The organism is Scytonema sp. HK-05, assembly GCF_963872035.1.
In the GTDB taxonomy this organism is placed as follows: domain Bacteria; phylum Cyanobacteriota; class Cyanobacteriia; order Cyanobacteriales; family Nostocaceae; genus Kalymmatonema.
This window is the reverse complement of sequence record NZ_CAWMYC010000147.1, coordinates 57,672-115,342: the sequence shown is the minus strand read 5'-3', so window position 1 is coordinate 115,342 and position 57,671 is coordinate 57,672. Positions and strand designations below refer to the sequence as shown.

Here is a 57,671-nt window from a genome sequence, read left to right as displayed (position 1 = left end):
CCACTAGCAACTCACACTGCTGAGGAGATTGAACAATTACCAGCGTAAATAAGTTTGGCGTTGCTGAATCCAGGGATGATTCTTGTGGGGTAGGCATCCTGCCATTGGTGTCAACTTAAGCTAAAACCCTTCTAAAATTTCGTTTCCAGGTTCCACCTGGAAATGCCCTTGAAGCGGCTTTGCCGCTCTTAAGCAAGGCAGAGCCTCCCAATAGGCATCCCCAGCCAGAGGCTGGGAACGAGGCAATCTCTAAAAGCTTGTTCTATACTGCTTTTCACCTTAAGTTGACACGTATGGCATCCTGAGCGCCCAAAAAATTCAAGGCATGATTCTTGTGAGGTTTTAAATAACGTTGTGCGATCAGCGAAGCTGCGCCCTTTCCCCCTCACTGTTGCAAACAACTAGCAGGAGTAGAACCCAAATTATTGCCATTGGAAGTATGGGAAATGAGGGTAACTTGCCCCTTGCCGTCGAACACCCATCCCGTAGCAGGCACAATTTTCATAGCATCAGCTTTAGACGGTGGTTTTGCAGCAGGTTTCTCAGAAGCTTGCTGTTGTGTAGTAATAGTTGGTATGCGATTATCTGTCCAAATCACATCACTGCTGAGGAAATCGTAAGGGTTGGGGGGTAAACCGCCGCGTCCGGTGATAGTAAATTTGCTTTTTTCTGTGTCAGCATCTGTGCTAGCAATGCCAGCACAGCTAGTCTCTCCTATTAGCTCTGATGTATCTGCTAACACTATGGGCAGTTCCACCAATCCCAAACTCTGGTCTACATCTGGTCTATTAATTGTTATCTCGCCACTGATTCCACTTTGAGAAAAAGCAGTGATGTCATTGTTTGGCGTGAACTCAAAGCTAGGCTCGATTCCAAACAGACCAGATGTGTTAATCTCGATTTGACCACCTCCGCCACTGAATGCATTCGCGGTGATGTCACTGTTTTCATTAGGGACGGCAACAATGAATCCATTGGGAGCATTAATGGTGATGTTACCCCCGTTGCCTGCACCTTGAGCAACACCCGCAGTGGCAGAGATTGAACTATTGCGACGCAGCAGGAGTAGATCCGAGTTGAGGATAATGTTGCCGCCATCGACTGCGTTGGACTCAGCATTAATCGTGCCTTGGTTGTCGAGCGTCAGGCGAGGCGTATTCAGGATGATATTACCAGCCGGACCCGTTGCGCTAGAGCGAACCGAGAGACTGCTATTCGGTGAAATTTGAGCAATGCCGTTAGGAAACTGGTTTAAGCGACTGAAGTAAGTGGGATCATTACCCGCGATTGTAACTCCTTGATTGGCGTTGATGGTGACCGTACCAGCAGATCCACTGCTTTCGCTGGTTGTGAAGATTTGTCCACCATTAAGCAGTTGTAATGTGCCGAGGGTGAGGTTGATGTCGCCGCCACGCTGATCATTAAAGGTTCGAGCATCAATCACACCACCCTCACTGACCTTCAATGCTGGCGCAGTAATCGTGATATTGCCGCCTTTGCCAGTGCCAACAATCGTGGGTCCACTTCCAGGGATAGTGGGGTTGTCACCTGTGGTCGAGAAAATAGCGCTGGAGCGTCCATTGTCCCTTGCGCCTGCAACGATGATAGGCTGCGTCGCAACAATCAGCACATTACCTGCATCTCCCTTGCCAAGAGCGCTAGTATCAATTTGTCCCCCGTTCAGCAGGTCTAAAGACCCTGTGAAAATGCGGACATCTCCACCTTGCCCCACTCCTTCATTTTGCCCCATTCCTTCTGAGTTCACTCGGCTCAAGGCATCGCTATTGTCGAAAATGACGCGATCGCGAGCAGTAACGATCACATTTCCAGCATTTCCATTGCCTAAGGTGCTGGCACTTAATTGCGTACGGTTGAACGCTTCCAGAACACCAGTAGAGACTTGCACATTTCCTGCGTTTCCCTTTCCTCCGTCAGACACAATGCTAAAGACAACACTAGAATTGAGGGTGACGCGATCGCGGGCATCAATGTTCACGTTTCCAGCATTTCCATTGCCTAAGGTGGTGCTGATTAGTTGCGAGCCATTAAGAGCTTCCAGAACACCAGTGGAGACTTTGACATTTCCTGCGTTTCCCTTTCCTCCGTCAGACACAATGCTAAAGACAGAACTAGAATTGAGGGTGACGCGATCGCGGGCATCAATGTTCACATTTCCAGCATTTCCATTACCTAAGGTGGTGCTGATCAGTCGCGAGCGATTAAGCGCTTCCAGAACACCAGTGGAGACTTGCACATCTCCTGCGTTTCCCTGCCCTCCTAGAGTAACAAAGCTGCCTACACTGCCATCATCTAGGGTGAGGCGAGCGCGGACGTTGATATTAATATTTCCTGTATCTCCTTTGCCGAAGGTCCTGACTTCCATCCCACCATCAGTTAAGGACAAGGTGCCAGTTGTGACATTAATATTCCCCGCATTACCCACTGCTTGCGTTTGCACATCATTGAAGACATTGCTCCCAACAACTTTTGTTTCCCCTGTGGCATTGAGCGTAATATCTCCCGCTTGACTACCAACTGACCCCAAACCTCGCCTAATGCCAGCCCTCAGGACGCTTCCTCCCGAAATGTCTATATTTCGGGCATTGACTGCAATACTCCCGCCACCAGCAGCGTTTACACCTACAATAGCTTGATTTGTCAGAGATATATTTGCTCTCGTTGCCTTATCAGGAAAGCCCAAGCTCAAATTGTTGCCGTTTACTACAAGTCCCACAGTTCCAGGCGAAGCCAATCCTCCCAACTCAATTCGTCCTCCTAATGCTCCCAGCAAACCTGCCTCTATCGCAACATCACCGCCTACTAGCGCCAAGGTTTTTCCTGGTTCAACAATAAGACCATAAGTCGCATCCGGTGATGGAGATTGATATTGGATCTTTCCCGGATTTGCCCCAAATTGCAGACCCATTGGAACACTCACAGTCAGCAATGGTCTTGTTTGGGTACCGTCTGTCCTAAACTCTGTGCCATCAGCAAATTTCAGACTGCTCGCTGTACTTGCCAAAAACGAACCGCCAATATTCAACTGCGCATTCGGACCAAAGACAATGCCGTTCGGATTAATCAGAAACAGGTTAGCTGTACCTACGGTGCGAATCAACCCATCAATATTAGAGATAGACCCACCTGTTACACGACTAATGATGTTTTGAATGTCAACCGTATTGTTAAAGGAAGCTCTGTTACCAGTGGGAACAGAGAACTGCTGGAAACTGTGGAACAGATTACCACCTGCTTGGGTTCCGCCTGTGATGTTGAAGGTGTTCCCATTTATATTGACGATGGAATTATTTGGAAGAGTGCTATCTGGGGCGATTTGAGCCAGGGCACAATTTGCACTCCAAATATACGCGCCACCCATCGCGATACCTAAGATCCAGCCCCAACGAGTACTCATGGCAAACATTGCATTCCTCCCTAGAAGCAGTAGTTACCCCAGCCGTCTATGTGTCTATTTTTTCTTACGCAAGTTTTATATAACTTTTATACGTCTACTGTCAATGTTATTGCTGCATTAAAGATGCGATCGCACTCTGTGCCATCGCAATCACAAAAAATCCTTACAGCGCTTATTCTTATTATTCTTATGATTAGACCACAAATCGTAGGGTGGAGAGAAGTCCTGCAGGCGGGTTTCCCGCCGTAGGGAACTTCGGGGCATTGCCGATAAAAGCCCATGTGGTGCACATTTGAGATATTGCTGAGTAATGCCCACCTTAGCTGAAAACCGCTATAACTGAACGGTATTGAGTTAAAACCGTCGCTGCAAATAGATATTCCAGTCCGTGTTGTTTAACCAATGTGATCATCAACAGCGCCATTGCACCCGTAGCAGCTGAGATTAAAGCCGGTCGTCCACCCACAAAGGCTGTGATCACAGCGATAGAGAAAGAAGCGTACAGCCCAACTTTCGGATCGACACCTGCGATGATGGAAAAGGCGATCGCTTCCGGAATCAGCGCTAACGCGACTAACGTACCTGACAATATGTCTGCTTTGATATTGGAAAACCACTCTCGCTGCAAAACTTTTGTATTCAAATCATCCTCCCCTTCAGTTGAATCCAGAACACACGAAAGTACACGACAGAAAATCTATTTACGCGACCTTTTTAAAGCTTGGCTGTAGTTAGTGAAGTGACTTTCATAAATTTTCTCCAAAGTCGTCTCCAGTAAGTATCCCGCCATCCTGACCAAGCTGTTATGTCAAGATATTCAAAGAACAAATGTTTTTTAGGGTGTTTACATTCCTCTTTCAATCCTGCATACCAGGGTTTAGGAGAATTCGTATAGTGAATAATGCAAGGATTCTCAAGCAGTTCATTATAGACTTCTGGTGCCAAGGGACTATCTTGCGATGATTGATAGTCATATATTTTTGGCATTATATTCCATTTAGGGTGAAGTTCTCCCCATTTGCCTGCAAGCACTGCGTTGAGACCATCCTGATCGTTACGCACATATTCTCTATTTTGTTTGACATATTCAATGACTTTTTGACCTATATTCTCATCTCGCCATTTTTTCAAATTAATGACTAAAAGCCCAGAATTAAAGTATTTATAATCTGGAGAAATACCTATCTCCTTATAGTTTCTTAAACCCTCGGACATCCCTATATTTAACTCAACGTCATCCTGAACTGCTAATACATAATTCTCTTCAATGTCAATGTCCCATAACTCTGCCAAATCTCCCGTCACTACCATATCGGTATCTAGATAAATTGCCTTATCAAATTCTTTGGGCAAAAATTCAGTAATCAGAAGCCGATAATAGCAAGTAGGTGTCAGATGCCTAGTCAATACAAGATTTTCAAAGAGTGCGTTATCTGGTTTGACCCAGGTAACACTAATTTGTGCTGGATTCAGCGATTTTGTAATCTTACGTTTATTAAACTCGCTAATTCCTCCATCTAGAACGAATAAGGCTATTTTGCGATTATTTTTCACGTTTGCAACTGCTGAAGAAACTGTAACAGCAAGTGGCATTGCATAGTTATTATCAGCAGCACAGACAAGAACAATTGGTTGAATATCAGATTTAACAGACATAAGCTCCATCCTATTCATTCCTAAATCAATAATGGGACTTTAAAGCTTTATTCATAACACATTATTCGTTTTTCGGAAAAATAAAATTTCCTCTGGTGATGTCCGCCAAGTAATACGGAAGGATTAGCTTATAAAATGACTGAAACTATCCTTGAACCACCTAAGTACGTAAAATGCGTTGGGTAAAAATCACACTTGATTAATACCTTGACGACATCAATTTGATCGCAAGACAAATAATTTGTTATCAAACACATCACTTCAAAACTTTTGCAAAAGTTTTTTGAATCATCAAATCAGAAAATTGAGAGCGATCAAACCGTTCTAGTATTCGGGAACTTATCCAGGTTCCGACTAGAATGGCTCCGAAAAGAGAAACCCGCAAAACTTTAATTCCAATCGCTGAATTATCGAACAAAGGTGTTAAGGGAGCATCCATCTTTTGGGTGATAAAAACCAAGAGATAGTGAGTCAAAAAAATGTAATAAGACCAGACACCTAACTGACTCATTTTGGAAAAAAAGGCAGGCAACTTTTTCTGGAGAAATGAGCCAAGATTGAGAAACCACAGAATAATACCCACGGCAATCACAAAATCAGCAAAAACCCACCCCCAAAAGCCTTGATATATCAAGGCATTACCAGCGAGCCAGATAAGAAATCCCAGAACACCCATCCAAGGATTTAAGAGTACTTTATGAAAGATGGAAGAGTTCCGCACTAGACCAACAGCTGCTACCATACCAATCGCAAACTCACCAAGCCTTGATGGAAAAAAATCAAAAGCATATTCGTGCTGGAATCGGAAATCGGTTGGAAGTTTATCAAGCGGTACACCCAGCACTGGAAACAGCTTGGCATAATGTCTGTATCCAGTAGGAATACCATCCAACCAGTAAAGTGCGATCGCTCTATAGACAAACTCAAATACGATTGTCACCAAAAGGGCGAACAGCACAACTCTCACGGTTTTATGTTTAACGACCAGCTGATATAACCAGGGAAAGGCTAGGTAAAAACTGACAATGAAAGGGATAAACCACAATGACCCATTAGGCTCAACTTTAACAATGGGATTTAACAGGGTTAACTTAAGCAGTAGGGCATCGTTGACTAACACATCCAAGGGTAATGAAAGTGCATTCAGCAGATTGCGACCTTCAAACAGGTAAACACAAGCCAAAATCAGGTATCCCCACAGACAAACCATCCAATACGAAGGTAGAACTTTCCTGAACCGCTTCACATACCATTTCTTCCACGAGATGTCTGAATCTCTTTTGAGGCAGGAATAGGTAAGTCCAAATCCACTTAACACAATAAAGACATGAACCCCCTGCCAACCAAACCATTCTGGTCTCCAATGAATCAGAACTATCCAAACAATTGCCAAACCTTTACAAAAATCTAGCAAGCCGAGGACAGGCGCTGGTGCCTGGGAAGTATTTTTCTGCACCTCAGAATTGAGCACAATACAACCTCCTAATGGTATATACCTGTTGAGTAGTTTCCCTTCTTCTTTGTTCACCCAGCTCTCCCACCAACGGCTCAATGTGAACAAGTACCACATATAGAGCTGCAATTCCACGTAAGCCATCTAAGTAGCGAAGATGGGGTTTCTTATCATAAACTTTTGTTATTACTTTAGTCATTAGGTTCTTTCCTACTGTTTTTACTTAAGAATATTTGTGCTTTTTTTAGCAGTAGTATTGAATTCTAATTAATAATTAACCATCCTCTTTTATAAGACTTACTTAACATTTCCTGCCGATTCTAGTAAATAGATTCCATATGGGTTTATGGAATTCAGTAATAAGATTATGTAGACCTCACAAGTTCCTTTATGTTCCGGTTTCTGATCAGTCATGTAGGAACAGCCACAGCAACATAGCTCTTAATAAATTAGTCAATAAAAATTCATAAATACCTATTTATTCTGGAAATAAAAGTTGGTTATTCATCGCTAGATAGAGCAATACTTGTCTTAAAAAGTTACAAATTTTTTGCGCATTCTGCTCGTGCCAGCTAAATTTATAAATCTGTATTTTTTTCTAGCAGATTCATAACACAAATTCAGATGGCTCATGCATATTTTCTCAAATCAGGAAATATTTATAATTAGAGAAAATATTCAACGCAGATGTTATTTCATTGCTATTTTTAGCTGTATAAGAGATGTCTTGTTCGCAACAATATGCTGTTGCTCACCAATACGGTTCAGTTAGTGATATTAATCTTTAAAAATCCCCTAACACCCTTTTCAAAGGAGCTACATTCTCCCCCTTTGCAAGGCAGAGTTGAAGGGAATTTAGCTTTATCTGAGCCATATTGATTTGCTCACAAGCAAATCTTGTGGTTAGTATTCAATATCTAAGATTGAAAATTCACATTTGTTGGGAATCCGAGACACTACTTCCATCTTCGGAACTGATTCACAACTGAATACCATGACTTCACCACGCCATCCATCAAAATATGGGATGAGCAGATGGTTTAACTGGCTATTTTATGAAGTTGTGCCAACAGTTATTTCAACAAATTATACCTCTTCCACTTATTCCAATGGAGAAGTGAAATTTCCTTACTTTCATCAAGATATAATTATTGAATTTATCGTATTATTCCCAACTCATGACAAGTACATCAGGGTGGAGTATCGCCAACTTCAGCCATAACATTGAAGTTGACCATCGGAGCGAATAAATACACACTTCCCCGACTACTATAACGGCTTTCTTGGAGCCAGTTTTTAGAGTCTGTTTTTGTAAACATGATGTACAAAAATGATTTACATTTTAACGAGTTCGCCTTAATAGCTATGTAAACAGTCTATTAACCTTACTTTATAAGTAACACGCAAAATATTTGTAAAAAAATTGTATATTTTTGATCAAAATTCATAAACTTTTGATGAAATCATTTTTCAAAGAAATTAACTAAGGATTCTCTTCAAAAAGATAAGCTTATTAGAACTCAGTGGTGACAGGTTAAGAAAACTACACTGTTGTCAAATGGGGAGTGGGAAAAGGCGAGAAATCGAGCTTGGGGATAGACTTTTGTAGTGCTTTGAGCACACCATGATATCTAGAGCTATTTAAGTACATTGACTGATTCACAAAAGGCACAATATCTTAAACTGTTACGAGAGTGCAAGCGACTTCAGTCTTCTGGTACTTTTACAGAAAATTTCCTCTTCCTTATCCAATAGCAGGCATAGTTGCGAATTTACCCAGATGACACTCCTGATATTCCAGGCTTAACACTGTAACAGCAAATAACCAAAGACATCCTAAACCATTTTTCTAATGGGCTTTAACTAATGAAAAAAGTTACTGTTTCTCAAATATGTACGTATGGCTTGATAGGGTTAACGTCTTTAACTGCTGTGATAAGTACAAGTACGCAGGTTTTGACTCAGACAGCACAAAAGTCCAATACTCCACAAAAATCTCTTCCTTCTAACTTGATTTGGCCCACTCAAGGGATGGTTTCTCAAGGTTTTCGCAGATATCAACATGAAGGAATTGATATCGCAGGGGCATCTGGGACTCCTATTATTGCTGCCGCATCCGGTACAGTAGTCAAAGCAGGTTGGAACGAATGGGGATTAGGCAATGTCGTAGTCATTGAGCATACTGATGGCAGTATCACAGTTTACGGTCACAATAGTCGCTTGTTGGTGAAACAGGGTCAACAGGTGAGCCAAGGTCAAGTTATTTCTTCCATGGGGTCTACAGGTAATAGTACGGCACCTCACCTACACTTTGAAGTTCGTAAACATCATCGTTTTGCCGTTGATCCGATGACTGCATTACCGTCTTTAATTGCAGGAAAAATCCCACAACACCAGATGACAAGCCCTGCTTCTGTGGCATCCGTTGCAAGTCAATCAATCAGCCAAGTCTCGCCAGCAGAGAAACAGCAGCAAGTTTCACCTTCGCAACCAATTCCAGTGGCTGTCGGCGGCTCTGTAATAGCTGATACTAAATGCAATGGCACTACAGTGATTGAAGGTGAAACAGCAAATGTCTTGGTCAAAGTTTGTCAGGAAAATGGTCAGCTGTTTTACATCGGACAATTAAAGCAAGACCCAAACCAGCCTGTACGTATCCCAGCTTGGAGTGTTGGCAGTTCTCAGTATCGTGCAGAGAATGGTAGTTTCTCCTACCTCGTTAGCCCTGACAAGGTGGAAGTTTGGCGCAATGGTCAGCAAGTGCGTTCTGATACTTTTTCCACTTCAAAGCAGTTTCAACAGTAAAGTTGGCTATCTGCCCTTACGAATACTACAGATGCGATTTCCGTAAGGGCACGGCGCTTTATGCGAACGCGAGTACGTGCCCTTTGGGCATTGGCACAGAGTACCCGCTTGAGGGCGATGGACTCAGCCCCGCCAAGGCGCGATGGGCAAAGCCCCGCTGGAAGCGATCGCATAGTACCAGCCCTTGTATTTTCAAGATCAATCGTGTTTATCCGGATTTTTTTTTGAAAAATTATTTTTTCTTAATCATGTTCTAGGTAAAAATCCTTTACGATAAAGGGTAGTCTAAGTTACATTAGACAAAATTCAGAGAAAAGCGAAGTAAAACTCTGCATTCCGTGAATTTTCCAGTATAAAGGAGCTTACTGTGGAATATCTTGCTTATTCTCTCATGGATAGTGCCTACGCAGAGGCAACTAAAGATACGGAATTTACCCTTCCAGAAATTAAACTGAAACTTAACTGGAACAGAAATTTCAAATCTGCTTGGTTAACTTTTGCGAGCATGGGTGCGTTGGTTGCAATTTTAGCTCAGGCTCAATCAGCCTCAGCAACGTACTACGGTCCAGCAAATAACTATTATGTTAGGACAAACGGCAGTGATCTCACAGTCCGCAGAGGTCCTGGCGAAAATTATGGTGCTGTTGCATCTTACCGTAATGGCTCACGACTTCCACGAGTCGTAGCATACAGGAATGGATTTGCTAAGCTATCCAATGGTTATTACGTTGCTGCCAATTGGATTAGCAAGAAACCTGGCACAGGGTACACTCCTGGTCCTGGTGTTGGTGGTCCTACCACTCTAGGTCTCGGATCTGAAGGTTCTGCTGTTGCAAGACTTCAAAGAATTTTGGGAGTGACACCTACTGGATATTACGGTTCAGGGACGGAAAGTGCAGTCCGGAACTACCAGGCAAGAAATGGTTTACGTGTGGATGGAATCGCTGGACCGGAAACGCAATCTGCTTTGGGAGTTTATTAATAGGTAAGCTTTCACTCAGAATTTGGTCTTAGAACCACAATAGCTGGTATTCAACCAAGGTGTTAGCGGCACTATTATTTTTCTGGATAAATGCTTTTCCCCTGTCTGTTTGGGGCAAAAAATAGGCAGGGATTTTTGTTTTTGAAAATAAATTTAAAATAAATTTAAAATAAATTGAAATTTTTGATTTGGCTCTAGACCCTGTCAAAATTTCTTATAACGTTTAAAGCAGAAAACCCATTGGATAGCCGTGGGAGTGACAAAGAACAGTAAAGATACGCGTTAGACGGAATTTGGGGAAGAGCAAAGAAAAATCTCTGTACTCATCACACTTTCAGGACAAAGGAGAATATTGTGGAATATCTTGCTTATTCTCTCATGGATAGCAGCTACGCAAAAGTAACTGCAGATACCGAATTCTGTCTTCCTGAGTTTAAGCTCAGATTCAATTGGCACAAATATTTTAAATCTGCTAAGTTAACTTTCGCTATCATCAGTTCCTCGTTGGCAATTCTAGCTCAAGTCCAAGCAGGATGGGCAGCATACTCTGGTGCAGGTAGGTACTTTGTCAGGACTAATGGCAATTGTCTTAATGTCCGTACAGGTCCAAGCACCTACTATCGCTCTGTGAGATGTTACTCTAATGGCTCACAGTTGCCACGGGTTGTAGGATATAGAAATGGATTTGCTCGGTTGTCTACAGGTAATTACGTTGCTGCCAATTGGATTAACACGAGTTCCGATGGGAGATATACGAATGATCGCGGTATTGGCGGTAGCGTCATTCCAACAAGATCTACTGCTGATAATGGCATTGGCGGTAGCGTCACTTTAAGAAGAGGTTCTCGAGGTGAGGCTGTTAGACAACTTCAGACAGTTTTGGGTAATGTACCGGTAACTGGATACTATGGTCCGTTAACTGAAACAGCAGTCAGAAATGTCCAGACAAGAAACGGCTTGCTTGCTGATGGAGTCGCTGGACCGCAAACTCTCAGTTATCTGGGGTTGGGGAGTAATGTGGGTTTGGGGAATATTCCTACCACACCACCTGTAGAATATACTCCATATCCTACTGCTTACAATGACGACATAACTCTCAGACCAGCTTCTCGAGGCGAGGCTGTCAGACAACTTCAGAGAGTTTTGGGTAATGTACGGGTAACTGGATACTATGATACGGCGACAGAAAGAGCAGTGAGAAACTTCCAGGCAACAAGAGGCTTGCGTCCAACAGGAGTTGCTGATTCAGAAACTCTCAGTTCTCTGGGGTTGGGGACTTTTGCCACCCGTCCACCTGTATATGATCCTCAGTATCCCGCTCCTGCTAATTATGGCAATAGCGGTACCCTCACTCTCAGAAGAGGTTCTAGAGGTGAGGCTGTGGCAGAACTTCAGAGAGCTTTAGGTAACGTACGGCTAACTGGATACTATGATACGGCTACAGAAAGAGCAGTCAGAAACTTCCAAGCAAGTCTCGGCTTGCGTGCAAATGGAGTCGCTGGACCCCAAACGCTGAGTTATCTGGGGTTAGGGAATATTGGCACCCGACCATATTACAGAGATTATCCTGGGTATTCTGGTATTAGTGTTGGTGGTCGTTAATTGCCAAGAAGCTCTTGAAGTGACATATTGGAATTTCAATGACAAATTCAGTACCTTGACCCAATTCGCGAAAACAGAGCAGTTGACCACCATGTTTTTCAACAACAATTTGATAACTAATTAATAATCCTAAGCTTGTTCCGACACCAGCGGGTTTGGTAGTAAAAAACGGTTCAAAGAGCCGCTCTTTTACTTCTGGCTTCATTCCAGGTTCATTATCAGCAATGCTAATGGCAACACGTCCCTCATGAATATCCACCGCCTTCATTTGGGCTTGGTCATGACGGGAGAAATTTTGCGTTTTAACGAACAATTTCGCGTATGCGATCGGCTCCTACATTCATAGAAGACAGCAATTTTGGTATGTCTATTATCAAAAAATCTAAGTCAATTGCGGTAGCCTGCGGTATGTCGCTCTTGCGCCAGCGTTCGCTTCAGGTACGCGTCTACGTTTTTCCGTTATTACTGCGTAAGTCCTAAAAAAGTCGGGAGCTTTCCGGCTCCCACTCCGTGGCAATGCTATGCAGGGCACGCAAAGAGCGATCGCACATCCTCCTATCTGGCATAGAACTAGCGAGGCTGTCACTAGGGGCAAACTAAACCGTATAGTTAAATGTCGGTGGAATCATAAGCTTGCCGTAATGGCAAGCTTATGATTCCATTTTTGGTTGACGGCAAGATTATTGTCTCAGATTTACACGCCCGCGTTTATCAACTTTCTGCTTTAATTGCTGTACTTTAAACTACTTTTAGTATTTCTTCAAATGCCACAAATAAACAGCAGCCTTTATTCTAATTTTGCTAGATCTTTGTTAAGAAAGTTTACAATCCCTTAACGAAAGGAAATAGTTCTTATGGTAGTTGTACATGAGAATAATGCATTACATCACGTTGTAATCATTGGTGGAGGCTTTGGTGGACTGTATACAGCAAAGACTCTTGCCAAAGCGAATGTCAATGTTACTCTCATCGATAAACGTAACTTTCATTTATTTCAGCCGCTTTTATATCAAGTTGCGACAGGTACGCTATCACCTGCTGATATCTCTTCACCATTACGAGCTGTATTCAGAAAAAGTAAGAATACAAAAGTGTTGTTGGGAGAAGTAAATGATATTGATCCAGAAAGCAAAGAAGTTATTCTGCGTGATAGAACAATACCCTACGATACATTAGTTGTTGCTACAGGTGCTAACCATTCCTATTATGGTCACGATAACTGGAGACCATTGGCTCCAGGCTTGAAAATTGTTGAAGACGCCATAGAAATACGTCGCCGGATATTTTCGGCATTTGAAGCAGCAGAAAAAGAAACTGATCCCGAACTACGCCGTGCTTGGTTGACTTTTGTGATTGTCGGAGCGGGTCCCACTGGTGTAGAGTTAGCAGGTGCGATCTCAGAATTGGCATACAAAACTCTCAACGAAGATTTCCGCAACATCGACACCACAGAAACTAAGATTTTATTATTGCAAGGTGGCGATCGCATCCTCCCTCATATGGCACCACAGTTATCAGAAGTCGCAAAAGTATCTTTGCAAAAGTTGGGTGTGGATACCCAAACTAATACCAGAGTGACAAATATTGAAAATGATATCGTTACTTTCAAGCAAGGTGATCAAGTTCAAGAAATTGCCTCAAAAACTATATTATGGGCAGCAGGTGTGAAAGGTTCCTCTTTGGGGCAAGTTTTAGCAAACCGCACAGGTGTAGAGTGCGATCGCTCCGGACGTGTGATTGTAGAACCAGACTTGACGATTAAGGGTTATAAAAGCATCTTTGTCATCGGAGATTTAGGCAACTTCTCTCATCAAGATGGAAAACCCTTACCTGGTGTTGCACCCGTAGCCAAACAAGAAGGAGAGTATGTAGCTAAACTCATTAAAAAACGCCTTCAAGGTCAAACACTACCACAATTTCGTTACAATGACGTAGGTAGTTTGGCGATGATTGGCAAAAATTTAGCTGTTGTAGATTTAAGCTTTATCAAACTCCAAGGTTTCCTTGCTTGGATATTTTGGTTAGTCGTTCATATCTACTTCTTAATCGAGTTCGACACTAAATTACTAGTAGTATTTCAGTGGGCATGGAATTATCTCACTCGTAGTCGTCGCTCTAGATTGATTACAGGTCGAGAAGCTTTTGAAGAAGCGAAAACTGTTACCAACGATGTTCCTTCGACCACTATAAAAGTGCAAAAAGCTTACAAGGTAGGAGTCTGAAAAGATGGATACTTCACTAAAAATCTATACAAACTATTTTCATTTATAGGCTTTTTCTACTAATTTTAGTATGTAACAGAACTATAAACCCTATCCCCTAATTTTGACTAGGACAAGGAGAAGCGGTAGGTTGAGATGATGGAGTAGCAACAGGTGCATGAGCAACAAAATAGATTTGACCATCGGGGCTTGTACTATACCTTACGCTTCAACAATTAAAGGGATTATTTTGTTTTTCTTGTTGTTCCTTCCAACTTTATTGCTGTGTTTCTGCTCATGCTCCTCCTTGTTTTTTTTGTTCAGTAGCTCATGTCTTAATTAAATTAGTGGACAAACTGCCAAAAGTTTTACCTGAAGCCGTATGAGTTTTATAAGCAAAGCCCAAAGTAATTTTGCACAATTTGCAAAATTCGCTTTGCTGCATGACCATCCCCAAAGGGATTAATTGCGTTTGCCATCGTTTCATAAGCAGTTAAGTCAGATAGCAATTTCTCAGTAGTCGTGAATATTTTCTCTGGCTGAGTTCCCACAAGTTGAGCTGTACCGGCATTTACTGCTTCGGGTCTTTCTGTGGTTTCTCTCAAGACCAAAACTGGTTTTCCCAGGCTGGGTGCTTCTTCCTGCAAGCCACCAGAGTCAGTCAGCAAAAGATGCGATCGCATAATCGCTCCCACCAGTTGAGCATAATCTAAAGGTTCGGTTAAAAAAATTCGAGGATGATTGCCCAATAGTGCTTGCAACGGTTCTCGCACTGTCGGATTACGGTGCAATGGTAAAAGCAACGCTGTATCAGGAAATTTATCTAACACCCGCAAAAAGCCTTGAGCAATATCATGCAGTGGTTCTCCCCAATTTTCACGCCGGTGAACTGTCGCCAGCAAAACACGATATTTCCCCCATTCCAACCCAGGTATATCACAGACAGGAACGCTTGCAGCCACAGTTAACAACGCATCAATCACTGTGTTACCTGTCAGGTGAATTTCACCCAAAACCCCAGAACGTTGTAGATTTTCCACCGCTAAAGCAGTTGGCGCAAAGTGCAATTGAGTGAGTTGAGAAATCAGCCGTCTGTTGGCTTCTTCTGGATAAGGATTAAATAGGTCATCTGTTCTTAATCCAGCTTCTACATGTCCTACAGGAATTTTTTGGTAAAATGCAGCCAAAGTCGCGGCAAAAGCCGTCGTTGTATCTCCCTGCACGAGCACTAAATCTGGCTGATTCTGTTGGAATAATTCTTCCAAACCTCGTAAACTGCGGCAGGTAATATCACTAAGAGATTGCTTTGGCTGCATAATCTCCAAGTCATGATCCGCTTTGAGGTTGAACAGCCGCATCACTTGCTCAACCATCTCGCGATGCTGTCCTGTCAGAATCACTTGAGTGTCCAGACTTGAGGAGTTTTGGAAAACCTGAATGACCGGAGCGAGTTTGATTGCTTCCGGACGCGTACCCAATATAATGTAAATTTGCTTTTTAGTCATGAGTCATTAGTCAATGGTCAATAGTCAATAGTTAACAATTAATAATTCATAGTCAATGGTCAATAGCCTGAAACTTTTGACTATGGATTTTGGACTCTTGACTCATAAAGCATGAAAAAACCCGGCTTAACCGGGCAGATGTACTGTTTGTCGAATTAAGGAGTGATGGTTACGGTTCAATTTCACAAGTTAAAGGACAAGCAGCGTAAACGGTAGTCGTTTGCATATTTTCTGCTTCTCCATGCAGCCAACTCAACCATTGGACTTCCTTGGGATGGACTCCTTTAAGAGTTAGCACTCCAGCAGCCATCACAACTGCCATCACATTAAACATGATTAAACCACCTGCAACAAGCAAAACCGCACTAACAGGCATCACCGATTCCAAAACAATTGACAACAGACATCCGACCGTAGCCATCAACACAACTAAAGGAAAACCGACAACCAGTAAGCATACTGCCAATGTAAAAGTCCATATTAAAAAACTTTTGATCATCAACAATGAGTAGGTCTTGCCTAAATTAGACGTTTGAGACAAAGCCATGACTTTTTCTCCTATTCTCCAAATACAAAACAAACGAAACAAAAACTTAAATTCAGAAATGTCTAGCTCATCATGAGCGGGATCAACGATTAGTAGTTCAGTATATAAAAACCAACTGAGAAGATGAGCATTTATTTAATAAACTTTACAGTTAATTTTTCGCAATTATGGGAATAAATCTAGTGAATATTCTGATATAAAACTTGTTTTTCGCATCTACCTTCAGGTATATAAGCTAAAAAGCAACAACTCTAAACGTTTATTTCAACAAGTTTACTTCTCGTATGCTTAACATTTCTTTTCAAACTCTAGGGTGTTTCTCATAATTCACCAATGCTCTTGAACAGATTATATGTTGGTGATTTTGCCGTTGCTAGATAAACAGTCGTCTACACTCTTGGTGGCGGGTTTGAATCCCCCACTCATCGCATTGCTGTGTTCTGCGTTCTGCGTTCTGAGTTCTTCTTCAAGGCATGATTATTATGAATCAGTCTCTGCTCAACCTCTACCAAGAGGGTGACATCACTGAAAAAACAGCCTTGGAGATATCACCCACTCCCAACGAGATGGCGCAATTTCTCTGTGGTAGAGTTTAAGTGTTGAGAATTATGAACTATAAATTATGAATGATAAAAAATTTCATAATTCATAATATATAATTCATGATTTTCTCCTAATAGACCCTTGACACTTGACAAACCACCTCTACCCCAACTGTTTAAAGGCATTGCGCTGTTTACACCTGGAGGAGATTTAATTTACTGTATCGACCCCAGTAAGCAAGGTCGATGGCATTTACATTTGTGCGCTATGTTGCAGGAAATCCTAGACTTACCAGAACCGCCTCACTTTTTAGTACCATGCTACACAGCGACCATAGACCATTGGTTAGATCCGCGCACCCAACAAATCCAGACTTTTGCCGAAGCTTATCCGGCAGTTATGCGACATCAAGCTGTCCTTAACGCTATTTTTGGTACAGGGGAGCTAGCATGGCAATCTACACCTTGGCAGGAGGGGTTGTGCGATCGCCTGGTATTGGCAACATATCGCTCCACATTTCCCCAGCTTTGGGAAGATCACGACTTGGTTATGCGTCTCGACTTTGGTGATCCAACTCCTTCGTACTATCAACCAGTCACATCCGCACAACAGCCTCAATCAAAAACAAAGGGGTATGTTCTCCGCTTATTTGTTGCAGGACATAGTGCTGCCACTGAACGCATTTTAAAAAATTTACACGAACTTTTAGAAAGATATCTTGGCAACCCTTATACTCTAAAAGTCATTGACGTATTAACAAATCCAGAACAAGCAGAATCCGATCAAGTTTCTGCAACTCCCACCCTCGTTAAAGTTTGGCCTCAGCCTATACGGAGAATTGCTGGGGATTTGGATAATGTAGAAAAAATTTTACAGATGTTAGCTGGTCAGGAAAACTCGTAAATCAAGTTAAAAGTAAAAAGTAAAAAGTTAAAACAAAGAAATAATTTCTTTTAACTTTTTACTTGGTTCTTTTTATTTGTAAGGACGACTCACTTCCTCTAACTGCTTAATTTCATCATCGCTCAATTTCCAACCCAAAGCGCCTGCATTCTGTTTTACCTGTTCGGCTGTTTTCGCGCCAGCAATAGGAATGACGTTTCCTTGATCAATTAACCACCTCAAGGCAACTTGGGCTGGCGTGCGATCGTGCTTGTCTCCTAACTGGCGTAGCAAAGATATCACAGGCTCAAGTTTCTGCAAGCCTTCTTTACTAAATTTGGGGTCTATCCTTCTGCCATCTTTAGGAGTGTTGACGCTATCGGCGGTGTATTTGCCAGTCAGTAAACCTTGCGCTAAAGGACTATACGCCAAGATTGTTACACCTAACTCACGGGCTGTTTGGAGAATACCATGTGTTTCAATCTGGCGAGTGAGCAGAGAGTAACGTACTTGGTTCACAGCCAAAGGCACTCCACGGGCAGCTAGTATTTGGTGCGCTTCCCGCATTTGCTGTGCCGAGTAATTACTAACACCTACTGCTTCAATTCTGCCGCGCTTCACCTCATCTGCAAGAGCATTCATCAAGGTTTCTTGGCTCATAAAGAAGGTAAAGGGCCAATGCACTTGATACAAAGCGACTCGCTCTAATTGTAGGCGTTTGAGACTATCTGTGAGGGCATCGGCGACAGACTGACCCAGAAATCGCCAGGGAACTGGACCGTATTTGGTTGCAATCTGCACCTGTTTGTCGGTTTTCTGCAAGAATTGCCCCAAAAATTCCTCTGAAAGTCCAAATCCGTAAATTTCAGCCGTATCAAAGAAGGTGACACCAACCTCCAAAGCTGCTGTAAAAGCTGCTTGCAATTGTTCGGGACCATAGTGGTTGCCATAATTCCAAAAGAGTTTATCACCCCATGCCCAAGTCCCAATGCAAAGAGGTGTAACAGCCGGACCATTTTGCCCTAGTGTGATGGTTTCTGTAATGGTTTCCACGTTTACAACATTAAATTTCTTTACAGTTCTTTACTTTTCAGTGTATTGTAAAACTTTTCTCAAAATATCTCTCAGAGTGTAGACAAATGATGCGCTAGCCTTTAATGTTCAAATCCTCGTGAGCAATAATGCCATATAGCAATCCTATTTGATTTGTGTAAAAGTACCTGCGCTAAGCGCATAAATCACCCATGCTTGGATACCCGACAACTTTTGCGAAGTCGGGTATCTTGTTGTTTATGTCTCTCTATTTTTTTATACAAGCTTTTTGTGTGCCGTGACCGTCCAACAGTCGCCAGCTTTAGTCTAAAGCCCAGTTAAACGAGCTTAGAGAGATGATTGGCATAATCTTCCCTCAATAGAGATGGAAGCATCATACCGCTAGGTGGGTACACATTGATTGTGGATGTACAAATTTTGGGTATCCAGATATTAAGTAAGGGGTACTGAAAGACGAATAGGCGGGCGAAAGGCGGTGAGCTTTTCGGAATGTTGGCAAATCACCTTGTAGTCCTTATCATCAAAAGCCCCTAAGCATGGCGTCAAAAGGCTCAAGTAATTATTGAACTAATACCAACCACGAACTCACAAAAATAGCTATGGCAACTGAAAAACAAGACATCTTAACAATTACAAAAAATTATCTTAAAGCCATAGAAGAAGGTAAAACAGCGGATGAACTTGCTGCTGATACAAATGATTGATCTCTAATTCTTTCCCCCTACCCCCTGCTGCCTATTTGTATCAACCTTAAAGTGAAACGGTATTACCGCCCCAACTGCATAAGTCAACTTTGCCTGCAATTAATAATTATTGCTGGCTGCAAGCTATACAACACCGTTGGTTGCACCTCTTCCATAAGGAAGGGGTTTATTTTTTGGGCGATCGCTACTCACACGCCTCCCATCACCCTCGCATCTCTTTCTGTGCAGTGACCTTTCCGGAATGCTGAGCTACTGAAACTTAACTCTATATTTACCAACCGTTTACTAACAGGCTATATTTTACTTTTATGGAGGGGAAAACCTTTGCCATCGCACCTGCTGCGATAGCAAGCGCGGTTTTCTATAACAAAGCACCCGCAAAACCAAGGAGTATCTACCCCCTTCATTACCAGATCATCAGGGTTTCGTCTACCTTTCTTCATCCACAAGATGCTAGTACTTGTCATTCTTTATGTTAAGAATTTATTTAAAGTCACTAAAAGAATATTGATACACCGAATATGTTTGCCCACATATGCCACTACATCCAATGTTTGCAAGCGTTGAGGGTGATATCTAAAAATTAACCCCAGGTGAACTGGGGTTAATTTTTACTCATTTTCTTGGCGAGATTCCCTATTCCCTAACGGTCACTAGGGTGGTTATATGACAAGAGAAAACGTTCAATAAGCCCCAGGAATCTGGGGTTTTCTTATGAAAGGATAAATAATAGCAGTCGTCTTTACGTTTGTCTAGGAAACGCTGCTACAAAAAAACCACTAAAATACCCAAGCTTTGCCAGTGCCTCATTCGGACTTCGGCGTGAGCTCAGTCGAACGCTGAGCGCGGTTCGGAGTTCGGCGAGCTTACTCGAGCCGCTGATCTCACAGTCGTTGCCTCACGGCGAAGCCTTGGGCAATCGCTTATGACAGTTGCGTAAGTCCTGATTTATCTTGGTTATAAAACCGATGAAAAATCAAATTATATATTCCCTGTAAGAAAGTAGCTATGGCAAGCGGAGATTTATTTGATTCCCAGGGAAATTCCCTGGCGATGCCAAAGGTTAATGTGTTGACCATGTTTCGGCTTGGCTTATTTCAGATGGGGCTAAGCATGATGTCTATCCTGACTCTGGGGGTGCTCAACAGAGTCATGATTCAGGAAATAGCCATTCCGGCGACGCTGGTAGGGGCAGTGCTAGCAATACAGTTATTTGTTTCTCCTTCTCGGGTTTGGTTTGGTCAAATGTCCGATGCCAAGCCAATATGGGGCTACCACCGCACGGCTTATGTATGGGTGGGAGCGGCGATATTTGCTGTCGCCTCATTTTTAGCTGTGCAGGTGTTATGGCAACTGAACACTGTCGTCAGCAGTGCAGGTGGTTGGGCATGGACAACTCAAACAATGAGCTGGATTGCTCTTCTAGCTTTGGTTTTCGCTTTATACGGTCTGGCAATTTGTGCAAGCAGTACTGCCTTTGCCGCTTTGTTGGTTGATATCTCTGAAGAAGACAACCGTTCCAAAGTTGTCGGTGTTGTTTGGTCGATGCTGCTGGTGGGGATTATTGTAGGGGCAATTATCAGTTCTAGTTTGCTCAAGCAATTAACACCCGAGGCAGCGATTGCCCAAGAGGCACTGGCGGAGCCAATCGCCACATTACAAGCATCAGTCAATCGGCTGTTTCTCATCGTACCAGCGATTGTATTTGCGTTGGCGATTATAGCGACCTTTGGTGTAGAAAAAAAGTATTCCCGGTATACCACTCGTTCCACAGCCATCAACCGAGAAGACAGTATTACCCTTGGCGCAGCTTGGCGAATACTAACAGCTAGTCCGCAAACAGGTTTATTTTTCACCTTTTTAGTGGTGATGACACTGGGCTTATTTATGCAAGACCCGATTTTAGAACCTTATGCGGGTCAGGTCTTTCGGATGCCTCTAGCAGAAAGTACTAAACTGAATGTTTTTTATGGCACAGGTACACTGATTGCCTTTGGCGTCGGGGGCTTTTTGATTGTGCCGCGTTTAGGTAAGCAAAGAACTATACGCCTTGGTTGTATGTTAGTGGCACTGTGTGCAGGATTACTTGGGATATCAGGATTTTCTGCTAATCCAGCGTTACTCAAGCTCGCTTTGGTATTGTTCGGTTTAGCAACTGGTATTCTAACGACTGCCGCAGTCACCTTGATGCTGGATCTTACAGCGCCTGAAACCTCAGGAACGTTCATTGGTGCTTGGGGACTAGCGCAATCTGTGGCGAGAGGAACGGCTGTAGCTGCAGGTGGTGCCATTTTGGATGTAGGACGTAAGTTGCTGCCCAACTTGGTGCTAGCCTATGGACTGGTGTTTGCCTTAGAAGCCGCATTAATGCTGCTGGCGATTTGGTTTCTAAACCGTCTGAATGTGAGAGAATTTCAGACAAACGCCAAACAGGCGATCGCATCTATTTTACAAAGCGAACTTGATTAAAAATATTCGTTTGCTTCAAATCCTCAATAATAATTGAGAAATGGGAATTGAAATTAGGGAACTGGTCTTTTTATGCATTCCCTATTCCCTATTCCTTATTCCTCATTCCCTATTCCTCAAATGACTGAATTTTGGACAACGATTCTCGATTTTGCCCAAACCACTACCGCAAGAGTGGGAAAGCAGTTAATGCAAGATTTTGGGCAAGTGCAAGCTCTGCAAAAAGCTGATGGCACTTTGGTAACGCAAGCGGATAAATGGGCGGATCAGGAAATACGGGACGCCATAGCATCTACTTTCGCTGGTTACGGTATCTTGAGTGAAGAAGGCGACAAGGTTTTTCCTGGTACCGAATGGTGCTGGGTCATTGACCCCTTGGACGGTACAACTAACTTTACTCGTGGGATTCCCATTTGGTCGATTTCCCTCGGTTTGCTGTATCAAGGCACACCAGTTTTTGGCTATGTCTACGTGCCGCCATTGAATCAAGCTTTTCACGGCTACTGGGGAGGTATACCTGAGTTAGAAGCACCAACTGGCGCTTTTCTTGATCGCCATCCTATTTATACCAGTAATGACGATCCAAGTGGAAACCACTTCTTCAACCTCTGTTCGCGCAGCACCGCAGCGATACAGAAAGACTTTCCCTGCAAAATTCGGATGCTGGGTGTTGCTAGCTATAATTTCCTGACGACTGCTGCTGGCGCAACATTAGGTGGTATTGAAGCTACACCAAAAGTTTGGGATATAGCGGCTGCTTGGGTGATTGTCCAAGCTGCTGGGGGAAGTTGGCGATCGTTAAAGTCGGAACCGTTTCCTTTAATAGCAGGGGAAGATTATACGACTCGTTCTTTCCCTACTTTAGTTGTAAGTCGAAAAGAATTGATTCCGGTTTTTGCTCCGTTTGTGGAGAAGGTGAAGATTTGAACCGCCAAGCACTCAAGGAAGTTTCTCCCCCTGCAATATAAAATTTGCTATTGCTTTTTTCTCTTTAGGTTGTGTCTCATCGGGCGGACTGAGCAAGACAGAACGCTGAGTGAATTTTTCAGCCTTGAGGCGACGGGCAACGCGGCTAGGGATACCATAGCCATAAATGATATGTCCCTGTCCAGCTAACACGATAACTTGATAATTTGGGCGAGTTTTAACAAATTTGGCAATTCCTTCTGCCATTGTTTCATCCCACAAAACTTGCGCCTGGAAAAACTTTTCCACGTCTACACTGTTACCATGATTACCAGCTTGATGTTGTTGAAAGGCTGCTTGCAACTGTTGGCGATATTCCTCGTTATCTGTACGAATTTCTGACAAGGGTGGAATTAATTTTTGTTCAGATAATGTTAGACTTTCTAAACCTTCCCGGGCAACTTTGCGGGTAATTTCTGAAGGTGTGTTTAAAGCTATAATGGAAAGTTGTTTTTCTTTAGCAAACTTAATAATTGGCGCGTAATTTTCCCAAGGAAAACCCCAGCGTTTTTCATATTCACTTTTCTCTATGAGTTCTTTTTCAGTAAGTTTTCCTGCCAGATATTGATTGATAACCTCTTGATAAGGTCGTTGAAACATTTCCATTGCAATACCAATTTTAGGATTGCGTTTGTAGAGTTCTTGAATTATTTTTAGCTGGTTTTGGTGGTCTTCTTTATTTTCATGATTTTCCCCTAAATAGACAACATTTGCTGGTTTTAATTCCAAAAGCATCTGTTCAAAGCTAGAGATATAATTTTTCGGGTTTCCACAAGTTTTCTCCCAGTCTTTAAAGGTAAAATCTCTATTACTAGGAGTGGTGAAAACCAATTTAGGTGGGCAGGCATTGTTTATTGTTTCAGCATAAGTAGGCAAGGTGCTTAAGAGAAAGTAAAAGGTAAAAGGCAAAAGGTAAAAAAATAATGTTTTCCTTTTTCCTTCTTTGTTTTTCGTTCTTAAATTTCTCTGTTTATGGGCTACTATTTGTACGGATGCCTGTAACTTATTTTTTATATACTTTGTCATTTTTCTGTGTCACGCTGGCTTTAAGGATAATAATAAACATCAGATTGCACCACACCGAAGATGTAATATGCAAGGACTCTGGCTCGAAAACAATCAACTGCAACTACGTACCGACATTGCCATTCCTGAACCGCCACCAGGAGAAGCTTTGGTGCGTGTTCTCTGTGCTGGTATCTGTAACACTGACCTAGAACTGAAGAGAGGTTATTATCCGTACACTGGCATTTTAGGACATGAGTTTGTCGGTGTTGTCGAACAAGGACCAGAACACCTAGTTAACCAGCGAGTTGTTGGAGAAATCAATGCTGTTTGCGGGCGATGTAGGTTCTGTCGTAGCGGACAACCAACTCATTGCGAAAATCGCACTGTCCTTGGCATTGTCAACCGTAACGGAGCTTTTGCTGAATATCTCTGTTTGCCAATAGAGAATTTGCATCCTGTACCTAACAATATTCCCACAGAAGTCGCAACTTTTACCGAACCTTTAGCAGCGGCGCTGGAAATTCAGCAGCAGGTTGAGTTGAGTTCAAATGACCGGGTGCTTGTTGTTGGGGATGGTAAGCTGGGAATACTGGTAGCGCAAACAATAGCTTTAACAGGCTGCGACCTTTTGGTGGTGGGGCGTCATCGAGACAAACTCGCTCATTTAGAGGCACGAGGTATCAAAACTGGCTTTGCTGATACAGTGACAGATAGAGCTTTTGATATTTCCGTAGAGTGTACTGGTAACTCGGAAGGCTTTGCACTTGCTCGCCGTGCCTTGCGTCCACGTGGTACTCTGGTACTTAAAAGTACCTACGCTGGCAACCTCAGCCTTGATGCTTCCTCTCTAGTGGTGGATGAAATTACTCTCATTGGCTCCCGTTGTGGTCCCTTTGCACCTGCACTAGATCTGCTACAACAAGAAAAGGTGGATGTAAAATCCCTGATTAATGCCCGCTATCCTCTCGCTGATGCGCTTACTGCTTTTGAACGCGCTCAGACAAAGGGGGTTTTAAAGGTATTGTTAGAAATTGGTTAATGATTAATTGTTAGTAGTTAGTGGTTAGTAGTACTTTTTAACAACCAACAACCAACTACTAACAATTCCTAGTAAAGTAAAGGATTCGTCTTTGGTTGATAATCCATACAATTGATCGCATCTTCTGTATTGGCAACAGAGGGACGAACGGTGCATTTAAGATGGTAATCATTGGTAAAATACTGGCAGCCTGTACAAGGTATTTGATGCATTTGCTGCGCTATACTGACACTATCTCGTGCTGCCGTCCACATACTCCAGGCAACCAGAATAATGAGTGCCCAAGCAGAGAAAAAGCAAATAGGGATTATCAAAGGCTGAACAAAATGAATGAAATGAAACAGATAATACAGTAGTTGTAACACGGCAAGTCCTGACAAAAGTTACGAGTCTTCATTTTTAAGTTAGGAGTTAGGAGCTTTTCATTTTGACTCCTCACCCAACGGGAGAGCCAGTCGCTGTGAGTTCGGGAAACCCTCCTGCATAGCGCTGGACTCACCGTCATTGGCACTGATCTCACTATTTACTCTTAACTGTTACTTTTTTCCTTACTCCTAACTTCTCACTTTAGAGGTATAAGTTAAATACCAGCATGACCAATTGCTAAACCAGCAATGAGCATTCCTATGACTAGGAATGGTTGGGCGCTTGCTTGGTATTTGACATCATTTTTTAAGGGATCACGCAGGAAATACATATCTTGGAAGGTGATTTGCGGGATGACGAGTAGTAGTAGAATTGCTGCGTACAAATTCTCGTGGATGTAGATGAGATAACCAGCGATCGCCGCTTGAAAGACATCAATCATCACCACACAAATCCAAGCGGCGGTGGTAACACCAAACATCACAGGTAATGATTTTAATCCGAACTTGCGATCGCCTTCTATACTCTTGAAGTCATTGACAATGGCAATACCCAAACCAGCCAAACTATAAACCACGGTGAGAACCACAATTTTCCAATTGAGTTCACCAAATAAAGCATGACCAGTACACCAAGGCAAGGCGATGTAGCTTGCACCAAGGGCATAAGTACCTAACCAACCGTTCTGTTTTAGCTTCAAAGGTGGTGCAGAATATATGTATGCCACGAAGGAACCTAGCAAAGCTAGCACCGTGATGATGGGGAAGTCATGACCTGCCCAAACATCCAAAACAAATGCTATGGCAACACCAGCAACAAGTAATACCCAAATCTGCGTAATAACCTGGGGTAAGGGAATTGCTCCGGAGGGAATGGGACGATACGGTTCGTTGATGGCGTCAATTTCGCGATCGTAGTACTCATTCAGGGTTTGCGTGTAACCCGTCATCAACGGTCCTGCTAGCAACATACACGTTGCTGCCTTCAACACATTTTCCAGCGTCCATGTGTACTCGCCGGAAGAAGCCGCACCGCAAACTACGCCCCAGATCAGGGGAATCCAGGTAATAGGTTTCATCAGTTGCAGGCGGATTTTCCAAATTGAGGTTTCTCCAGCCGCTGCACCTTTCATACCCAGCAGTTGCCTGGTTTTGGCACTACGATCTATAGCAGCTTTGACGGACTCTGTTGGTGTTACTGAGTCTAGTGGTTGAGGTGAATTTGGATCTGGCGTAATCGGAGTTGATTCAGACATAAGGCGTACACGTTAATTGGTTATTGGGAATAAGGAATAGGGAATTGTTAGTTGTACCAGACGTGCCATGGCACATCTCTACATTAGTTGTTTGTCAAAAAGTGCCACTCACCATTAACTATTAACGTTAACTATTAACGTTTCCCTATACCCCATTCCCTTCCTAATACCTAAAAGGAGATTATCAAATAATTATTTTGAAACTTTGCTCCAGTGATAGATCTGCCACTTAAGGCAGGAGGTAGGAAGATATTACGCCGTTGGTCTCCTGCTTCCACAGTGACTTCTGGACCATACTGAGTCAGTTTGACCTGTTTTTTGTCAAAACCAGGCAAAAATAGGCGTACCTGACGCGTCTGAACGTCTACTTCTATAGGCTTGGGAGCTTGTACCGCTTGCGCTACAAAGTTAGGTAGGGCATCAATAAGCGGTTGCCAGTCACCCAGTTTTGCGTCTGGAACAACACTCACTGGCAAGGGAGTAAATTCTTCGCCTAGAGCAACATTTGTGTCAGAAGATACAAGGATAACGCCGCCAACAGTGAGACCAACTTGTTGGGCACCACCCCAAAGATAGCGGGTTGTAGCCACTTCCACAGGATCATTGGTAGTGACTAGGAAAGCAGCAATGTGTTTGGGATCAGCAAGGGCGGCTTTTCCCTTGTCCAAAATATTATTAATTTTGTTGGTGGGTTGGGAGAAGTTATCTGATGTCCAGTTGACGTTGAAAAACGTGCTAATGAGCGGTTGAATCAAGGGCGATTCGGAAATTGTTTTTCCTAAGTCGGAATTGATAAACAATTGGTAAAACCGCCGCACATACCAACTGAGAGACTCTGGCATTCCCAACATCCGCACGGTGGAAGAGTCGCCTGAGCCATCATAGACGATCGCGTCATATTTGCCGCTTTCGTCGTACTCTCGAATAGCATTCAAAGCAAGAGCGGTGTCCATCCCGGGCAAGACTGCCAATTCTTGACCATAAATCTCTTTGAGGATAGGCGTGCGGAGGTATTGACTCTCAAGTTTTTTCACTTCCTCCCAGCTACGTTCTAGCAGCACTGCTGTTTGGAACTGCACAACTTGGAGATTGGGACCAATTTCTTGGGGATCAGGACCAAGAGTTGCTCCCAGCAGGATTGACAATGCTGGTTCTGCTTGTCCAGCCAGGAGAACACGCTTGCCTTGACTTGCCAATAATTTGGCTGCGGCGATCGCAATTTTCGTGCGATCGCTGCCGCCTTTGCCCAAAAATGTCAGTATCAGGGCCATTACTTGATTCCTATGTTTACCGCTGGTTTTTTCAACTCCAACTTAGCACTCGGCTTGTTTTAGTAGCTTCTCTCCTACTGCACGAGTTTGAGCTCATCTTCAAAAAACCAAGTGGCAAAATTATCCTCAAACTTGACCACAACGCCAACACCGCTACTATCAGTCATTTTGAAGCCTTCGATGGTGCCGACTTGTCCTAGCTTTTTTACAACAGGGGGAGATACGCGATCGCGCAAACGAACGACTTTAACTTTTTGTCCGATTTCCATGCCAACTTACTACACAACAAACCAAGACTCAGTGTAGCTGAATGTGGGACATGAGAGGGAGTAGGGAGATGGGGAAGATGAGGGGGATGAGGGGGATGAGGGAGTGAGGGAGGGAGGGAGTGAGGGAAAATAATTTTTGGCTAATAACTAATGACTAATGACTAATGACGACTGACTAGAATGAAATCAATAGGTAAGCAGGTGTAAGCAAATGTTTGTCACAGCGCAACAGCTAGAACAACAGATGCCCGATGCAAGTCGGTTGTTAAGTGATGAGCCAGAAATGGAAAGTTCTTTGCATTATATGCAGCTACTGCTGCTAGTGAGTTGTTTGGAGTGGCTGTGGCGCGAGCAAAATGATTTCTTTATCGGCGCGAATCTCACTATATATTTTAGTCGCCAGCAGTTGCGGAATCGGGATTTTAGAGGACCAGACTTTTTCTTAGTAAAGGACACTGAGAAAAGACCCCGCAATTCTTGGGTCGTTTGGGAGGAAGATGGTCGTTATCCAGACTTGATTATTGAATTACTTTCCGAGAGTACAGCTCATGTTGACCGAAATTTGAAGAAAAACCTCTATCAAAATCGATTTCGCACTCCTGAATATTTTTGGTTTTCTCCAGAGAATTTGGAGTTTGTCGGCTTTGAGTTGGTAGGTAATGAATATCAAGAAATTACACCAAATGCACGGGGATGGCGTTGGAGTCAGGTGCTAGATCTGTATTTGGGTGTCGAGGCAGGTAAACTGCGATACTTCACATTAGAAGGGGATTTAGTGCCGACACCAGAAGAGGCGGCGAGACTTGCACAACAAGCGGCTATTGAGGAACAGCAACGGGCAACGGAAGCACAGCAACGGGCAACGGATGCACAGCAGCGGGCAACGGAAGCACAGCAACGGGTAACGGATGCAGAATTACTTTTGGAACAAGAACGACAGCGATCGCAGTTATTGGCACAGCAGTTGCGAGCATTAGGTATTGATCCAGAGAGTTTGGCTTAACTCTTGCAAAGTTGAAATTAGAGGTAGCACTCATGTATCAAACTGATCCACCCCGTCCACCCCAGGAAGTCCTACCCACGATGTATGATTTGCCTAGTGAATTAGTGGGAGAACCTGGATTGCCAGATGAATTTCATATTTTTCAACCTAGATGACGCCAGTAATCAATGGAAACCAACACCTGCAGAGCAAGTTGCACAAGAACGCCAACGGGCTGAACAAGAACGCCAACGGGCTGAGAAACTGGCAGAATATTTGCGTAATCAGGGAATTGATCCGGATAACTTGCTTGAAACGTGAAGCAATACTTGTTTGATATTTAACACAGAGTGCCAACAACCAGGTGTTTGTGTAGCAATTGACTTAACAGTTACGATTGTGAGGAATTAATTTTTGAGAGTTTGACTTAGTTCGCTTTTAGCAAAAGTTGCAGATAAAATATGCAGCAAAATATCCAATTCATCGTATAATCTACAAGGTAATTTAACAGTTACCAGTTATCAGTTACCAAGTACCCGCAGTATCAGTTTTATCGTTGGGGGAAACACCACACCAAGAACACCAGAGAGCGTTGGTGGCGGGTTTAAATCCCCCAAAGCGCCCGCAGCCGTCACTGCGTAGGTAGCTGTTCACTGATTTAAGCGCAATTTTACAAAAAAAACTTATTCTTGCAATAGAAGTACGATGGAACTTTCATAGCTATTAGGCTTCATTGAGACAAATTTGGTGTGTAGGTAGTGAGCGAGGAAGCTGGAATTGTTGGGAACAATGCGAGGAGTTGTCCGAAAGGCAGGGAGTATAAGGCGAATTTTGCCATTTAGTGAACGATGGTGGGCAAAGTTCGACTTACTGAGAATTCTAGTGCGACGGGATTTAGAGGCGCGGTATAAGGGTTCTATTTTAGGGAATTTGTGGCCCTTGGTGAATCAGCTATCGCAGTTACTGATTTATACTTATGTGTTCTCGATTGTGCTGAAGGTAAAGCTGAGCCTGAGAGGTTTACCAGAAAACAACTTTACCTTTGGTTTATGGATATTTGCAGGGTTGCTGCCTTGGATTGCGTTTAGTGGTGGTTTGGTTCAAGCAGCTAGTTCGGTAGTCGTACAACCGAATTTAGTGAAAAAAGTAGTATTTCCCTTAGGTTTATTACCACTGGTGCCAATATTATCAGCTTTCATTGAGAGTTCTTTTGGTTTAATGGCGTTGATTTTTTTTGTGGCAATGTTTTCCCATACTTTGCATACAACTTTAGCGCTTTTACCTTTGGTTTGGATACCGCAGTTATTGCTAACGGCGGGATTAGGTTATTTGGCGGCGGGACTAACAGTATTTTTGCGAGATATTCCGCAAAGTTTGGGAGTTCTTTTAAATATTTGGATGTATTTGACACCTATTATTTATCCAGCATCAGCAATTCCACAGGAATGGCGGAATTGGGTGTTTTGGTTAAATCCGATGACAGCGATCGTTGAGGTTTATCGTGATTTAGTTTTAGGAGGAGAGGTTAAACACTGGGGCGAGTGGGGAGTTGCATCAATGATTGCAGTTGTCGTTTTTTCCGGGGGATTGTGGTGTTATCAACGCTTGCGTCCTGCTTTTGCAGATGTATTGTAAGCTTTGGCAGTTCCATAGTATAGACTTAGTTGGTTCATTCATCCGGATAACTTGCCGCTAGACGTGAGAAAATGATTTCGAGGATACAAGGGAACTTTTGAGTTCCTATAGCTTCCTAAAGTAAAGATACTTTTTTGGGAGTGATGACAAAAAGGGCGTTGGGTTTAAAAGTACATGGCAAAGTAGCAGGTAAAATGTATCGCTAGCATCCTTGACTGCGCTACAGCGTAGTAATTTCTGTAAAAGCCGTAGTTTTTGCTCTCGCAATTTGATGCCATATATTATTATGTGGTGAAAGATTCAGGCAAAATGGCTTCAAAGAGTGCGATTTGATTATGGTGTGAGAGTTTTAAGGATTGACAGCAAAAGCATGAGAGAAGAAATTGCAATTTCCCTAAAAAATGTCTCGAAGTGCTTTAAGCGGTATGCTCATCCTGTAGATCGACTCAAGGAACTTTTGTTACCTGGGAAGAGCAGAGCAGATTTATTTTGGGCGCTGCGGGACATTAACTTGGAAATTCCCAAGGGACAGACAGTAGGAATTGTTGGGCGAAATGGCTCTGGGAAAAGTACAATGCTGCAAATTATTGCTGGCACGTTGACACCAACGACAGGAGAAGTCATTGTTAAGGGTAGGGTGTCTGCTTTGCTGGAGCTTGGTAGCGGGTTTAACCCAGAGTTTACCGGACGGCAGAATGTGTTTTTTAATGGGCGGCTGTTGGGGTTAAGTCAGAAAGAAATTGAAGACAAGTTTGATGAGATTGCTGGGTTTGCCGATATTGGAGACTTTATAGATCAGCCTGTTAAAACTTATTCAAGCGGGATGTTTGTCCGCTTAGCTTTTGCAGTAGCAGTCAATGTTGATCCTGAAGTTTTAATTGTTGATGAAGCTCTCGCTGTCGGTGATGTGGTGTTTCAGCACAGATGTATGCGGCGGATGCGAGCTTTGATGGATTCTGGGGTAACAACCCTATTTGTCTCTCATGATTCCGGGGCGATTAAAACATTATGTAATTCAGCTGTGATGATTCATGACGGGCAAATATATACTAAAGGGTTGCCCAATGCCGTCATTATAGAATACATGAAATTACTTACAGAACTAGAATTGGAGTTAGCGCAAGTTGATGATGAAACTAAATCTAGCGAGCAAAATAACTCTCCTGGCTTAAGTTGTAATGGAGTTGACATAGCCCAACAATCTTCAAAAAGAGTCAAGCCAAAACGTAGAGGAAACGGTAAGGCTGTTATAGAGGAAGTACAGCTACTTGATCAATTAGGAGAGTACACTAGCGAAAGTCCCATTTTTGCATTTAATGAAGAAGTCACGTTGATAATTAATTTAAAGGTAAACCAGCCACTACAAGGGTGCATTGTTGGTTTCTATATTTGCGATAAGAATGGAAATGAAATTATTGGTAGCAATACTTTTGAAGAGAATTATCCAATAGGAAAGTTAGAGCCAGGAGAGAGTCTGCAATTTGAATTTCAATTTAAGTTACCTTTAAAAACTGGTTCTTACAGTCTGACAGTAGCGGGTACGGAAAGCTATTCAGCTATAACTTTCGACTGGATAGATAATGCAATTGTTTTTCAAGTTCTGCCTCCTAATACAGGTAAGCATATTCATGCTTTAGTTGCTCAACCAATGACGGTAAATATTTTAAAAAATTCTAACAATTCCAAAAAAGAGGGAATAGCCAATTATGTATAGTAATAATTTAAGTAAACAGATACCTATCAACGATGAAGTAGCAAAATTGACTGGAGTCATTAACCATTTTTCTAAAGCGTATTATGATACGCCAATAATGAATGGTGAACCAGTATGGAAAAATACCTATTGGTTGGGAATCAAAGCTTTAAAATGTCCCCTAGATTTGTGGCTCTATCAAGAAATTATCAGTAGTCAAAAACCTGATTTTATTGTTGAGTGTGGAGTCGCTTTTGGAGGCACAACTGCTTTTCTGGCTGATATGTGCAAATTAGTTGGAAAAGGAGAAGTCATTGGTATTGATATTAACATTTTAGAGCAAACTCGTCAGGACTTAAGTAGATACGAAAATATTAAACTTATACAAGGTAGCTCCGTTAGCTTAGAGACTGCACAGCAGATTTTTCAAATAGTAGAAAAGAAAAACACTCTAGTTATTCTTGACTCAGATCACTCTAAAGATCATGTGCTGCAAGAAATACTGATATACAGTGAATTAATACCATCTGGTGGCTATTTAATAGTCGAGGATACCAACTTAAATGGTCATCCTGTTCTACCAGAATTTGGTAGCGGACCAATGGAAGCAGTCGAAGAGTTTCTTGAGAAGAATTCAAACTTTTACATAGACAAAGAGTGCCATAAGTTTCTGACAACTTTTAACCCAAATGGCTATTTAAAAAGGTTATAAAGAATAAAATTAAGAAACTTAATCGCCACTGAATGTGCTTTAGTGGTAAGTTAGAAGGTTAATTTATGAGTAGTAACTGGAAAAAAGATTATCCATCATACCAAGAACTTAGTGAAGACGAACTGGACGAAAATCATAGTTTAAAGAAAATGTTCCGCTTGGTAGGAGAAAACAAGCGAGTCATAGATTTTGGTTGTGCAACTGGTTATTTTGCTCAACTACTAACAAAAAAAGGATGCCAAGTAACGGGAGTAGAAATTAACCAAGACGCTGCAAAGATTGCTGAACAATATTGTGAACAAGTCATCGTAGCCGATTTGGATTTTGTGTCTCTGACTGAAGTGCTGGCTGGTCAAAAATTTGATGTAGCTGTCTTTGGAGATATTTTGGAACATCTGCGGAACCCGTGGAAAATTCTAGAGGAAACACACCACTTATTGAACCCAGATGGATATGTGGTAGCTTCAATTCCCAATATTGCTCATGGTGCAATTCGTTTATCCTTGTTGCAGGGTCACTTTGAGTATACAGAACTAGGAATTTTAGATTCTACGCATTTAAGATTTTTTACACGCAAAACAATCGTGGATCTGTTTGAGCGTTCAGGATACTCGATTGGTAAGATTGATTGTACTAAAGTACCTGTGTTGTCTGATATTCCTCTATTACCACATATTGATAAAAATGAGTTTAGCATCGAACTTATTAATAAAATTGAACAAGATGCAGAGGCAGATACTTTTCAGTTTATTATACGTGCATTTCCATTATCAATAGAAGGTAAATATGCAGCATTAAATGAACAATATTCTCAACTGAGAAATCAGCTAGAACAATCACAATCGCAACTACAACACACTCAAGCAGAACTAGAACAATCACAATCGCAACTGCAACACACTCAAGCAGAACTAGAACAATCACAATCGCAACTGCAACACACTCAAGCAGAACTAGAACAATCGCAATCGCAACTGCAACACAGCCAAGCAGAACTAGAGCGATCGCAATCGCAACTGCAACACAGCCAAGCAGAACTAGAACAATCGCAATCGCAACTGCAACACAGCCAAGCAGAACTAGAACAATCACAATCGCAACTGCAACACAGCCAAGCAGAACTAGAACAATCACAATCGCAACTGCAACACAGCCAAGCAGAATTAGAACAATTAAAAGCTACTATCACCGCGATGCAAACAAGTAAATTTTGGAAGTTGCGGACACAGTGGTTAAAGCTGAAAAAACTTAGCCGAATGGTTAAAGAATATTAAATAAATTGTTGTAACTATAACTGCTATAAATTGAAACTGACACAACTTTCAACTCGAATGGTTTTCAAAAAGGATTTATATGTCTAACCTACCCACAGTTAGTGTTATTGTACTTAACTATAATGGTCTGAGGCATCTACAAGAGTGCTTCTCCTCATTGCTCAAGCTTGATTATCCAAAAGATAGGCTTGAGTTGATGTTAGTAGATAATGCCTCCATAGATGGTTCTGTAGGCTATATTCAAGCTACTTATCCTCAAGTACGAATTGTTCGCAATCAAGAAAATTTGGGTTTTGCCTCAGGAAACAATCGCGGTGCGCGTGAGGCAACAGGTGAGTATATTATATTTTTGAACAATGATATGTGGGTAGATCCCCAATTTGTCCGGGGACTGGTAAAAGCTCTACAGAGCGAACCTGGAGTGGTCAGTGCAGGAGCTAAAATTCTCAATTGGGATGGAACTCGGTTTGATTTTGCTGGGGCAATTTGTAATTATGCTGGGTATGCTGCACAGGTAGGTTTTGATCAACCTTATTCCCCAGAGAAGTTTAATGAAATCAAGCCAATGCTATTCCCCTGCGGTGGTGCGATGATAGTTAACCGACAGGTATTTCTAGATGTAGGCGGTTTTGATGATAACTACTTTATTTATTTTGAAGATGTTGACTTAGGCTGGCGATTGTGGCTGTTAGGATACAAAGTTGTTTTCGCTCCAGATGCCATTACTAATCATCGTCACCACGGAACGATGAAAAGTTTTGCAAATAGCAGGCAGATGGTGCTTTACAAACGCAACTCTCTTTACACAGTTATAAAAAATTATAGCGATGAAAATTTAGGTCGCATTTTGCCTGCCATTTTACTATCTGCAGCTAGTGGTGTAGTTGAACAAGCTGTAGCTTCTGGACAGTTAGATAAAGACGCTTTTTATATTAAGAGTACTAAAAGATTGGACGATTCGCCCATCTCTCTTGATAAGTTGAATGTGAGTGCGTTAGTGGCTATGCAAGATGTGGTGGAGCATCTACCACAAATTATGGAAAAACGACGTTTTGTCCAACAGCGACGTCAGCGTTCCGATCAAGAAATTGCTCATCTGTTTGAACCATTCTTCTTAGGCAACATTCCTGGAGTTAGTCAGCCAACTTCTTATGCCGCTACAGCCGCATTTGATGTTCAAAAAATATTTGCCAACGTTTCTCGGCGAGTCTTAATTATTAGCCCAGATCTTCTACCTTATCCAGGTTTACCTACAGTCGGTTCAGGACTTCGTGCATGGGGTTTAGGGCAAGGACTCAAGAGTCGAGGTCATGAGGTAATATTTTCCATTCCACGGGCAGCACTTAGAGCATTTGAGAATGTTGTTGCTCCGGAAGTCCTCAACCAGGCTTGGGAGCATGAAAGAATGATCGATACGATTAATAAGGTTCAACCAGACATTATAGTGGTATGTGGTTGGCCAAATATGCCCTTCTTTCCTGAGAACTTCTATCATACCCCTGTGATTGTGGATCAACACGGTCCCCATATTCTAGAGCGACACTTCCAAGGCTATGGGGAGCGAGAAAGTAATGCCCAGGAAAAGATCCGCGCCTTGCAAAAAGCTGATTTCTTTACTTGTGCCGGAGACAAACAATTAATTTATTTCCAATCTTGGCTGGAGCAAGCTGGCTGGACAGAGCAGGAACGGCAGGAACGTTCAGCAGCAATACCGATTTCGCTCTCTCCCAACCTACCAGAGCGTAGTCCCCAAGATGAATTGAGTTTTGTGTATGGTGGAGTTTTTCTACCTTGGCAAGACCCCACCATCAGTCTATCGGTGTTGATCGATATCATGGAGCAACGAAATGCAGGAAAATTGTATTTCTTTGGTGGTAAACATCCTTGGTTATCGATAGATACGGGAATTTTTGATACTCTGCTAGCACAATTGCAAAAGAGTAGTCACGTAATTGCACCGGGCACAGTACCACACAATGAATTGATTGCCAAATATACCTGTGCCCACGTGGCAATAGATGTAATGAAGCGCAACCCAGAGCGAGAGCTAGCCTTTACGACTCGCACAGTAGAATATTTGTGGTGTGGATTGCCAGTCATCTATAACAACTATGCCGAGCTGTCTGACTACATCCGCGAATACGACGCTGGGTGGATTGTAGATCCAGAAGACACTGAAGCGATCGCTGCTGTGATCAATGAGATATTCGACCATCCTGAAATTGTGCTCCAGAAAAGCAAGAATGCACAACGCTTAGCTCGAGAGAAATTAAACTGGGAAAAAACTATTGATTCAATAGATGGATTCGTCCGCCACCCAAGCATGCGATCTCGCCCATTACTGAATCCTCCCACTCCCAATGTGGCAGTACAAACAGAAAAACTAGCAACTGCGCCAGCAGAAATAGAGAAATTACTGGCACATCTTAGAGGGATGAATAGCAGTAAGTTTTGGCAGTTACGGCAAGCATGGTGTAAACTGAAGCGGGCAATCGGACTGGGAAGAAATAAGGTCGAACTCGTAGAACAATTACAGCCTCTGGTTCAATCTAATCAAATAGAACTAGAGACACTATACAAACTTATTACAGCAATGGAGAGCAGTAAGTTTTGGAAATTACGCAAAGCGTGGTTTCGACTGAAGCGAACTGTCGGGTTGGCAGGAAATGAGTGAGCAGAATCATACTATATAGGATGTGTATTAGCGGTAGGTATAGCTTCTCATGGCACGTGTGTTGGTAATTACTCCCGACATCTTACCCCTTGAAGGGCAGCCAACTACAGGTGCTGCTTTGCGGGCATGGGGTTTGGGACAAGGTTTACGCAGTTGTGGACATGACGTAGAGTTTGCTATGTCGCGGGAGGTTGCCGAGGCATGCAAATACAGAGGGACAGAAGTTCATCTCTTTGAACCAGAGACGTTGGATGAATTTGTTAGCAAGCTAGACCCAGACATCTTGCTATTTCAACATTGGCCAATGTTAGATGCTTTGAAGAATCCTTTAAGGGGTCACATAGTGGTTGATTTTCACGGTCCACTATTGCTAGAAACTCATTTCCGCGAACCAAAATACGTCGAGCAAATAGTTGGTACAAAGTTAGCATGTCTATCGCGTGCTGATTACTTCACGTGTGCTGGAACTAAACAGCTATACTATTACCTTGCCTGGTTACTAGTAGCGGGGATAGACCTGCATGAATTTCCCATTTCTGTCATACCATTCTCGCTGTCTCCAGACTTGCCCAATCACTCTTACTGGCCTGAAGAGCCAATCTTTGTATACGGTGGAGTTTTCCTGCCTTGGCAAGATCCGACACTGGGACTTTCAGTGCTAACTGAGGAATTAGAAGCGGCTAGACGTGGAGAACTACGGTTTTTTGGTGGCAAGCATCCCTGGATGACACTACCTTCTGAGCGTTTTGAAAAGCTTAGTCAGCAACTTAAAGGCTCTAGCCATGTACGCTTTTCCCCTCCTACACCAAGAGACAAACTGATTAATGAATATACAGGAGCTAGCGTTGCATGGGATGTCATGTCCCGGAACCCAGAACGCGAGATGGCATTCACCTCCCGTACAGTCGAATATCTATGGTGTGGTCTGCCTGTGGTTTATAACAATTATGCAGAGTTGGCAGAGTATATTGCAGAATATGACGCAGGTTGGATTGTAGATCCTGCCAATGAAGCACAAATTCGCCAAGTTGCACGAGAGATTCTGAATAATCCAGAACAAGTGCGGACTAAAGGCAAGAATGCTCAACAATTGGTTCGAGAGCGACTTACTTGGAATGTGACAATTGGTCCCTTGGATGCATACTGCCGACAACCATTCCGAGCTGCTCGTTGGAGCGATCGCCCTATTTTACAAAAACCAGAATCTACGGAATTCACTGCTCGGGTTATCAATCAAGTAAAAAAAATCCTGCCTCCCACTATGCGTAGACGGACAAAACGTTTCATTTCCCGTATGATTGAATTCAAAAAATAACAACACACGTTTTCAGCATTGCTGTACGTACTCTGGCTGTATTTTGTCATTAAAAATAGAATTATTTCAACACTTTCCTAATAAGATTTTCAGGAAAAATACTTGTATAATTCTACCAATGTATAACTTGAAGGTGTGAAGGTAAGAAAAATGAGAGCATTAGTAACAGGCGCAGCAGGATTTATCGGTTCACACGTTGCTGATCATTGCCTTTCTCTAGGCATGGAAGTCGTAGCAACAGATGACTTATCAGGTGGATTTGTAGAGAATGTTCCTACTAGCAGTAAATGGATTGAAGGTGACTTAAAAGATCCAGATTTTGTTACCTCACTTTGGCAATATGGTCCATTTGACTACGTTTATCATATAGCAGCCTATGCAGCTGAAGGGCTTTCTCATTTCATCCGGCGTTATAACTATCAAACCAATTTAATAGCGTCAGTAAATTTGATTAATGAATCAGTCAAAAATGATGTCAAATGCTTTGTATTTACATCTTCAATAGCTGTTTATGGTGCAAACCAACTGCCTATGACAGAGGAACTGGCTCCACAACCCGAAGACCCTTACGGCATTTCTAAGTATGCTGTGGAACTAGATTTGAAAGCTGCTCATGAAATGTTTGGTCTGAATTATATAATCTTCCGTCCTCACAATGTTTATGGTGAACGGCAAAACATTGCAGATAAATATCGTAATGTTATTGGTATTTTTATGAATCAGGTTTTGCAAGACCAACCGATGACTGTCTTCGGTGACGGTTTGCAAACACGCGCTTTCTCTCATGTGGATGATGTAGCACCTTTGATTGCTCGTAGTCCCCTTGTACCTGAAGCAATTAATCAAGTGTTTAACGTTGGTGCTGACACACCCTATACAATAATTCAGCTAGCAGAAGAAATTGCTGAGGCATTTGATAAACCCCTTAATGTTAAGCATTTAGATGCACGTAATGAAGTAGTACACGCTTTTTCAGATCACACCAAAGTTCGTGATGTCTTTAATCCTCCCGCACCTATTGATCTGAAAACAGGTATTCAGCGAATGGCAGAATGGGTAAAATCCCAAGGACCAGCAGTTCCCGTGGAATTTAAGAATATTGAAGTTTCTAAAAAATTGCCACCAAGTTGGGCTAAAAAATAGGTCATTTTGAGTAAGAACAGAGTAGCAGCTTACATCACTGCTTACAAAGATTATGCAGCTGTTAATCAGTGTATTCAGGCAATTCGTCAACAAACTTACAAGGTTAGTGCTATCTTTGTTTTAGACAATTCGCCTGTTTCACTACTAGATAATACTGACAGTTCAATCATAGTAAGCCATCACCCAACTAATATTGGTATTGGCGAGGGTTTGAGGATAGCAATACAGTGGGCGATTAGCCAAGGGTACGACTTTTTGTGGACATTTGATCAAGATAGCGTACCCACTGCTAACTGTCTTGATACTCTCTTGGAAACATACGAAAAACTGTCTGGCGATAATTATAAAATTGGGATTATCGCTCCTACTCCTATAGATAAAAGAACTAATGAAGTTGTAGAGGGTGCAGTCTATAATTGCGATCGCTTTATCGCTTATAAGCATAACAGCAAAGTTGGTTTCTATGAGTGTGATGCACCTATCACCTCTGGTTCTCTAATTTCTCTGAGTGTAGCAAAAAATATTTCGCTTCCTAGAGGAGACTTATTCATTGATGGCATTGACCTTGATTATGGATTGCGTCTTAGACAACAAGGTTTTAAAAATCTAATTGTCCCTAGTGCAATTATGTACCATAACTTCGGTCAGCCTATTAAAGTCAAATTTCTGAATAAAGAAATTTTTGTACACAAATACTCTGCTCTTCGCCACTACTACATTTGCCGAAATCACACATATCTATCCACACGCTACGCAAAAGGATGGTACAAACTCACAAGCTGTCTGCGGCGCTTAAAATTTCTCATCCGTACCCTAGCTTTTATCTTGATGTATGATTCTGAAGAAAGGGTGATAAAAATCTGGGCATGCTTATTAGGAACGTTTTATGGTTTAAAAGGCAAGCTTGGTAAAACTTGGCAGTGAACTATCAGTTATAGCCAGTTGTCTCGAAAGGACTACCCGGCGTAACTAAGCAACTGCTGTAGTTGACAGAAGCTATTTGGCATATAGTCACACTTCAGTTCCTATAGCCAGTCGCACTCCCCAAAATACGATGAGAAGTGCGATCGCCACCCAATCACCTGTTTTCAGCCGTAAGTCGTGCCATTGCACTCGATGTTCGTGAGGACTCGTAAAACCCCGCACCATCATCGCGCTAGCCATTTGCTCTGCCCGAAGTAGCAAATTTTCCAACAACCGTTGTGCAACCAACAACCAAACTTTGACAGCTCCTTTCAATCCCAGCTTTTTCCAATTAATCGCCCTTGTCATTACAGAACGAATTAAATTCTGGATTTCTTCTAAAACTAGAGGAATAAACCGCAACGATAAAGTTAAAGTCAAAGTCATTTCAGTGACAGGTAATTTAAACCGTCGCAAGGGTTGCATTAAGCTTTCTAGAGCTGCTGTGATTTCCTCTGGTGCGGTTGTCAGCAAATATAGGTTAGTAGTGTAAATCAAGGTAAATACCATCGTACTCACACTGATTGCCAAATCCAACGAACGGCGAGTGACTTTAACTGGACCTTTGTCAATCAGTAGGTATCTGTAGTCTTTTTGGTTGTTTGTTGGGAGCGCTGGAGTTGAAGGAGTCGCAGCTGATTTTTCTGTTAAGACTTGTTGGTTGGTTGGCAGGCGCGGTTGATAATTTATACCAAGCCCATCAGGACTGATAGATATAATCACTAGCACAAAAAAGCATAATGTCAACAGCCAGACCATTTGCTGCCGCCAAACTCGCCGGGGAATACGTGCCATTAAGGTAGCAAGAATCAACACGACTACCAACAGCACGCGCCATAAGTTGTTGGCAAAAATATACGTTGTGAGAAAGCTCATCAACCAAACCAACTTGACTCGCGGGTCGAGTTTGTGTAGCCAAGTTTGAGGTTGTTCTAAGTAAAGACCAATGGGCAGCGATCGCAGTAAATCCATTTTTTAGAAGAAAGAACAGTGAAGATTGAAGATTCAAGAAAGAAAAAGTTTCACTCTTCTTTCTTTATTCTTCATATCTTCATTTACACGCGGGTGGCGCGATTCGCACTACTACCACTTTCGACATCACGAGTTTTCTTACTCCGCCATAGTATACGGATAGGAGTTCCTTGAAAGCCCAAATGTTGCCGAAATTGTCGCTCAATGTAGCGACGGTAGTTGTCGTTGAAGCGTTTGCCATCGTTGACAAACAATGCTATTGTAGGCGGTTGAGCGCTGACTTGGGTACCATAATAAATTCTGCCCTGACGCCCACCGCGAGAAACTGGCGGGGAGTGCCGACCAACTGCTTCTTCCAAGACTTCGTTGATCACCGCTGTGCTGACACGGCGTTTGTGCGATTCGGCTGCTGTATTCACCAACTCCAAAATCTTTTCCACCCGTTGCCCAGTCAAGGCGCTGACAAAAATGGTTTGCGCCCATTCCGTGAAATGCATCCGTTCTTGCAGATGTTTTTCGTAATCATAAATCGTGTGAGAGTCCTTTTCGATAGCATCCCACTTATTAACCACGATAATGCAAGCTCGACCTTCTTCGACAATCCGCCCAGCTAATTTTTGGTCTTGTTCGGTGACACCATCAAGAGCATCTATCACCATTAAAACCACATCAGCGCGACGAATTGCTTTAAAAGCACGGTTGATGCTAAAGAATTCGGGACCATAATCCACGTTCTTCTTTTTGCGAATTCCTGCCGTGTCAATCAAGCGGTAAATTTGCCCATTTCGTTCCACAACAGTATCAATCGCATCGCGGGTTGTACCAGAAATTGGGCTAACAATTGCCCTTGCTTCTCCCACGAAAGCATTCAATAAGCTGGATTTCCCGACATTCGGGCGTCCCACAATAGCCACTTTAATTTCATTGGTTTCTGGGATTTCTTCTGTCGGTGGCAGATGTTTAATTAACTCGTCGAGTAAATCTCCTGTGCCGCTTCCATGAATGGCAGAGATGGGGAAAGGTTCACCCAAGCCCAATTCCCAGAATTCGCTAGCTTGCATTAAACCTTGTTCTGGGGATTCACACTTATTAACACTTAACAGAACAGGAACAGGTTGTTGTCGCAACCACTGTGCGACTTCTTCGTCAGCGGGTGTTGGTCCAGTTTGACCATCTACCACAAAAATCGCGGCACTTGCTTCTGCAAGCGCAGCCATAGCCTGTTGGCGAATCAGTGGTAAAAATTCTGTATCGTCATTAAATACCAAACCACCAGTATCGACAACGAGAAACTCGCGATCGTTCCAGTAGGCGGGTAAATATGTGCGATCGCGTGTCATACCTGGTTCGTCATGAACAATAGCAGATTTTTCCCCGGCAAGGCGATTGACCAGAGTAGATTTGCCCACATTCGGGCGACCAATAATAGCAACAATAGGAAGACCCATAACGGGATGCACAATGCTCCAAATCTCTATTGTAGCGATTTGGGGTAGCAAAGAGTGATAAGTGGCAACGTGAAATTATTAAGTGTGAAAGACGAGTTTTTTTGACCTTTAGAACAGTGATTCTACCTACTTAGGCGATCGCCTTTGGCGGCTCCCAATGTGAGCATCGCACTTTTCGTAAAGAGCTTTAGACTAGGTTAATTATCCTAGAAATATAGCGCTTCTCGTTTGGATTACTAAACAAACAAAGTGGTCGTACATAAGGGATTTCCAACAAATAAATTATCCAATAAGAGTGGGGTGGGCCGGAAAGCCCGCCCAGTTTATTAGGACGGGCTAGAAGCCCATCCCACAAAAAAAAGTTGGATATTTTTTAATTTAGAAATCCCTAAAATAAAATAGCCCTGATAAAAAGGAGGAATAATATGAAGACTATCGAAACAATTGCCACCGTTACAGCAGACGGCAAAATCACAGTACAGTTACCACCAGATATCCCAGCAGGTGAACATAGAGTCGTAGTGGTGATTGATGAACAGCCTTTACCCAAAAAAACAGAGACAAAGGAAAAGCGATCGCTGCTAGATTTTCCTGTGATTCATGTTGATTATTGGTCTGAAAATCTTTCTCTAAGACGTGAGGATATGTATGATGATTGGGGACGGTAACACTGTATTTTAGGAGAAATGAGATGAAAGCGATTACGACAATTGCTACAGTTACAACAGATGGAAAAATTACCGTGCAGTTACCACCAGATATCCCAGCAGGTGAGCATCAAATTGTAGTGGTGATTGATGAGAAACTAGTCACTAAACAAAAGCGTACACCGCTGAAATTTTCCTCGTATCCTTACGGATTAGTCTCGGAAAGCTGTACTTTCCGCCGAGAAGACTTATATGCAGATGACTGATAACCCTGTCTTCATCGACACTAATATTTTGGTTTATGCCAATTTAGCTTTGTCACCGTTTCACTCACAAGCGACGGAACGACTTCAAGCTATGGAAGAACAGGAAATTGAACTATGGATTAGTCGCCAAACTCTCAGGGAATATTTGGCACGGAAACAGGATTTATCTTTAGCAGAAATGTTGCGGCGGTTGGAGAAAAAGCGACTAGAGGAACGTTCTCTTTCTCAGTCCGCAGATGATATGACAGCACAGCAGGGTGTGCAAGCCGCCTTTGAGTTAAGTTGGCAGGAATTAGACAATACCGATAAGCAACTAGCGTGTTTACTGAGTTTATTTGCCCCTGCACCGATATCTTGGGAGTTGATAGAACTGTGCTTACCTGATGTAGATGTAGAGGAGTTAGAAGAAAGTCGGGATGATAAGCTGATCAATTTGCATTTGCTACAGCGTAAGGAAAAGGGAATTTATCAACTGCATCCACTGCTGCGGGAATTTTTTCAAGCGAAGTTGACAGAATTAGATCCCCCCAACCCCCCTTATCAAGGGGGGCAGTTAGATTCCCCCCTTTTTAAGGGGGGGCAAGGGGGGGATCTCAAACAAGCTTTTGCCACAGCAATGATAGCAGTCGCCAAGCAAATTCCTCAAACCCCTACCCGTGAACAAATTACCGTTATTTCCCCCGTCATACCTCATCTGGCAGAAGTCGCCAAGAATCTTATTCAATATGTCACCGATGAAGATTTAATTTGGGCTTTCTTCGGTAATGCTTCATTTTACAATGATCAGGCAGCACCTTGGTATGGCGACGCCTGCTCTTAGATGAACATCCCCATGTCGCAACTAGCCTCAACAACCTGGCGTTACTTTACCATTCCCAACGAAGATACGCAGAAGCTGAACCACTGTACCAACAAGCTTTGGAACTATGGCGACGCCTGCTCTTAGATGAACATCCCGATGTCGCAACTAGCCTCAACAACCTGGCAGAACTCTACCGTTCCCAAGGAAGATACACAGAAGCTGAAGCGTTGAACCAACAAGCATTGGAACTAAGGCGACGCCTGCTCTTAGATGAACATCCTGATGTCGCACAAAGCGTCAGCAACTTGGGGGAACTCTACCACTCCCAAGGAAGATACACAGAAGCTGAAGCGTTGAACCAACAAGCTTTGGAACTAAGGCGACGCCTGCTCTTAGAGGAACATCCGTATGTCGCACTCAGCCTCAACAACCTGGCAGAACTCTACCGTTCCCAAGGAAGATACACAGAAGCTGAAGCGTTGAACCAACAAGCTTTGGAACTAAGGCGACGCCTGCTCTTAGAGGAACATCCGTATGTCGCACTCAGCCTCAACAACCTGGCAGAACTCTACCGTTCCCAAGGAAGATACACAGAAGCAGAACCTTTGTACCAACAAGCATTGGAACTAAGGCGACGCCTGCTCTTAGATGAACATCCCGATGTCGCATTTAGCCTCAACAACCTGGCGGGACTCTACCGTTCCCAAGGAAGATACACAGAAGCAGAACCTTTGTACCAACAAGCATTGGAACTAAGGCGACGCCTGCTCTTAGATGAACATCCCGATGTCGCATTTAGCCTCAACAACCTGGCGGGACTCTACCGTTCCCAAGGAAGATACACCGAAGCTGAACCTTTGTACAAACAAGCTTTAGAAATTCGTGAGCAACGGTTAGGGGTAAATCATCCCCACACTGTCACTGTTCGTGAAAATTTGGCAAATCTTCGCACTCAATTGGCTTCAGAGCAGTAAAATTCAAGTTCTCAGCTTCAAAAATGATATCACAGCAATTCTCGTTTGGATGCAGACGCTTTGACCCCACCCCTGACCCCTCCCCCTCCGGGTATCTCCTGAGCCCTTCGGGCACGGCTTGAGGCCGAACGGAGACGCTACGCGAACGCCAGTCGCCTACGGCGGGAAACCCGCCTGCAGCGCTGGACTCACCGCAAGCGAGGAGGGGAAAATATTCCCCCTCTCTGCCTTGCGGAGAGGGGGTTAGGGGGTGAGGTTCCGAGTGTATCGCAACGAAGAGAGAACCGCGATATATAAAATTTAACTTTTTAGCCTCAACCATGAAGCTCTAATCTCGAAGTTCCGAGTTCCAAGCACGAAGTTCCGTGTTCCAAGCACCAAGTTCCGAGTTCCAAGCACGAAGTTCCATGTTCCAAGCACGAAGTTCCATGTTCCAAGCACGAAGTTCCGAGTTCCAAGCACCAAGTTCCGAGTTCTGAAGCTGAAGTTCCGAGTTCCAAGCACCAAGTTCCGAGTTTCAAGCTTGAATGATGGTGTTACACACGCGATCGCCCACCTAAAACTATCAAACCACGAGCATGCGATCGCCCAAGGGGGAGTGGCTGAGTCCTACGGAGCCGTTAGGCTTACGCCAATCGCTTTATTGCTGCTACAGTTCTGTTGCTACTAGGCGATCGCTCATGATATTTAAGAGTAGGGTTGGCTGCTGCTCGATAAATTTTCTGCATATCTCGGCAAATCTTGGTATTCTTGCCGAGATTTTTCCGGAAATTGTGCATATGTACGTGTATAATATAAATACGCTTGATTAGTGCGGGATCTCATAGCTTACTGGGCGTGAAAACCTTGAAATACTTAGCACGAACTAATTACAAAAAATTGAATATTTTTTAAGTCTCGTACTTGAAATTCGTTTCAGTATCTCTAACTGGGGATTAGTGGTCAAAGAACCACCAGCTACGAAGCAAGGGAACCAAGCTTCCAAGCGCTTCTAATCGAGCGAACTTATACCGTGGAGTTGAGCTTGCCCATATTTACGGACTAATGCCCAGATATGCTTCGGTTTTTAGAAGCGGTTAAGTTAAGGCAAATTATGAAGATAAAAGTCGTATTAGAACCCAGTGATGAAGGTGGATACACCGTTTATGTGCCTTCGCTTCCAGGCTGCATTAGTGAAGGGGAAACTCTCGAAGAAGCAGTCTTACAATATCCAAGAGGCAATAGAACTTTATCTTCAACCTTAGGAGGATAAATAATACCATTTTTCCATAAAAATGAGCTAAAGTAGCCCGCGTAGGCGGGCTTTGTTTGTGTAGCCCCAGTCTTCTAGACTGTGGGACGAATATTAAGCGATTTTTAGAGTTGTTATAAATGCGATCGCTGCGCTCACCTTAAATCCATCAAACCACGAGCATGCGATACTCGCAAAGGGAGCTGCCAGAGGCGATGCTGCAAAGCAGCCGCTACGCGATCGCACCCACCACCGCATCCTCACGGGCGATCGCCCACACAATTTATTGAAAAAAGACTTGCTTCATGCATCCTATATGTGCAATTATGTCTTCATTTGCCAAATAAATACTGTAAGTTTACCGATTTACCGTATTCAATGACAGAGATATCGCATTAATCAATTTTTAGCCAATCCGTCAAAAGTGTCCAACTAGTCGGAAGTTTCATCACTCAGACTTGGATGCCTATAACCAACGCGATCAAGACAGTAAGTGAGGAGTCAGATGCATGAATAAACGCAAACTGCAAGCAATTAGTCGTCGCCAGTTTGTGGGGACTGCAATTGCCAGTACAGTTTTGACATTGGGAGGTTCGAGCGTTTTTTCTGCTGTTGCTGCTAGACAAAAGCGTCCGAATGTGCTGTTCATTTTGACGGATGATTTGGGCTGGGGCGATATCAGTATTTATGGAAACACCTATCAAACGCCCAATTTAGACCAGTTGGCAAGGGAAGGAACCCGATTCACCAATGCCTATGCAGCGCAAACTGTTTGCACGCCAACACGGATTGGCTTCTTTACAGGTCGTTATCCAGCAAGATTGCCAGTTGGTCTTCAGGAACCCCTAGCTGGGGGCGAGACTATAGGATTACCGCCGGAACAGCCAACGATCGCTTCTCTTTTGAAAGGCAATGGTTATGAGACAGCGCTGGTTGGTAAATGGCACACTGGCTTTCTTCCCAACTACGGTCCACTCAAGAGTGGCTTTGACGAATTCTTTGGGAATTATAGTGGAGCGATCGACTACTTTACCCATAAGGATGGAAGTGGCAAACTTGACTTCTATGAAGGTGAAGAGCCAGTGGAAATACCAGGCTATGCCACAGACTTGTACACTGAGCGTGCTGTTGAATTCATCAAAAGACCCCGCAACAAGCCATTTTATCTCAGCCTTCATTACAATGCACCCCACTGGCCTTGGGAAGGACCAGAAGATGAAGAGTTAAGTAAAACTTTCTACAATTCAAATCCTTTCACTGCCGGAGGGTCAAAAGAAACCTATGCTGCAATACTGAAGAGCCTAGATGACGGAGTTGGTAAAGTCTTGCAAGCTTTGAAAGACTCTGGGCAAGCTGATAATACCATCGTCATTTTTGCCAGCGACAACGGTGGTGAGAGATACTCTGATATTGGACCTTTTCAAGGTAGAAAAAGCAGTTTGTATGAAGGTGGTTTGCGAGTCCCCACTTTTATCCGCTGGCCTGGAGTGATTAAACCAGAGCAAGTCAACAACCAAGCCATTATCACTCTGGACTTGACAGCAACAATTTTGGCAGCAACAGGTACTAAACCTGATCCAAACTATCCACTTGACGGTCAGAATTTGCTTCCAGTTCTTGTGGGCAAAAAACCTGTTTACCCTCGCACACTGTTCTGGCGCTACAAATCTAATGTCAGTGGGCGTGCTTCAGGACAGCTTCAAGCTGCTGTTCGTAGTGGGGATTGGAAGTACTTGCGGCAAGGAGAGAACGAATATCTGTTTAATCTTGCCAATGACGAAGGCGAAGAAACTGACCTCAAAGACGCATATCCCAAGGTGTTCCAGCAGTTGCGCGATCGCTTTGAGGAATGGAATGGGCAAGTACTGCCTTACCCAGCTTAAGGAAAAGCCATTCATGCAAGAACGTACAGTACGCCAAGAGGTATCATCCAGTAAATCTGACAGGCAAATCGCTGCCAAGCGTCCTGGTAAAGTACCTGATAGAGATATGGTCTGGATACCTGGCGGCACTTTTATGATGGGGTCTGACGACCATTACCCAGAAGAAGGTCCCGCTCATCTCGTCCGTGTCGATGGCTTTTGGATGGATCGCTACGCTGTCACGAACAAGCAATTCCAACGTTTTGTGAAAGCAACTGGCTACGTGACAGTGGCGGAACGTCCACCAAAGCCGGAAGATTATCCTGGAGCTATACCGGAACTGCTCGTACCAGGTTCAGCCGTCTTTCAGCAGCCCAAACATCGAGTGAATTTAGAAACTTGTAGCTGGTGGGTCTATGTGCCTGGTGCTAACTGGCGACATCCAGCAGGACCTGGAAGTTCTATCAAGGGGCGAGAGAATTATCCTGTCGTGCATATTGCCTATGAAGATGCTCTTGCTTATGCAGCTTGGGCAGGCAAATTGCTGCCGACAGAGGCACAATGGGAATTTGCTGCTCGCGGTGGGCTGGAAGGTGCTGTCTACACTTGGGGGAATGAATTTGCTCCCAAAGCCAAGCGGATGGCTAACACTTGGGAAGGCGAGTTCCCCTGGCAAAACTTAAAGCAGCGCTTTCCTGGGGCAGAACCTGTAGGCTCGTATCCTCCTAATGGGTATGGTCTGTACGAGATGATAGGCAACGTTTGGGAGTGGACAACTGATTGGTATCGAGACTCTCACCCGGAAAACAAGACAAAATCTTGCTGTATTCCAGTCAACCCCAGAGGCGGAACACAAGAAGAGAGTTTTGACCCAAATATACCGTCCCAAATACCTAGAAAGGTACTTAAGGGTGGTTCCTTCCTGTGTGCGCCCAACTACTGCCAACGTTATCGACCAGCGGCACGTCATCCAGAAACAATAGATACCTCAACGTGTCATATTGGATTTCGTTGTGTAGTCAATGTGTAGAGCCATAATTTAAGATGAACAAAGAACATAGAACACAGTAGTCATACCAATTCTTTGTAAAAAAAGCACTTTATCTTCCCTCAGTCTAGAAGACCTCTAGATTTTAAGGATTAGTGCATCCAACTTCTTGTTCCCAGGCTGAGCCTGGGAACGAGTTAAACGAGTTAGGGAGGCTCCGCCTCATTTTTTAAGAGCATCTTCAGGTCGAATTCCCTGCGTTACCAGCCCCAACCTTTTCTGCTTCGCCAATACTGGGCAACTCGTTCTTGCCACTGTTTCCAATATTCTTTCATCACTTCTGGTTCAAACCAAAATACCTCAGCTTCTCTGTCCGGTATCGCTACAACCAATAGTGCATGATTCACTTCAATATTATATTCTCGATAACACTCGTTAACTGCTCCTATGTAAGCTGTTAATTGTAGTGGATGTTCGTATAATCTCTCAATTGAACCTTTAGGTTTGTCTGCGGTTTTCCACTCGCAAATACAGGGAATTCCTTGATAACTAGCGACACAATCTACTTTGCCGGAATAGCTCATGTTGTAGTGAAAAACTGAGCCTTCTACAAGTTTCACTGTATCAATTTCTTCTAAAACAGGTTTGATACTTTCCCAATAAGCAACACTGCCTTCCGGACAAACAGGGTTTTCGCCAAGTAGAAAACGTTCAATTTGTTTGTGGGTTTGTGTTCCCCGACGACTCGCACCTGTTGTAATTCTCGTAGCTTCTTCTGTTCCAACACGCGCTTTCCAGTTTAATAACCTATCACGTTCCTCTTGTGGTTTGGTGGCGTTCAGTATTGTCGTGACACTCGGCAAGCGATTTCCTTGAGCGTCTACGTAGTATTGTTTACCATTTTCCCGCAAAGATTTGCCATTGATGCGAGGTAGCAGTTGGGTATTAAAGGGCATTGTATTTCGATGTCAAATGGTTCCTTTCTATATTTGAGCAATAGGTACGAGGCGATGCACCTTCGGGGCGCTAAGAGCGCGATCGCGCCGGCCGCGGGTACTGCGTGCCAACGCACTCTTAGCGCCCTTGGGGAAATTGGGCAAGCAAGACTGCCGAAGGCAAGCCTCAAACTAACCTACTTTGAAAACAAGTATGCTTAAAGGCATAATTCTCAAATTAGAGGAAAAATTTAGAAATATTTACTAAATTAAGAGTGGCTAGTAAAGTTTTCTTGATAGGAGACAACAAATTGAGCTAATACTGCTTTCAACTTGAGAAAGCGTATACTTCAATACGTTTTTTTTGTCTAGCACATTTTACACTAGAAATCAAAAAGCTTTATTGTATAATACCGACCAAAAAAATAACGCAGAGTTTTGGGGAAAAACAATGAACTATAAAGTATTCGCTGCTTTGGCTATAGCGGCAGCCATCCTTGGAATAGGAAGCAACGTTAACGCACAGTCTTCAGTTGCACCAAACTCAAATAGTAAGGATTACACAATTCGAGGAAATTCTTTAACTGGGATAAATAATAGAACAGCTGAGGATGATTTTGCAAGATTTTTTGCAGAAAGAAATTCTCCAAATAATGTTTCACAGCAAAATGTTGGAGAAAACATTTCTCCAGCTGATGCTTGGCAACTTGGCGATCAAGTCGAATTACGTCGCAGAGAACCAATCACAACTCCAAATAATGTGATTTTCCCACAAGGAGAGGATTCATTTTACAGTAATGACGGCGTGCAGGTGCAGATTGACTTAGATAACTTAGATAGAAATACAAGAAGGTAGCAATAATTCACTTTCACTCAGTTTTAACCAAAAGTTTTCCTAAAATTAGCCTAAAAATGCCAAAAACTCAAATTCCCTCCAGATTTTAGGGCTGCAACGCCCATAAACCTGGAGGGTTGTTCGTTTTGGGATTAATACACCGACTAGTACCGCAAGGCGGAAGTCATGCATTCAAAAGTCAAAAGTCAAAAGGCTGATTATGTGGGCTTTTCGCGCTATGAGTGAATGGTGAAGCAGCGCCCTTTGGAGGGTTTCCCGACAGCAGGCGACTGCTGTTCGCCGTCAGGCGTGCCGTGCCTCCTCCGGAGGACGCACGGTACAGGCGATAGCCGTGGCCGTACCCACTAGGCATACCCGAAGGGTAGCTTTATTTCCGCCGTCGTGTACTAGTGCCTTGTTTAGACTGATACGAGCCCATTTAATACGCCCTTTTACTTAGGTACTTTTGTCAACAGATAAATCTGCCTACGCTTTGCAGTAGAATTAGACCTTTAGATACAGGAGGGCAAAACGTGACTCGTGTAATTATCGTGCGCCACGGTCAAAGCAGCTATAACACCGAAAAGCGCATACAAGGACGTTCCGATGCGTCCACGTTAACTGAAAAAGGTCGTAGTGATTCTAGTAAAGTAGGCAAAGCCCTCAGTAATATCTTATTTAAGGCAATATACAGCAGCCCTCTGCAACGCGCTAAAGATACAGCAGATACCATCTATCATGAACTGGCAACTCATACTGAGCAATCTGCTGTTCCCCAAACTTCTGATAAGTTGCTGGAAATTGACCTGCCTTTATGGCAGGGAATGCTTACTGCCGAAGTAAAGGAGAAGTTTCCTGAAGACTACCGCACTTGGCAGGAAAGCCCCCAGCTGCTGCGGATGTCTGTCAAAGATGGTGAGCAAACAACAGAACATTTTCCTGTTCTAGCGTTGTACGAACAAGCGCGGCAATTTTGGCAAGAAGTTTTATCTCGCCATAAAGGCGAAACTATACTTATCGTGGGGCATAACGGTATCAATCGGGCTCTTTTGAGCACGGCGCTGGGAATTCCTCCACAACGCTACCATTCGATCCAACAATCTAACTGTAACGTTAGCGTACTCAATTTTTCTGGGGGATTAGAAGAACCAGTCCAACTAGAATCTCTCAATCAGACGCAACATTTGGGAGAAATTCTGCCTTCCTTGCGCCCAAATCACAACGGTGTAAGATTGTTGCTGGTGCGTCACGGAGAAACTGAGTGGAACCGCCAAACCAGATTTCAAGGGCAAATTGATGTTCCCCTCAACGACAATGGCAGACAGCAAGCGCAAAAAGCCGCTCAATTTCTTAAAGAGGTGGGAATTGATTTTGCCGTCAGTAGCACGATGCTGCGTCCCAAAGAAACAGCAGAAGTTATCTTGCAGTACCATACTGGTGTAAATTTGGAATTGCAGGATGGTTTAAGGGAAATTAGTCACGGACTTTGGGAAGGAAAATTAGAAAAAGAAATAGAGCAGGAATTTCCAGGAGAGTTGCATCGGTGGCGAACAGTACCGGCACAAGTCCAAATGCCAGAAGGAGAAAATTTGCAGCAAGTGTGGGAACGTAGTGTTGCAGCATGGCAATCAATTGTCCAAGCTGCATTGGCAAAGCAACTCAAAACCGGATTAGTCGTTGCTCATGACGCTACTAACAAAACCCTGCTTTGTCACGTTCTGGGTTTATCATCAGAACAGTTTTGGAATTTCCGTCAGGGGAATGGCGCAGTTAGTGTGATCGATTACCCATTGGGGCTAAGTGGTTTCCCAGTACTACAAGCAATGAATATCACGACTCACCTCGGTGGAGGCGTATTGGATAAGACAGCCGCCGGGGCGTTGTAGTGTCTAACAATTAGCTGTCAGCCTTTAGCCGATAGTTGATTCTAAGCTGAAAGTACACAAACGCACAGTTAAGAACATATAAAAGTTAAAAAGCTGATAGCTGATAGCTGATAGCTGATAGTCGGTAGCTAAAATGACAAGTGAACTGCTGCAACAAGTAAGGGTTATCGACCCTGTTTCTGGAACTGACCAAATCACTGATGTGCTAATTGATGATGGCTATATCAGGTCTGTTGCTAATCATATTTCTGATGTACCCAATGACACTCATATTAGAGATTGTCATGGCTTAGTTCTGGGACCAGGGTTGGTGGATTTGTACAGCCACTCCGGGGAACCAGGGTTTGAAGAACGCGAAACCCTCTTGTCCCTCTTACAAGCTGGTGCTGCTGGTGGCTTTACACGAATCAGTATCTTACCGGATACGTCCCCAGCCATCGATAACCCCGCTGTGGTAGTAAGCTTAAAAAATGAAGAAAAAAGAAAGAAGAAAGAAGAAATTCTTCCATCTTCTTTCTTACCTCTTCCTTCTTTGTACGTCTGGGGTGCAATTAGCCTAGATGTTGCTGGCAAGCAAATGACAGAATTAGTAGACTTGGCAGCAGTTGGGGTCGTTGGCTTTACCGACGGTCAACCTTGGGAAAATTTTGGGCTGGTACGTCGGGTGTTGGAATATCTCCAGCCTTTGAGCAAACCAGTCGCATTTTGGTGTTGCGATCGCGAATTGATCGGAAATGGGGTAATGCGCGAAGGTCCAGATGCGATTCGTTTAGGCTTGCCTTTTATACCTGCTAGCGCGGAAACTTCTGCGATCGCCGCTTTGTTGGAATTAGTCACCGCCACCAGTACGCCAGTACACATCATGCGTGTCTCCACTGCTCGTAGTGTCGAATTAATTGCATCAGCCAAAGCCAGAGGTGTACCTATTACTGCCAGTACCTCTTGGATGCATCTTTTACTTGACACGCAAGCAGTAAAAAGTTATAATACTAGCCTAAAACTGAATCCGCCCCTAGGCAATCCCAGTGACTTGGTAGCGTTACGGCAGGCAGTACGGACGGGTGTGATAGATGCTATAGCCATAGACCACACACCTTACACCTACGAAGAAAAAACCGTTGCCTTTGCCGAAGCACCACCAGGAGCAATTGGTTACGAGCTAGCATTACCCCTTTTGTGGCAGCATTTGGTAGAAACCGGAGAATTCACAGCTTTGGAATTGTGGAAAGCTCTGAGTATGAATCCAGCCAAATGTTTACAACAGAAAACGAGTACGCTTGCACCCGATCAAAAAGCGGAACTGGCTTTATTTGATCCCCAGCAAACCTGGAAAGTCGATAAGCAAAATCTGTATACACTTTCTAGCAATACATTTTGGTTGGGACAGCAATTAACAGGTCGGGTTGTGCAGACTTGGTGTTAGTTGATTTCAACAAAAAGTCTCCTGCAAAAGTCAATAAGAATGAAAATGAAACCACAGATGTAGACGCCGGAGGCGACTTCCCGGAGGGTACACAGATGCACATAGATAAATAACTAGTGTTCATCTGTGTGTATCTGTGGTTCTAAATATCTTTTTATGACTTTAGCAGCAAGTCTAACCAAAAACCCAGTTTCTTTTAAGCGAATAAGTTAACAAAAAATGGTTATCTCATACGACTTTTAGCCCAAACAGTGTTTTTGGGTGAGTAGCGCAATATCTAAGTCATCTCACGCAAAGAAAGCCTTTGCGGAGGAAGTACTTTTGTATGGAATTTGTAAGAAAATAAGTTTTAAAAGCAGACAAAATACAACTGTCAGCACCCCGCACTAAAGTGACGGGGCTTCATGCCCCAAATTTTAGTTAGCTGACCCGCTTAAGTTCTTAACTGAACTACGTTATTGGCAAGGTTAAAGTCCTACCTATGGATACAAAGCCAGTCTGTAGCTCTAGAACCGGATGGTTAAACAGTTTTACGAGGGGTAAGACAGTGCTGTCTGGATAGTACCGACCAATAACATTCTTCTTGGCTAACATTACTCCCGCAAGGGAAGGCTCATTTGAGCAAAAACCGTATGCGTACAGAGGGAAAAATTTCAGTTCGTAACTGCCCGAACGAAAGTAGATTGCAAAACTACACGGAATTGAGTACCTCCAAGGCGGTATGGTAACGGCAGAAAATGGTGTCCGTGTCGTGTTTCCTCCTTGGGCTAAAGCCACAAGGTTTCCACACTCGCGGGAAGTTTTTAGATGAGAATTCTTAACGCCCGCAATTTATCTCTAGAAGACGTTCAGCGTCTTTTAGGCTTTCAAGAACATTACAGCGACTCATTCATTCCACTGTTATCATTAGAACCTATAACAGAAGAGGAACAGCAGGAACTTGTGCAAATTCGGGATGACTTTCGGCGCTACCTTACAGCAGCTAAAGTTTCCAAAGGGCAAGTAAAGTTTCTTGTACTTGCTCCTTTGATGAGGTTGGCTGGCTTTTACCGCTACCCTATAGAGATTGTCCTAGAAGAGGACATAGCTGATATTGAAATTGAAGATGAAGATACAAAAATTAAAGGCAAGTTTGATATCTTAGCTGTTACCAAAGCTAAATATACAAAAGTTAATACATTTTTTTGGGTATTGTTGATTGAGTCTAAAAATACTCAGATTGATGTATCAACAGGATTGCCTCAACTGCTGACATACGCTTATAAAAGTTTAGAGCATCAAGAATCAGTTTGGGGTTTGACAACCAATGGCAGAAGTTATCAGTTTGTGAATATCCAGCAGGGACATTCTCCAACTTATCACGTGATGCCAGAATTAAATTTGATGGAAAGACAGCGTTCAATCCTGTTGCTACAAGTTCTCAAAGCAATTTGTCAGCTATAAGAGTGTATTCGCGCACAAAATGCCAGACGCTGCTACCGCAGGTACACCTATTCCTGGTGTAGTGCTATCACCCACGCGATACAAACCCCGTATCGGCGTGTGACATCCCGGAAACATCCCCTTACCCGCCTCAATAGCCGGACCATAACTTCCCCGGTACCTTCGTAGATAATAGGCATGAGTTAAGGGTGTGCCGATCAGTTCCAACACAACACGCTCTCTGATATCTGGGATAATCCGCTCTAGGGCACGATATAAACTTTGCGCTTTCTCGCGCTTTTTCTGTTCATACTCGGTGTTCCGTTCCCATCCCGCGTATGGTTCTAAGGTGTAGGCGTGAACCACATGATGTCCCTCTGGGGCAAGTGTTGCATCCCACACACTAGGAATCGATATCATGCAAGTATTTCCTGCTACTGTAATATCCTTGCTAGCGTCGTGAACTACGACGTGATGTCCTGTGAGATTTTCCAAGCCCTCGGCACGGATACCTAAATGTAAATGCATAAAGCTATCAACAATAGGTGTATCCAAAGCAGCTTTGCGGTAGGATGAGGGTAAATCATCGGGATGTAATAATTTGGTGTAAGTGTCCCAGATACTGGCATTAGAAATGACAATGGCCGCGTTGAGGATTTCACCGTTTGTCAACTGAACACCAACCACCTTACGTGGAGACGCGCCATGACGATGTAAAGACGCGCCATGGCGCGTCTCTACCAGAATTTGCTCGACATGGCATCCTAGGAGCAACTGACCGCCCCAACGTTCCAACCCACGCACCAAAGCCTTCACAATAGCCCCACTGCCGCCTACAGGATACTCAACAGAGGTACGAGAGCGTTCACCTAACATAAATGCTACCTCTGGCGCAATAGTGCCATGCGCCTTTAAACCAGACAGCAGAAAGCATTCCAAGTCGATCAGCCGCCTAACCCAAGGGTCTTGTACTGTTGCATCCATCACATTACCCACAGATGCCTGAACTAGGGGCAAATGAGGTAGCATCTTTAACAAAGATGGCAAATAACGTCCAACTAATACAGGAATCACCTGCCAATCTGCCCGCAAAGCCAAGGTAGGAATTCCTTTCATGGCGTCGTACAGTGGTAACAAACGCTCTTCAAACCGTTTGAATTCCTTAGCACCTTGGGGGGTAATTTTCGCTATTTCCTGACGGTAACGCTCAGCATTGCCATAAACACCGAAGGTGGTTTCGGGAAAATGGTAATGTCCAAAGGGGTCGTAAGGTACGGCTTCTAAGGATTCGCCCAAAACATCAAAAACTTGTTTGAGAGGATTCAAACTTTCGGCACTTGTCAGACCACAATAGAATGAGGGACCAGAATCAAATTCAAATCCCCGTCGTCTGAAGCTATGAGCAGCTCCTCCAGGTATTGTATGGCTTTCACAAACAATCACCCGCTTACCGTAACGAGCAAGTAATGCAGCAGCAGTTAACCCGCCGATACCACTACCGATAACAATGACATCACAAGAGCGCATTTTTGTCATTTGTCCTTTATTATTTGTTATTTGTCCTTTGTTGTTCGTCCTTTGTCAAATGCCTGTTGAAT

The 57,671-nt window shown here is 43.3% G+C and carries 48 protein-coding genes and 4 pseudogenes (1 of these 52 only partly in view); 32 read left to right on the top strand and 20 right to left on the bottom strand.

Annotated features, from left to right (window positions below; translation table 11 throughout):
- Nucleotides 1–48, top strand: partial view of a glycogen synthase GlgA gene (glgA, locus tag AACT52_RS33865; protein ID WP_073628210.1) — the 3' end only. The gene continues 1,419 nt to the left of window position 1, outside the view; 48 of the gene's 1,467 nt are visible here — the last part of the coding sequence; the start codon falls outside the window, past its left edge; the stop codon is at nucleotides 46–48.
- Nucleotides 49–385: 337 nt separating this feature from the next.
- Here glgA and AACT52_RS33860 read toward each other — a convergent pair whose 3' ends face one another.
- From AACT52_RS33860 to AACT52_RS33845, 4 genes and pseudogenes are all read right to left on the bottom strand, one after another.
- Nucleotides 386–3,415, bottom strand: coding sequence for a two-partner secretion domain-containing protein (locus tag AACT52_RS33860; protein ID WP_158054535.1), 3,030 nt, complete (start codon nucleotides 3,413–3,415; stop codon nucleotides 386–388).
- Nucleotides 3,416–3,767: 352 nt separating this feature from the next.
- Nucleotides 3,768–4,058, bottom strand: a pseudogene (locus tag AACT52_RS33855) (SulP family inorganic anion transporter); the annotation flags it as partial.
- A 71-nt stretch (nucleotides 4,059–4,129) separates the two neighbouring features.
- Nucleotides 4,130–5,071, bottom strand: a complete 942-nt coding sequence (locus AACT52_RS33850; RefSeq protein WP_073628343.1) for a glycosyltransferase family 8 protein — start codon at nucleotides 5,069–5,071, stop codon at nucleotides 4,130–4,132.
- A 256-nt stretch (nucleotides 5,072–5,327) separates the two neighbouring features.
- Nucleotides 5,328–6,542 (bottom strand): acyltransferase family protein, encoded by a 1,215-nt coding sequence (locus tag AACT52_RS33845; RefSeq protein WP_158054533.1) that lies wholly within the window; start codon nucleotides 6,540–6,542, stop codon nucleotides 5,328–5,330.
- 976 nt (nucleotides 6,543–7,518) lie between these two features.
- Here AACT52_RS33845 and AACT52_RS33840 point away from each other — a divergent pair.
- Nucleotides 7,519–7,746 carry a hypothetical protein gene (locus AACT52_RS33840; RefSeq protein ID WP_198940838.1) on the top strand — a complete coding sequence of 76 codons (228 nt, stop codon included), beginning with the start codon at nucleotides 7,519–7,521 and terminating at the stop codon, nucleotides 7,744–7,746.
- A 644-nt stretch (nucleotides 7,747–8,390) separates the two neighbouring features.
- Nucleotides 8,391–9,329 (top strand): M23 family metallopeptidase, encoded by a 939-nt coding sequence (locus AACT52_RS33835; RefSeq protein WP_198940837.1) that lies wholly within the window; start codon nucleotides 8,391–8,393, stop codon nucleotides 9,327–9,329.
- Here the strand turns inward: AACT52_RS33835 and AACT52_RS33830 are convergent.
- A complete protein-coding gene (locus AACT52_RS33830) occupies nucleotides 9,320–9,502 on the bottom strand; it encodes a hypothetical protein (RefSeq protein WP_143172722.1) in 183 nt (60 codons plus the stop codon). The two genes, AACT52_RS33835 and AACT52_RS33830, sit on opposite strands and share 10 nt — an antisense overlap.
- A 194-nt stretch (nucleotides 9,503–9,696) precedes the next feature.
- Between AACT52_RS33830 and AACT52_RS33825 the strand changes: the two genes are divergently transcribed.
- Both AACT52_RS33825 and AACT52_RS33820 read left to right on the top strand, forming a co-directional pair.
- A complete protein-coding gene (locus AACT52_RS33825; protein ID WP_073628204.1) occupies nucleotides 9,697–10,311 on the top strand; it encodes a peptidoglycan-binding domain-containing protein in 615 nt (204 codons plus the stop codon).
- 354 nt (nucleotides 10,312–10,665) lie between these two features.
- Nucleotides 10,666–11,913 (top strand): peptidoglycan-binding domain-containing protein, encoded by a 1,248-nt coding sequence (locus tag AACT52_RS33820; protein WP_083630059.1) that lies wholly within the window; start codon nucleotides 10,666–10,668, stop codon nucleotides 11,911–11,913.
- On the opposite strand, the pseudogene AACT52_RS33815 reads toward AACT52_RS33820, so the two are convergent.
- Nucleotides 11,894–12,317, bottom strand: a pseudogene (locus AACT52_RS33815) (sensor histidine kinase); the annotation flags it as partial. The gene AACT52_RS33820 and the pseudogene AACT52_RS33815 sit on opposite strands and share 20 nt — an antisense overlap.
- 450 nt (nucleotides 12,318–12,767) lie before the next feature.
- On the opposite strand from AACT52_RS33815, the gene AACT52_RS33810 reads away from it, so the two are divergent.
- On the top strand, nucleotides 12,768–14,135 hold the full coding sequence (locus AACT52_RS33810) for an NAD(P)/FAD-dependent oxidoreductase (RefSeq protein ID WP_073628198.1): 1,368 nt from the start codon (nucleotides 12,768–12,770) through the stop codon (nucleotides 14,133–14,135).
- 368 nt (nucleotides 14,136–14,503) lie between these two features.
- Here the strand turns inward: AACT52_RS33810 and wecB are convergent, their stop codons facing one another.
- Nucleotides 14,504–15,619 (bottom strand): non-hydrolyzing UDP-N-acetylglucosamine 2-epimerase, encoded by a 1,116-nt coding sequence (gene wecB / locus AACT52_RS33805; RefSeq protein WP_073628196.1) that lies wholly within the window; start codon nucleotides 15,617–15,619, stop codon nucleotides 14,504–14,506.
- 169 nt (nucleotides 15,620–15,788) lie between these two features.
- Nucleotides 15,789–16,166, bottom strand: a complete 378-nt coding sequence (locus AACT52_RS33800; protein WP_073628194.1) for a hypothetical protein — start codon at nucleotides 16,164–16,166, stop codon at nucleotides 15,789–15,791.
- Nucleotides 16,167–16,636: 470 nt separating this feature from the next.
- On the opposite strand from AACT52_RS33800, the pseudogene AACT52_RS33795 reads away from it, so the two are divergent.
- Together AACT52_RS33795 and AACT52_RS33790 are read left to right on the top strand one after the other, a co-directional pair.
- A pseudogene (locus AACT52_RS33795) lies at nucleotides 16,637–16,762 on the top strand (type IV pili twitching motility protein PilT); the annotation flags it as partial.
- Nucleotides 16,763–16,850: 88 nt separating this feature from the next.
- Complete coding sequence (locus AACT52_RS33790) at nucleotides 16,851–17,612, top strand: circadian clock KaiB family protein (RefSeq protein WP_073628192.1); 762 nt, start codon at nucleotides 16,851–16,853, stop codon at nucleotides 17,610–17,612.
- 72 nt (nucleotides 17,613–17,684) lie between these two features.
- Here AACT52_RS33790 and AACT52_RS33785 read toward each other — a convergent pair whose 3' ends face one another.
- Nucleotides 17,685–18,644: an aldo/keto reductase gene (locus tag AACT52_RS33785; protein WP_233153813.1), complete on the bottom strand. Its 960-nt coding sequence runs from the start codon at nucleotides 18,642–18,644 to the stop codon at nucleotides 17,685–17,687.
- Nucleotides 18,645–20,356: 1,712 nt separating this feature from the next.
- Here AACT52_RS33785 and AACT52_RS33780 point away from each other — a divergent pair.
- Together AACT52_RS33780 and AACT52_RS33775 are read left to right on the top strand one after the other, a co-directional pair.
- Nucleotides 20,357–21,817: a BCD family MFS transporter gene (locus AACT52_RS33780; RefSeq protein ID WP_073628190.1), complete on the top strand. Its 1,461-nt coding sequence runs from the start codon at nucleotides 20,357–20,359 to the stop codon at nucleotides 21,815–21,817.
- 120 nt (nucleotides 21,818–21,937) lie between these two features.
- Complete coding sequence (locus AACT52_RS33775; protein ID WP_073628337.1) at nucleotides 21,938–22,744, top strand: inositol monophosphatase family protein; 807 nt, start codon at nucleotides 21,938–21,940, stop codon at nucleotides 22,742–22,744.
- Nucleotides 22,745–22,756: 12 nt separating this feature from the next.
- On the opposite strand, the gene AACT52_RS33770 is transcribed toward AACT52_RS33775, so the two are convergent.
- Nucleotides 22,757–23,659: a ChaN family lipoprotein gene (locus tag AACT52_RS33770; RefSeq protein WP_443216604.1), complete on the bottom strand. Its 903-nt coding sequence runs from the start codon at nucleotides 23,657–23,659 to the stop codon at nucleotides 22,757–22,759.
- Nucleotides 23,660–23,876: 217 nt separating this feature from the next.
- Between AACT52_RS33770 and AACT52_RS33765 the strand changes: the two genes are divergently transcribed.
- Nucleotides 23,877–24,830, top strand: coding sequence for an MDR/zinc-dependent alcohol dehydrogenase-like family protein (locus AACT52_RS33765; RefSeq protein ID WP_073628186.1), 954 nt, complete (start codon nucleotides 23,877–23,879; stop codon nucleotides 24,828–24,830).
- Between the two features lie 68 nt (nucleotides 24,831–24,898).
- Here AACT52_RS33765 and AACT52_RS33760 read toward each other — a convergent pair whose 3' ends face one another.
- From AACT52_RS33760 to petP, 4 genes are all read right to left on the bottom strand, one after another.
- On the bottom strand, nucleotides 24,899–25,195 hold the full coding sequence (locus AACT52_RS33760; protein ID WP_073628184.1) for a hypothetical protein: 297 nt from the start codon (nucleotides 25,193–25,195) through the stop codon (nucleotides 24,899–24,901).
- Between the two features lie 215 nt (nucleotides 25,196–25,410).
- Complete coding sequence (gene chlG, locus AACT52_RS33755; protein WP_073628182.1) at nucleotides 25,411–26,451, bottom strand: chlorophyll synthase ChlG; 1,041 nt, start codon at nucleotides 26,449–26,451, stop codon at nucleotides 25,411–25,413.
- 170 nt (nucleotides 26,452–26,621) lie between these two features.
- Nucleotides 26,622–27,722, bottom strand: a complete 1,101-nt coding sequence (locus tag AACT52_RS33750; protein WP_073628180.1) for a Get3/ArsA fold putative tail anchor-mediating ATPase NosAFP — start codon at nucleotides 27,720–27,722, stop codon at nucleotides 26,622–26,624.
- A 74-nt stretch (nucleotides 27,723–27,796) separates the two neighbouring features.
- Nucleotides 27,797–27,991, bottom strand: coding sequence for a cytochrome b6f subunit PetP (gene petP / locus AACT52_RS33745; protein WP_073628178.1), 195 nt, complete (start codon nucleotides 27,989–27,991; stop codon nucleotides 27,797–27,799).
- Between the two features lie 211 nt (nucleotides 27,992–28,202).
- Between petP and AACT52_RS33740 the strand changes: the two genes are divergently transcribed.
- The 11 genes from AACT52_RS33740 to AACT52_RS33690 all read left to right on the top strand — a co-directional run bounded on the left by AACT52_RS33740 (nucleotide 28,203) and on the right by AACT52_RS33690 (nucleotide 40,343).
- Nucleotides 28,203–28,994, top strand: a complete 792-nt coding sequence (locus tag AACT52_RS33740; protein WP_073628176.1) for a Uma2 family endonuclease — start codon at nucleotides 28,203–28,205, stop codon at nucleotides 28,992–28,994.
- A gap of 32 nt (nucleotides 28,995–29,026) precedes the next feature.
- Nucleotides 29,027–29,149 (top strand): hypothetical protein, encoded by a 123-nt coding sequence (locus AACT52_RS33735; protein WP_272937067.1) that lies wholly within the window; start codon nucleotides 29,027–29,029, stop codon nucleotides 29,147–29,149.
- Nucleotides 29,121–29,294: a hypothetical protein gene (locus AACT52_RS33730; RefSeq protein ID WP_233153812.1), complete on the top strand. Its 174-nt coding sequence runs from the start codon at nucleotides 29,121–29,123 to the stop codon at nucleotides 29,292–29,294. The genes AACT52_RS33735 and AACT52_RS33730 overlap by 29 nt, the downstream gene beginning before the upstream one ends.
- 468 nt (nucleotides 29,295–29,762) lie before the next feature.
- Nucleotides 29,763–30,608 (top strand): ABC transporter permease, encoded by an 846-nt coding sequence (locus AACT52_RS33725; RefSeq protein ID WP_073628175.1) that lies wholly within the window; start codon nucleotides 29,763–29,765, stop codon nucleotides 30,606–30,608.
- A 370-nt stretch (nucleotides 30,609–30,978) separates the two neighbouring features.
- Nucleotides 30,979–32,322 carry an ABC transporter ATP-binding protein gene (locus AACT52_RS33720; RefSeq protein WP_073628173.1) on the top strand — a complete coding sequence of 448 codons (1,344 nt, stop codon included), beginning with the start codon at nucleotides 30,979–30,981 and terminating at the stop codon, nucleotides 32,320–32,322.
- Nucleotides 32,315–33,013, top strand: a complete 699-nt coding sequence (locus AACT52_RS33715; RefSeq protein ID WP_198940836.1) for a CmcI family methyltransferase — start codon at nucleotides 32,315–32,317, stop codon at nucleotides 33,011–33,013. The genes AACT52_RS33720 and AACT52_RS33715 overlap by 8 nt, the downstream gene beginning before the upstream one ends.
- Nucleotides 33,014–33,078: 65 nt before the next feature.
- Entirely contained in the window at nucleotides 33,079–34,287 is a 1,209-nt protein-coding gene (locus AACT52_RS33710; protein WP_073628171.1) for a class I SAM-dependent methyltransferase, read from the top strand.
- 79 nt (nucleotides 34,288–34,366) lie between these two features.
- Nucleotides 34,367–36,961: a glycosyltransferase gene (locus AACT52_RS33705; protein WP_073628169.1), complete on the top strand. Its 2,595-nt coding sequence runs from the start codon at nucleotides 34,367–34,369 to the stop codon at nucleotides 36,959–36,961.
- 49 nt (nucleotides 36,962–37,010) lie between these two features.
- Nucleotides 37,011–38,276: a glycosyltransferase family 4 protein gene (locus AACT52_RS33700; protein WP_073628167.1), complete on the top strand. Its 1,266-nt coding sequence runs from the start codon at nucleotides 37,011–37,013 to the stop codon at nucleotides 38,274–38,276.
- A 150-nt stretch (nucleotides 38,277–38,426) separates the two neighbouring features.
- Entirely contained in the window at nucleotides 38,427–39,419 is a 993-nt protein-coding gene (locus AACT52_RS33695) for an NAD-dependent epimerase/dehydratase family protein (RefSeq protein WP_073628165.1), read from the top strand.
- Nucleotides 39,420–39,425: 6 nt separating this feature from the next.
- Entirely contained in the window at nucleotides 39,426–40,343 is a 918-nt protein-coding gene (locus AACT52_RS33690; protein ID WP_073628163.1) for a glycosyltransferase family 2 protein, read from the top strand.
- Nucleotides 40,344–40,430: 87 nt separating this feature from the next.
- Here the strand turns inward: AACT52_RS33690 and AACT52_RS33685 are convergent, their stop codons facing one another.
- Nucleotides 40,431–41,354: an energy-coupling factor transporter transmembrane component T family protein gene (locus tag AACT52_RS33685; RefSeq protein ID WP_073628161.1), complete on the bottom strand. Its 924-nt coding sequence runs from the start codon at nucleotides 41,352–41,354 to the stop codon at nucleotides 40,431–40,433.
- Nucleotides 41,355–41,437: 83 nt separating this feature from the next.
- Nucleotides 41,438–42,802 (bottom strand): ribosome biogenesis GTPase Der, encoded by a 1,365-nt coding sequence (gene der, locus AACT52_RS33680; RefSeq protein ID WP_073628159.1) that lies wholly within the window; start codon nucleotides 42,800–42,802, stop codon nucleotides 41,438–41,440.
- A gap of 425 nt (nucleotides 42,803–43,227) precedes the next feature.
- Between der and AACT52_RS33675 the strand changes: the two genes are divergently transcribed.
- The 3 genes and pseudogenes from AACT52_RS33675 to AACT52_RS41610 all read left to right on the top strand — a co-directional run.
- On the top strand, nucleotides 43,228–43,470 hold the full coding sequence (locus tag AACT52_RS33675; protein ID WP_073628157.1) for a hypothetical protein: 243 nt from the start codon (nucleotides 43,228–43,230) through the stop codon (nucleotides 43,468–43,470).
- Nucleotides 43,471–43,493: 23 nt separating this feature from the next.
- Nucleotides 43,494–43,715 (top strand): hypothetical protein, encoded by a 222-nt coding sequence (locus tag AACT52_RS33670; protein WP_073628155.1) that lies wholly within the window; start codon nucleotides 43,494–43,496, stop codon nucleotides 43,713–43,715.
- 46 nt (nucleotides 43,716–43,761) lie between these two features.
- A pseudogene (locus AACT52_RS41610) lies at nucleotides 43,762–45,491 on the top strand (tetratricopeptide repeat protein); the annotation flags it as partial.
- A 626-nt stretch (nucleotides 45,492–46,117) separates the two neighbouring features.
- Here the strand turns inward: AACT52_RS41610 and AACT52_RS33655 are convergent.
- Entirely contained in the window at nucleotides 46,118–46,270 is a 153-nt protein-coding gene (locus tag AACT52_RS33655; protein ID WP_339375017.1) for a hypothetical protein, read from the bottom strand.
- A 314-nt stretch (nucleotides 46,271–46,584) separates the two neighbouring features.
- Between AACT52_RS33655 and AACT52_RS33650 the strand changes: the two genes are divergently transcribed.
- The 3 genes from AACT52_RS33650 (at nucleotide 46,585) to AACT52_RS33640 (ending at nucleotide 49,614) form a co-directional block, all read left to right on the top strand.
- A complete protein-coding gene (locus tag AACT52_RS33650) occupies nucleotides 46,585–46,743 on the top strand; it encodes a type II toxin-antitoxin system HicB family antitoxin (protein ID WP_445263939.1) in 159 nt (52 codons plus the stop codon).
- Nucleotides 46,744–47,231: 488 nt separating this feature from the next.
- Nucleotides 47,232–48,605, top strand: a complete 1,374-nt coding sequence (locus AACT52_RS33645) for a sulfatase (protein ID WP_083630055.1) — start codon at nucleotides 47,232–47,234, stop codon at nucleotides 48,603–48,605.
- A gap of 13 nt (nucleotides 48,606–48,618) precedes the next feature.
- Nucleotides 48,619–49,614 carry a formylglycine-generating enzyme family protein gene (locus AACT52_RS33640; protein ID WP_083630053.1) on the top strand — a complete coding sequence of 332 codons (996 nt, stop codon included), beginning with the start codon at nucleotides 48,619–48,621 and terminating at the stop codon, nucleotides 49,612–49,614.
- Between the two features lie 218 nt (nucleotides 49,615–49,832).
- Here AACT52_RS33640 and AACT52_RS33635 read toward each other — a convergent pair whose 3' ends face one another.
- A complete protein-coding gene (locus AACT52_RS33635) occupies nucleotides 49,833–50,528 on the bottom strand; it encodes a PD-(D/E)XK nuclease family protein (RefSeq protein ID WP_073628151.1) in 696 nt (231 codons plus the stop codon).
- A 343-nt stretch (nucleotides 50,529–50,871) separates the two neighbouring features.
- Between AACT52_RS33635 and AACT52_RS33630 the strand changes: the two genes are divergently transcribed.
- Entirely contained in the window at nucleotides 50,872–51,363 is a 492-nt protein-coding gene (locus AACT52_RS33630) for a hypothetical protein (RefSeq protein WP_083630051.1), read from the top strand.
- Between the two features lie 178 nt (nucleotides 51,364–51,541).
- On the opposite strand, the gene AACT52_RS33625 is transcribed toward AACT52_RS33630, so the two are convergent.
- Nucleotides 51,542–51,715: a hypothetical protein gene (locus AACT52_RS33625; RefSeq protein WP_158054526.1), complete on the bottom strand. Its 174-nt coding sequence runs from the start codon at nucleotides 51,713–51,715 to the stop codon at nucleotides 51,542–51,544.
- Between the two features lie 160 nt (nucleotides 51,716–51,875).
- On the opposite strand from AACT52_RS33625, the gene AACT52_RS33620 reads away from it, so the two are divergent.
- The 3 genes from AACT52_RS33620 (at nucleotide 51,876) to AACT52_RS33610 (ending at nucleotide 56,094) form a co-directional block, all read left to right on the top strand.
- Nucleotides 51,876–53,228, top strand: coding sequence for a histidine phosphatase family protein (locus AACT52_RS33620; RefSeq protein ID WP_073628147.1), 1,353 nt, complete (start codon nucleotides 51,876–51,878; stop codon nucleotides 53,226–53,228).
- Between the two features lie 133 nt (nucleotides 53,229–53,361).
- Nucleotides 53,362–54,651, top strand: a complete 1,290-nt coding sequence (locus tag AACT52_RS33615) for a dihydroorotase (RefSeq protein ID WP_073628145.1) — start codon at nucleotides 53,362–53,364, stop codon at nucleotides 54,649–54,651.
- An 807-nt stretch (nucleotides 54,652–55,458) separates the two neighbouring features.
- Nucleotides 55,459–56,094, top strand: a complete 636-nt coding sequence (locus AACT52_RS33610) for a restriction endonuclease subunit R (protein WP_073628143.1) — start codon at nucleotides 55,459–55,461, stop codon at nucleotides 56,092–56,094.
- Here the strand turns inward: AACT52_RS33610 and AACT52_RS33605 are convergent.
- A complete protein-coding gene (locus AACT52_RS33605) occupies nucleotides 56,089–57,600 on the bottom strand; it encodes a phytoene desaturase family protein (RefSeq protein ID WP_073628327.1) in 1,512 nt (503 codons plus the stop codon). The genes AACT52_RS33610 and AACT52_RS33605 overlap by 6 nt on opposite strands.
- Nucleotides 57,601–57,671: the final 71 nt, after the last annotated feature.

Coding starts and splice junctions, on each gene's coding strand:
- AACT52_RS33735 (WP_272937067.1), top strand. CDS start 29,027: ATGTATCAAACTGATCCACCCCGTCCACCCCAGGAAGTCCTACCCACG.
- AACT52_RS33610 (WP_073628143.1), top strand. CDS start 55,459: ATGAGAATTCTTAACGCCCGCAATTTATCTCTAGAAGACGTTCAGCGT.
- chlG (WP_073628182.1), bottom strand. CDS start 26,451: ATGTCTGAATCAACTCCGATTACGCCAGATCCAAATTCACCTCAACCA.
- AACT52_RS33750 (WP_073628180.1), bottom strand. CDS start 27,722: ATGGCCCTGATACTGACATTTTTGGGCAAAGGCGGCAGCGATCGCACG.
- AACT52_RS33655 (WP_339375017.1), bottom strand. CDS start 46,270: ATGCACAATTTCCGGAAAAATCTCGGCAAGAATACCAAGATTTGCCGA.
- AACT52_RS33645 (WP_083630055.1), top strand. CDS start 47,232: ATGAATAAACGCAAACTGCAAGCAATTAGTCGTCGCCAGTTTGTGGGG.
- wecB (WP_073628196.1), bottom strand. CDS start 15,619: ATGACTAAAAAGCAAATTTACATTATATTGGGTACGCGTCCGGAAGCA.
- petP (WP_073628178.1), bottom strand. CDS start 27,991: ATGGAAATCGGACAAAAAGTTAAAGTCGTTCGTTTGCGCGATCGCGTA.
- AACT52_RS33710 (WP_073628171.1), top strand. CDS start 33,079: ATGAGTAGTAACTGGAAAAAAGATTATCCATCATACCAAGAACTTAGT.
- AACT52_RS33765 (WP_073628186.1), top strand. CDS start 23,877: ATGCAAGGACTCTGGCTCGAAAACAATCAACTGCAACTACGTACCGAC.
- AACT52_RS33695 (WP_073628165.1), top strand. CDS start 38,427: ATGAGAGCATTAGTAACAGGCGCAGCAGGATTTATCGGTTCACACGTT.
- AACT52_RS33720 (WP_073628173.1), top strand. CDS start 30,979: ATGAGAGAAGAAATTGCAATTTCCCTAAAAAATGTCTCGAAGTGCTTT.
- AACT52_RS33800 (WP_073628194.1), bottom strand. CDS start 16,166: ATGGCTTTGTCTCAAACGTCTAATTTAGGCAAGACCTACTCATTGTTG.
- AACT52_RS33675 (WP_073628157.1), top strand. CDS start 43,228: ATGAAGACTATCGAAACAATTGCCACCGTTACAGCAGACGGCAAAATC.
- AACT52_RS33640 (WP_083630053.1), top strand. CDS start 48,619: ATGCAAGAACGTACAGTACGCCAAGAGGTATCATCCAGTAAATCTGAC.
- AACT52_RS33715 (WP_198940836.1), top strand. CDS start 32,315: ATGTATAGTAATAATTTAAGTAAACAGATACCTATCAACGATGAAGTA.
- AACT52_RS33850 (WP_073628343.1), bottom strand. CDS start 5,071: ATGTCTGTTAAATCTGATATTCAACCAATTGTTCTTGTCTGTGCTGCT.
- AACT52_RS33705 (WP_073628169.1), top strand. CDS start 34,367: ATGTCTAACCTACCCACAGTTAGTGTTATTGTACTTAACTATAATGGT.
- AACT52_RS33835 (WP_198940837.1), top strand. CDS start 8,391: ATGAAAAAAGTTACTGTTTCTCAAATATGTACGTATGGCTTGATAGGG.
- AACT52_RS33830 (WP_143172722.1), bottom strand. CDS start 9,502: ATGCGATCGCTTCCAGCGGGGCTTTGCCCATCGCGCCTTGGCGGGGCT.
- AACT52_RS33605 (WP_073628327.1), bottom strand. CDS start 57,600: ATGCGCTCTTGTGATGTCATTGTTATCGGTAGTGGTATCGGCGGGTTA.
- AACT52_RS33650 (WP_445263939.1), top strand. CDS start 46,585: ATGAAGATAAAAGTCGTATTAGAACCCAGTGATGAAGGTGGATACACC.
- AACT52_RS33730 (WP_233153812.1), top strand. CDS start 29,121: ATGAATTTCATATTTTTCAACCTAGATGACGCCAGTAATCAATGGAAA.
- AACT52_RS33685 (WP_073628161.1), bottom strand. CDS start 41,354: ATGGATTTACTGCGATCGCTGCCCATTGGTCTTTACTTAGAACAACCT.
- AACT52_RS33840 (WP_198940838.1), top strand. CDS start 7,519: ATGACTTCACCACGCCATCCATCAAAATATGGGATGAGCAGATGGTTT.
- AACT52_RS33780 (WP_073628190.1), top strand. CDS start 20,357: ATGGCAAGCGGAGATTTATTTGATTCCCAGGGAAATTCCCTGGCGATG.
- AACT52_RS33635 (WP_073628151.1), bottom strand. CDS start 50,528: ATGCCCTTTAATACCCAACTGCTACCTCGCATCAATGGCAAATCTTTG.
- AACT52_RS33700 (WP_073628167.1), top strand. CDS start 37,011: ATGGCACGTGTGTTGGTAATTACTCCCGACATCTTACCCCTTGAAGGG.
- AACT52_RS33625 (WP_158054526.1), bottom strand. CDS start 51,715: ATGCCTAGTGGGTACGGCCACGGCTATCGCCTGTACCGTGCGTCCTCC.
- AACT52_RS33725 (WP_073628175.1), top strand. CDS start 29,763: ATGCGAGGAGTTGTCCGAAAGGCAGGGAGTATAAGGCGAATTTTGCCA.
- AACT52_RS33670 (WP_073628155.1), top strand. CDS start 43,494: ATGAAAGCGATTACGACAATTGCTACAGTTACAACAGATGGAAAAATT.
- AACT52_RS33615 (WP_073628145.1), top strand. CDS start 53,362: ATGACAAGTGAACTGCTGCAACAAGTAAGGGTTATCGACCCTGTTTCT.
- der (WP_073628159.1), bottom strand. CDS start 42,802: ATGGGTCTTCCTATTGTTGCTATTATTGGTCGCCCGAATGTGGGCAAA.
- AACT52_RS33740 (WP_073628176.1), top strand. CDS start 28,203: ATGTTTGTCACAGCGCAACAGCTAGAACAACAGATGCCCGATGCAAGT.
- AACT52_RS33775 (WP_073628337.1), top strand. CDS start 21,938: ATGACTGAATTTTGGACAACGATTCTCGATTTTGCCCAAACCACTACC.
- AACT52_RS33860 (WP_158054535.1), bottom strand. CDS start 3,415: ATGAGTACTCGTTGGGGCTGGATCTTAGGTATCGCGATGGGTGGCGCG.
- AACT52_RS33810 (WP_073628198.1), top strand. CDS start 12,768: ATGGTAGTTGTACATGAGAATAATGCATTACATCACGTTGTAATCATT.